Origin of the sequence: Enterococcus malodoratus ATCC 43197, from assembly GCF_000407185.1 — a bacterium.
Classification (GTDB): domain Bacteria; phylum Bacillota; class Bacilli; order Lactobacillales; family Enterococcaceae; genus Enterococcus_A; species Enterococcus_A malodoratus.
This window is the reverse complement of record NZ_KE136481.1, coordinates 845636-903306: the sequence shown is the minus strand read 5'-3', so window position 1 is coordinate 903306 and position 57671 is coordinate 845636. Positions and strand designations below refer to the sequence as shown.

Below are 57671 nucleotides of genomic sequence, written 5' to 3'. Positions count from 1 at the left end.
CGAACGATGGTCTTTTTTGTCATTCTTACATAAAAATTGAAGCGCCTGCGTATCTTTCTTTTGAGGTGAGGAAAATGTTGTTTGCTTACACAGAGGAAAAAGAAATGATTGGGGCTTCAGAAATTAATGATAAACGGACTTGTTATTGTCCGGATTGTGGAGAGCGTTTGATTCGAAAAGCTGGAAAAGTAAAGATTCCCCACTTTGCTCATAATCAGAATGCAGAGTGTCATGGGCTTAGTGAGGGTGAAACACCGGAGCATTTGCGGTTGAAGCAACTTTTTTATACTTGGGGAAATCGTTTTGAAGAAGGGTGGCGGATGGAAGAACCGTTAATGGATTTATCGCAGCGACCCGATTTACTACATGAACGGTTAGCAGTAGAAATTCAGTGTTCACCATTGAAAAGTATCCGCTTAGAAGAGCGAATCACTGGTTATCAGCAAAAAGAATATCAAGACTGGTGGCTGCTGGGAAAAATGCTGTGGCCCAATGGGAAATTCACTCAACTGCAAAGACAATTTTGTTCATTCGATAAGGATCGAGGGGTACATCTATGGTTGCTGGAAAAAAATCAAATTCGCCTGCTGTACCATATCCACGAAGTAGATCAACTAATTTATTGTGAGGAATGCTGGCCCAGCTTCTCGCAACCACTAAGAGAGATTTTTCATTCGCCGGTTTCTAAGCATCCGCCGCACCTTTTTCCTACTATAGAAGGTGTGATTAAATGTAAGGAGACTTTGAGTCTAAAATTGGTTCAAAGTAATCCTAAGATTCGCGCGTTGCAGCAGTATTTTTATCTAGAGCGGAGGCATCTGCTGTATTTGCCGAATTGGATGTATTTTCCAAGCCGCTATTTCTTCTTTTATCAGGAAGATCTTTTAGTGTTTCGCTATCTATTTCAAAAGGAAGCAAAAAATGCTTCGCAGATTTTTCAAAAATTCCTAAAGTACCGCGAGGAAAATCAAAAGGAATGGTCCTTTTATCGTATTGATCAGCGTGAAATATTGGAGCGGCTGTATCTTGAAGCAATTTTTTGTCAAAGAAAGGCTAAAGTTTCATCCGCCTAACAGCTTTTGAAAATACTTTTTTCTAAATTGTGGTAAGATTGAGGATGATTAATAAATCGAATACCACTTATTTTCCGCATTTTAGGCTGAGCAGGTAAAGATGTACGTTGAGAATCCTGTTTTTCCTAAAGAAAAAGTATCTTAGAAACGAGTTAGGAGTGTTTTTATGAGTGAAGCAAAACAATTGCCAAAACGTCAGGAAGTACCTGTCGAGTTAACTTGGGACTTAACCAAAATTTTTGCAGATGACGCGGCTTTTGAAGCGAAATTCCAAGCCTTATCGAATGAATTAACGGAAGTGGATAAGATCAAAGGAAGTTTGAATCAAGGCGCAGCAGAATTTTTAGCAGCGATTGAATATGTTTTAGACATTTATCGCAAAGCGGAAGTCATTTACGTCTACGCCCATTTAAAAAATGATGAAGATACCGCGAATACAACGAATCAAGCGCTTTATGCACGGGCATCTAGTTTGATTGCACAAGTCAGCGAAGCAGTCAGCTGGTTTGAACCGGAAATGTTGCAGCTTTCTGATCAAGAAATCTGGGCATTTTTCGAAGCTGAACCAAAACTTGATTTGTATCGTCATTTTGTTGAGCAGATTATTTCAGAAAGAGCCCATGTTTTGCCGGCGGAACAAGAAGCTTTGCTGGCAGGAGCTAGTGAGATTTTTGGTAGTTCGGCGGATACATTCTCAGTAATGAACAATGCTGATTTGAAATTCCCGGTAGTAAAAAATGAAGCGGGTGAGGATGTTCAATTAACACATGGTGTCTATGGTCAACTATTAGAGAGTACCGATCGAAATGTTCGTGAAAAAGCGTTTAAAGCTTTGTATTCTGTTTACCATCAATTCCGTAATACTTTCGCTTCAACGTTGAGTACCCATATTAAGGCCCATAATTACAAGGCAAAAGTGCGCGGCTATACTTCAGCACGTGCGGCTGCATTAAGCGGAAATCATATTCCCGAAGACGTGTATGAAACATTGACGTTAGTAGTCAACCAATACTTGCCGCTGCTGCATCGATATGTAGAATTGCGGAAGGAGTTACTAGGCTTAAACGAGCTGCATATGTATGATCTGTACACACCGCTTTTAGCGGAAGCGCCAATCAAGTTCACTTACGAAGAAGCCCAGGCAAAAGCGCTTGAAGCGTTGAAACCATTAGGTGAAGAATATTTGGAAGTCGTAAAACAAGCCTTTGCTGAGCGTTGGATTGATGTTGTCGAGAATCAAGGAAAACGCAGCGGAGCTTATTCCTCTGGAGCCTATGATACACAGCCATATATTTTATTAAATTGGCATGATCGTTTGGACGAGCTTTATACGTTGGTGCACGAGATGGGGCACAGTGTTCACAGTTACTTTACTCGTCATACACAGCCATATGTTTATGGGGATTACTCGATCTTCTTAGCGGAGATTGCCTCGACGACGAACGAAAATCTTTTGACCAGCTATTTATTAGAAACGGAAAAAGATCCTAAAATTCGTGCGTACATCATTAACCATTTTCTGGATGGTTTTAAAGGAACTATTTTCCGTCAAACGCAATTTGCCGAGTTTGAACACTTTATTCATACGGAAGATGCAGCAGGCAATCCGCTAACCAGCGAATACCTAAGCAAGTTCTATGGTGAATTAAATACGAAATATTATGGACCGATCGTTGTAAATGATGAAGAGATCAAAGATGAATGGTCAAGAATTCCACATTTCTACTATAATTATTACGTGTATCAATATGCGACAGGCTTTTCGGCTGCGAGCGCATTAGCGAAACGGATCGTAGAAGGTGAGCCGGAAGCATTGGAAAAATATTTGGCTTACTTGAAATCCGGCAGCAGCGATTATCCGATCGAAGTAATGAAGAAAGCTGGAGTTGATATGACACGGCCGACTTATATTGAAGATGCCATGGAAATATTTGCTCAACGATTAGACGAATTGGAACAATTGGTCGAAGAACTGAAGGATTAGTAAATGATGAAGCAGGAGCCTAAGACTCCTGCTTTTTTTACGGCAATTTTTAAACAATTTGAAGAAATATAGTTTATCCTGAATAATTCATAGAATTTCTGAAACTCTATTAAAAGCTTATTAACGCACGGTTCTTCTTTTCTTTTACCGCACCCTTTGGGTGTACAAAAAGAACCCCAATCTGCTATGGTTAAAGTGTCTAAACTAAACCAAGAAAGGGGTTCTCTCAATGGCTACATTACAGGAAAAACACGTAAAATTCAACTCTAAAATGGTGGTGTCAAACACCGGTGGTAATCTTTCGTCAGATGCCGGTCTCATCTTGGTGAAGGAATTCATGAATTCGCTTGGATTTTATTCGTTCGCGAAGCAATTCCTCCACTTCAATGAGGACCGTATTTATTGGACTCATGACAACATCTCCCTGCTCGAACAGCTGCTCTTCCAGTTGATTGCCGGATATTCCGCAGATTCATCCGCCAATCTCTTGAAGGAAGATCCCATTTTTCGGTTGGTTTTGGATAAGGAAGCCATCGCCTCCCAGGCCTCGCTATCCCGCTTCTGGGACCGGATCAGCGAGGAGAACATTGCACAGTTCCAGGAACTGAACCAAGCTATGCTGGACAAGGTCCGCATGGAACGGAACAATACCCAAATGATCATCGATTTAGATTCCACACATTCGGATACGTTCGGGAATCAAGAAAAGACTGAGCACAATGCCCATTACGGCACACAGGGCTATCATCCGTTGGTAGCCTTCGATGGCCTTACGGGAGACTTTCTGAAAGCAGAACTTCGTTCTGGAAATGTGTATACGTCAAAAGGTGTAAAAGATTTTCTGGCACCGATGCTCACACATTACCGTCAAGTCCTTCCCTGCACTGATATTTTGGTCCGGGGAGACAGCGGCTTTGCGACGCCCGAGGTCTATGATACGTGTGAATCCAACGAAAGTTTCTATGTCATCCGCCTGAAATCAAATAAAGTCGTGGAAAAACTAGCGGAAACCTTTGTCCTGGTTGGGGACGACCATCCCTGGGAGGAAAGGGAAGTCCACTACTATTCCGCGTTCTATCAAGCCAATAGCTGGTCCCAAAAACGTCGAATCTGTATCAAATCGACTCGGGAATCGAATCAGCTGGTGTTCAGTCACGAGTACGTGGTCACTAATTTTCACGAGGAACTATCCGCGAAAACCATCTTCCAGATTTACCATAAACGCGGCACCATGGAGAACTTCATCAAGGAAGCAAAAAATGGGTTCTATTTCGACAAGACGGATAGCTCAAGCTTCTTGGAAAATCATGCACGGATGATGGTAAGCCTGTTGGCTTACAACCTGGTCAACTTCATGAAGACCATATGTCTACCTGAAAAGGAAGCGACATTCCAAGTCGACACATTGCGGCTCCGCCTGTTCAAGGTCGCGGGTAAATTAGTCCGCAGTGGCCGTAGATTGCTTTTACGGATGAGCTCCTCCCATGTCTATCAAGACTTGTTTTATCAGTTACTGGACAAAATCCAGCAACTCAGTTGGCAAGTGTAAAATAGCAATCAGCTTTTAAAAAGACATGGAATCACTAAGGGATTCGTGCGCCCAAAAACAGCTCCAGATTCCCTATCTTCGTTAAAAAAACAAAAGGAAATCTGTTTTCGCAAGTACAAACCGGTTGAAAAAAGAAAATTCAACTCAAATCGATGTATAAACGTTATTTTCCCAAAAAAATTAGATCTATGAATTATTCAGGTTTATGAATGATTATAAAAGGATAGAAAATATTTATTTTTGTTAAAGATTGATGTTCAGGACCATTTTCAAAGAAGCAGAGCAGGGAGAAAAAGCGATCCCTAAGAATTGTATGCAATGCTTGGTTTTATGCGGAAAAGTCGAAGTAACTAAAGGCTTTATATTCAAATAGTTGAAAGAATTTTTACAATTGGAGTTTCTCTTTTGAGAATTATTATGCGAAAATTAGCATAGGTAGAGGGGTGATTCACAATGAGTAAACCGAATAAAAGAGACAAAATTGACTTATTTTTAAAGCTGTCAATTGCGATCATGTTTATTGCAGGTTTTCTGATTTTTATGTATCCCTTCGTTGTGGATTCGATCAACAATTATGTGGATCAGCAACGCCTTGAAGAAGTTCAAGAGAAGATGGAAGCTCGCTCAGAGGTCGATAAGAAAAAGCGCCTCGAAAAGCTTGAAAAAGAAAATAAGAAATTAAAGACAATTATTCCGGGTGCCGGAAGCTTTGATGATCCTTTTGAAACCTCTTTACGTGGAACAAAAAGTCCTAAAAAAGAATATTATGAAAAACATATGATTGGAGCAGTCTTTATACCTAAAATAAAAGTAAGTCTTCCAGTTTATGACAAGACGGATGATTTTTTATTAGACAAAGGTGCCACGGTACTGCAGGGAACTTCCTTCCCAGTGGGTGGTAAAGGGACACATTCCGTCATCACGGGGCATACAGGATTGCCGGAAAAGAAATTATTTACGGACTTAGAACTATTAAAGAAGAAAGACAAATTTTTCTTACATATTGAGGGAAAAAAATTGGCTTATCAGGTGGATCGAATCAAAAAAGTGAAGCCTGATAATTTTGATTCGCTCAAAATTGAACTGAATCGTGACCTAGTGACCTTACTGACCTGTACACCATATGGAGTGAATAGTCATCGTTTGCTTGTGACTGGACATCGAGTGGCCTATCCGGTTGAAGCCGCGAAGAAAATTAAGGAGACCGAAAAGTATCATCGTCGCCGGGTCTTCTATTTAGCCGCGGGCTGCTTATTCTTCGCAGTTATTTTTGGCTACTTTGTCTGGCGCAAGATTATTCTTTATCAATCGAAGAAACGCGATTACAACTTTGTGTTCTACCTGTATGAGAATGGCGAACCGTATCCAGGTGTTCGTGCACTTCTTACACAAAAAGGAGATGTTGTTCGAGTTGACGGTAAGCTTGTCCATACCGTCAGTGATGCATACGGGAAGATAGAGTTTCCGCAGATTCCTGGCGGTGTCTATCGAGTAGAAACTGAGAATGGGTTAAGTGTAAAAGGGAAAATCTGGCGATTGAAGGATCAGAAATTTAAGATTCTTAAACGCAGAGGGTATAAAAATATTAAACAAAAGATCAAGCATTTTATTATTGAAAGCAAGGTGAACTAGCGTGAAAAAGTCACCTAAGAATAGTGCCAAAAGACAAATGATCAGCAAAATTTTCATGATCCTTGTTTTCTTAACGGGAATACTAGTCATGACGTATCCATTTTATATCAACGCGGTCAACGATTTCATTGATCAAAAACGGATGGAAGAGGTTCAGCTGCAAAATAAAGAACAAAATAAGGAACAGGTTCGTAAAGCTAAAGAACGAATGAAGAAACGAAATGAAGAGCTGAAGAAAAATGGATTGGTTCCTAAAGCTCCTCAATTCACTAACAGCAATGAACGCAAAATCGTCAGTGATGAATACATCCGTAAGCATTTGATTGGGGCTATTAGTGTTCCAACTATCGAGATCACCTTGCCTTTATTCGATACAACGAATGAAAAACTGCTACAAGAAGGAGCGACAGTGCTGCAAGGAACATCATATCCAACAGGCGGGATCGATACACACTCAGTTATTTCTGCTCATAGCGGCTTGCCTGAGAAAAAACTTTTTACGGATTTGGAAGAAGTGAAAAAGGGTGAGATTTTTGTGATCACTCTATTTGAAGAAAAATTGGCCTATGAAGTAGATAAAATTGAAGTAGTGGAACCATCGGACACGTCCGTTATCGACATTGAACCTGGGCGTGATATCGTCACCTTACTGACTTGTACGCCTTATATGATTAATAGTCATCGCCTATTGGTGACAGGCCATCGTGTTCCTTACACAGAGAAAATGGCTAAGGCAATCAAACAGGCCGATGATTCGCGGAAACTAAAAGAAATTTTGATCTTAGTAGGGGTTGGACTTTCTATCCTGATTTTACTCTTTGGTATTTATCGAGCGATCCATGCGTATCTTCTGCGGAAACGGCGATTCAATTTGACTATTGTCCGCACGGATCAGGCAGGTAATTTACTGGCTGGAAAAGAATTTGCGATGTACACGAAAAATGGAAAACGTCCCGTTCAAAGAAAAGGTATCCCGTTTATGACGGTGACGGATGAAGCAGGACGTGCTCGTTTTGAAAATATTCCTGGCGGTGTTTATTGTATCAAAGACAATGAGGGTAACGGATTTAAAGTCGGAATCAAAAAATTGCGCCAAGAAAAAGTAAATCTCTATTTAACGAAGCAGCAGAAGGGGCATATCTTTACTAAAGACAATGCCATTCAAATCAAAAAATAAAAATGTCATTGCCAAAACGGCAATGACATTTTTTTTAGATAAGTGATAAATGATTGTCAGGTGCTGACTGTCTGATTGGTGCGTTTTTACTTTGTGCTTCTAAAAATGCAATTAATGATTCCTTAGTATTATATGTATCTAAAATATGATGGATTGTGTCACAGCCTTCGATACGGACTCCCGCGTCGCAATCTCCGCAATAATTATAAATGACAGCTGAAGGGTGGGAAGTGATCTCCATCTCATGAGCGATCTGCTGATCTGTTAAAAAAGCTTCTTGGACAAAATCAGAATGCCGATCCTCTAAAAACATTTCTAAGTCGCCGCCAACTTTAGTAAACAGTTGAATGGCCAATTTTTTTGAATAAGGTTGTTTTTGCTCACCGATTGTTTTTTGTAATTCGACTAAAAAGTCGCGTCCGCGTTTTTTTCCTTGAAGATGCGCAGCTTTGACATCCAAAGCTGCAGAATGAATCTCTTGTGATAATTCAGTCCGCAATTGAAGATCCTTATCAGAAGCGCCAATGCGCTGCATAAATTCAGAGATTGTTTTTAAATTCATGATGGGAATCAAACGTAATTGAATTTTCATGTCGTATTCATTGATCAAATCAATGATTCGTCGTTCAATGGATAAACACTTTTTCCCAATCGGATTAACAAACAAATAAATTTCAATCACTGGAGTCCCTCCATCTCTTTGTCCTGTTCGCGCTGTGCGGTTACGGCTCGAACAATTTTATTTTGTGTTTTTCGAAAAGGTAAATCAAATTTTTTTAGCAGTTTTTCAAAATCAGCTTCGGCATATTCAGGATCAAGAACTTCTAGTTCAAACTCAAAGTCATGCTGATCACTGTACCAGCTTTCATCTAACGCAAGTTTTCCTTCAGGAATCGTGAACTCAGCACGTTTTGTGATTAATTTCCCAATTAGGAGCAGATGGGAGAACGAAATATTCAGACTTTGTAATCGCGCTAAGATTTCCGTGGCTTCAGAGGTGAACTGGTTCTTTTGTAAAGCCTGATCTACCTCGGTAAGTGTAAGTTTGTCAGTAACTTCTAGAAGCCCAACCGGTTGCGGAACTTTTAAGGTGGCCTCTGCTGTATCAGCAAAACGCCGAATCCTCAAGCCCATACCTTGTTGTTTTAATTGGAAATCAGCCGTATCAAAGTAAAGATTCGTCTGTATTACAAATTGATCATCCGTAATATTGTAGTAACGTAACAGTTTTTCGTATTCAATTTGGGACAACATACTCTTGAATTCGATTTCAATTTCTTCACTCACTATTATTTTACCTCTGATTCTAGAAAATTCCTAATATAAGACATCCTCACATAGAATAACCTAGCTAGTCAAACGATTAGAACGAATTCCATGAAAATGTTAGTATTTTGTAATATTTGTTAAGAGACAAAAATGTGATAATTTTTTCTAGCGAGGGTTTATGATAAGATAAGTAAGGAATGGAAAAAGAAGCGGAGGACTTGTGATGGAGAGAGACTGGGATACATTTCTTGCTCCTTATGAATTGGCAGTAGCTGAATTAAAAATAAAGCTACGCGGCTTACGAAAACAGTATCGTACCAGTGGAGGGCATGTACCAATCGAATTTGTAACTGGGCGTGTCAAGCCGTTAGAGAGCATCTTGAATAAGGCGGAACTGCGGGGAATCTCATTGGATCGTTTAGAAGATGAGATGTCTGATATGGCCGGAATGCGCATCATGTGCCAGTTTGTAGAAGATATTCCGTTAGTTGTAGAAATTTTACGGAGACGTAATGATATGAAGATTATTCAAGAGCGGGATTATATTACGAATCGAAAAGCCAGCGGGTATCGTTCCTATCATTTGGTGATTGAATATCCAGTGCAAATGTTAGAAGGAGAGAAAAAACTTCTAGCTGAAATTCAAATTAGAACGTTATCGATGAATTTTTGGGCAACCATCGAGCATTCAATGAATTATAAATATAAGGGTCAAATTCCGGAAGATATACAGAGACGATTGTTCCGTGCAGCCGAAGCAGCGTATCAATTAGACGAAGAAATGTCTAGTATTCGTGATGAGATTCAAGAAGCGCAACATTTATTCAATCGTAAGGAACAAAAGAAGGAAGTGGGAAAACATGGGACTACGGATCGGAATCATCCATAATAAAGAAGAAAAATCGATTCGAGTGTTACAACGTTTGCGTGTTTTATTAGCAGATAAGGATGATTTGGAGATTGTAGAGCACGATCCTGAACTAGTCATAACGATTGGCGGCGATGGAACGCTTTTATCTGCTTTTCACCGATATAGTCACCGTTTGGATGAGGTTCGTTTTTTGGGAGTTCATACGGGACACCTGGGTTTTTATACCGACTGGCGTGACTATGAATTACCCGAGCTGGTCAAAAGTTTGAGTAATGAGCCTGGGAAAAGCGTCAGCTATCCTCTTCTAGATGTTGTTTTAACTACAACAGATGGAGAGCCAAAGCACTTTTTAGCTTTAAATGAGTCCACGATCCGCAAAGGGAGCCGGACAATGGTGGCAGATGTTTTCATTAAGGAAGAGTTATTTGAGCGTTTCAGAGGAGACGGATTGGCGATTTCAACTCCTACCGGTTCGACCGCTTATAATAAAAGTGTCGGCGGGGCGGTAGTTCACCCCAGCATCAACGCGATGCAGCTATCTGAAATTGCTTCGCTGAACAATCGAGTTTTCAGAACGTTAGGTTCACCAAGTATTATCGGTTCTCATGAGTGGATCGATGTACGGCTAAAAAGCAACGAGCAGCATCTGATTACGATTGATCAGCTGGATATCAATCGCAAAGGTATCACATCGATAAAATATAAAATTGCCGATGAGCGGATTCATTTTGCTTCTTATCGACACATGCATTTTTGGCATCGCGTAAAGGATGCCTTTATTCGAGAGGATTAAGCTAGTGGAATTTAAATGGACTTATAAAGAACCCTTCAGTTCTTTAGTGCGAACTTTTTTAAAGCGTCAAGGAATCTCAAAAAAATTACTGGCTAAAATTAAGTTTCAGGGTGGAAAAATTTTAGTGAATGAGACTGAACAAAACGTCTTGTTTTCTTTAAAAGCCCATGATATTGTAACTGTTGTGATTCCGGACGAGGAGCCGCATGAAACTTTGTTAGCAGATGATGTTCCGATTGAAATTGTCTTTGAGGACGAACATTTATTGATCGTTAACAAACCAGCAGGGATCGCGTCAATCCCGGCCCAATATCACCCTCGAGGAACAATGGCAAATAGAGTCAAAGCCTACTATGTTAACAAAGAGTATGCCAATCAGGTCGTTCATGTCGTTACACGTTTGGATCGAGATACCTCAGGACTAATGTTGTTTGCGAAGCATGGATTTGCCCATGCGAAGCTAGATCAAGGGTTACAGCAAAATCAATTTGTTAAAAAATATCAGGCCTTAGTTTCAGGTGAAGTTGAATCATTGCAAGATCACGGAAACATTTCTTTGCCGATTGGGCGAGATTTGTCTTCTTTAGTAAAACGCCAAGTAATTGAAACCGGACAAAAAGCGGAGACCGAGTACTGGTTAAAAAAACGAAATCAAGCATGTGCTTTAGTTGATATTCAATTACATACTGGCCGTACCCATCAAATTCGAGTGCATCTTTCTGCGATCGGTTGTCCGTTGTTAGGAGACGATCTTTATGAAGGCGCGATGGATTTAGGAATTGAGCGGCAAGCACTGCACTGCTACTCCTTATCATTTCCTCACCCCTTCAGAGAGGAACGCATGTCCTTTGAATTGCCATTAGCAAACGACATGGCGAAAATAGCAGAACTTATTTAGAAAAAAGTAACCGAAGAATCAAGCAGAATGATATCCGAGCTGAAGATTAGACTAAATTTTCTATTAGAAAATTTAATACATAAACTATGAGGTAGGTTGTCAGTTCTGCTATTCCCAGTTGTTCAATTGAGCTTAAGTATTTAATGGATTTTTATAGAGAAAAACAAATAATGAGTAAAGCAGAATGATATCCGTGCTGAAGATCAGACTAAATTTTCTATTAGAAAATTTATTACATAAACTATGAGGTAGGTTGTCAGTTCTGCTATTCCCAGTTGTTCAATTGAATTTAAGTATTTAATGGATTTTTATAGAGAAAAACAAATAATGAGTAAAGCCGAATGATATCCGTGCTGAAGATCAGACTAAATTTTCTATTAGAAAATTTAATACATAAACTATGAGGTAGGTGAGATTGATGGATGAAAACCAAGAAGAGCTAGAAATACATTTCCAACAATTACGGGAGGAACTGGATCAGAATGATCTGCAGGCATTTCGTGATGATTTCTTGGATATGCATTTTTATGATCAGGGGCAATTTTATCAATCTTTGAATGAAGAAAAACGCCAACTCATGTATTCTTATTTATCACCAAAGGAATTGGCTGATATGTTTGACGTTATTGAAGAAGACGATGAACATGTCAATGAATATCTGAGCGAGATGCGCCCGCAGTATGCCGCCGACATGTTGTCTGAAATGTATACCGATAACGCGGTCGATTTACTGAATGAGCTAGATAAGAAGCCTGTGGCAAAGTATTTGAGCTTAATGGACTCGGAACATGCCAATGAAATTCGTGAGCTGCTTCATTATGAAGATGATACTGCCGGCTCTTTGATGACGACGGAATATGTTTCAATCGTGGCGAATCAAACAGTTCGCTCGGCGATGTATGTGCTAAAAAAAGAAGCTCAAATTGCCGAAACAATCTATTATACTTATGTAGTGAATGATGACAATCAATTAGTTGGCGTTATTTCGTTGCGTGATTTGATTATTAATGAGGACGACACGATGGTCTCTGATGTCATGAGCGAACGGACGATTTCTGTTCATGTTGGTGATGATCAGGAAGATGTGGCGCAAACATTTCGTGATTATGATTTCCTCGCTTTGCCGGTAACTGATTACGAGGATCATTTGTTGGGGATTGTGACGGTCGATGATATCATTGATGTAATCGATGACGAAGCGGCGAGTGACTACTCTGGTTTGGCAGGGGTCAATGTTGAGGAAGTTGATGAGAACCCCGTCAAGGCGGCTTCGAGACGACTGCCTTGGCTGATTACTTTATTATTTCTTGGTATGACAACCGCAACCTTGATCAATCATTATGAAGCGTTGGTTAGTAAAGCAAGTATCTTAGCTGTTTTCATCTCATTGATCACAGGGACTGCTGGAAATGCGGGAACCCAGTCGTTAGCGGTCGCTGTGCGACGTTTAGCGATTTCGGATGACAACGAAAAGAATTTTGGAAAGCTAGTGGTCGGTGAGATTTTGACCGGTTTAGTGACGGGCTTAGTAACAGGGATAACGATTTTTATTATCGTTGGTTTTTGGAAACATAATTTTATTTTGGGATTTGTGATCGGAACTGCAATGATGGCGGCCATTACCGTGGCAACGTTAGCGGGCAGTTGGATTCCGATGATTATGGAACGGTTGGGGTTTGACCCGGCTGTTGCCAGCGGGCCATTTATTACCACCTTGAGTGATTTGACCAGTGTGTTGATTTATTTCAATATTGCGAGTCTATTTATGGAACGATTTATCGGTCATTGATTGATGATTAAAAAGACATATGCTGAAAGTAGTGAGAAAATTTTGAAAAAAGCTTATGCCATTGTTATTCGTAACGGATTGATCCTATTGGTCCGTCGTCAGGGAATGCCTGTTTGGGATTTGCCTGGAGGCGAACTTTTGCCGAATGAGAACGAACGCGAAGGGATGCAGCGCCTAGTTAAGGAGCAGCTTTCTTTTGATAATACAGTTGAGGATCTAATCGGAATTTATACGAAAGAGTATCGCGAAGATATCACATATGTCTATAAGGTACAGGAAACGATTTCGCAAAGTAAGATGGAATCACATGATTATGTGGCCTTCAATTTCTTTGATATTCGTAATTTGCCGTTGAATATTTTCCCTGATCAAAATCGTCAGATCAAGGATTATTTATCAGGTCGTTATCCAGTGCGATTACGTTTCAAGCAAAATCGGTGGCTGATCCGTATAGAAAAATTTATTAAAGAACATAAAAAAGGGAAGTGACTCCAATGAGTCACTTCCCTTTTAAATTGTTACGATCTTTGTTCCATGTAGTTCGTTTACGCCTAGTGTTGAGGCAATTCTTTCAGCGTTGTCTGAGTTGATACCGCCGCCGGGTAAAATAATAATTCGTCCGGCTGCGTAATCGACTAATTCTTTTAGATGTGGCAGATTTTCCTCGATGGTAGTAGATAATGGACCGCCATGAGTTAAAATCCGGTCGATGCCCAACCGTGCAAACCAATCGATGGTCTTGAATTGCTCTTCTTTAGAAAGTTCATCGAAGGCCATATGGAATGTCGTTAGTAGGCCTGCGCTGTTTCCGACTAGCATTTCTAATGCTTCTTCATCGACTTCGTTTTCTTCTGTTAAACAGCCAAAAACCACACCGTCAGTACCAGCATTTTTAGCATGAATCAAATCATTCTCCATGATTTTTAATTCAATATCGTTGTAGACAAAATTTCCGCCGCGCGGACGAATCATCGTCATAATCGGAACGTGTTTTTCACTTGCATAAGCTAATGCTTCTTCGATGACTCCGATGCTTGGAGTAGTACCACCGACCGCTAAGTTGTCGCATAGTTCGATGCGTCCTGCACCAGCTTGGATAGCTTTGGGAATATCTGTATAGTTCTCTGCGCAAAATTCCTTAATCAAGATTATGTCCTCCAGTTTTGTTCAAATATTTCGAAATAATCAAAGTTAAGATGCTAATCACAAGCGCACTAAATCTAAGAAAGCTCGTCCAAGTGATTCGACATCTCGCGTATAGTTTAGCATATCTCAGCGATAGTAGGAATAGAAGAACTATGCTATGATAGGATGGCAAAAAGGAAGTGAAAAGATGCTTAAAAAAATTGATCGAAGTGCGTTATTTCTGGCCGAACAGCAGGAGTTGTTTCGTTGCCCTAAATGCCGCCTTGAAATGAGTCAACAGGATAAAAGTTTAATCTGCGTGAATGGACATCGCTTTGATTTAGCGAAAAAGGGCACGCTTTACTTTTTGGATCATCAAATCAAAACAGAATACGATAATGAAATGTTCGCACCGCGAGGTCGAATGATTCGTTCAGGAATGTATCAACCTGTGATTGAAAAAATCGCTCAATTAATGCAAAGCGGCAACGTTTTGGATGTTGGTTGCGGCGAAGGCAGTTTCTTGCAGCAAATCAATCAGGTGAAAGAGAATCCAACCAATATTGGTTTTGATATTGCCAAAGAAGGAATCTATCTAGCTAGCAATCAACCAATCGAGGCATTTTGGTGTGTGGCTGATCTGACGAATTTGCCATTTGCTGACGCCTCTTTTGATACGATTCTGAATATTTTCTCCCCTTCACACTACCGGGAGTTTAAACGAGTACTAAAATCCGATGGTTGTGTGTTAAAGGTAGTACCCCAAACAGGCTATTTGCAAGAATTGCGCGCCATTTATCACCCGGATGGAGAAGCTTATTCAAATGAGGCGGTTATTCAGCGTTTCACAGAGGAACTCCAAATCGATCATCGTGAACGTATCACTTACGAGTTTGAAATACCAGAAGAAAACCGCTTAGATCTTTTAGAAATGTCGCCATTGGAATGGCAGGTTCCAGAGGATGTAAAAGCGCATTTGAAGCAGAATACCTTGAAAAAAATAACCGTTGATATCGAAATATTAAAAGGACATTAGAGTAATCGCTTTCATTCGAATTACTGAAAATAGAAGGTTGCATTTGTGACTTCGTGATGTTATAGTACAAACAAGTTGTTTTTCATTGGTTTTTATCAGGTTCCTGTTCTGATAAAAGTTAGTGAAAAGTGCTTCACTAACGTAGCGACTCGCCGTGCTAGACACCGAGTTGGTACGTTTTTTTTTTGCGAATTTCACTCTATGGTTTTAGTGCACATAAAGTGTGAACCTATAATTGATTTTCTATCACGTAAATCGCAGATTATACTATGGGTAGATATCTTATAGTAATATAAAAATAAAGCTATTTTACAGTTATAAATACTTAATTAAGAACGAGGGATACTATCATGACAAACCATATCGTACTATTTGAACCGCAGATTCCTGCGAATACCGGAAACATCGCACGAACTTGTGCGGCAACGAACTCACCATTGCACTTGATTGAGCCTTTGGGCTTTTCTACCGATGATAAGCATTTGAAACGAGCAGGGCTAGATTACTGGAATGATGTGAATATTACTTATCATAAAGATTTAGCGGCATTTTTAGATTATCTTGATCAAAGACCACTCCATTTGATCACAAAATTTGCCAATGCCAGCTACTCAGAGATCGACTATACTAGCGACGATCATTTCTTTATGTTTGGAAAAGAAACAACGGGTTTACCGGAAGAATTTATGCGGGAAAATGCGGATAAATGTTTGCGCATCCCAATGAATGATGAACACGTTCGTTCCTTGAATCTTTCCAACACAGTCGCTTTAGTTGTTTATGAAGCATTGCGTCAGCAAAACTTTCCGAATTTGGAATTGACGCATCATTATGAACACGATAAGTTAGATTAGATAAAACGGATTAGGAAAGGGATTTAGATGAAACTTTATTTTACTCGTCACGGGAAAACCCGTTGGAATCAGGAGAAACGTTTCCAAGGTATGATGGGGGACTCGCCGTTATTGCCGGAAAGTTTGGAAGCAATCAAAGCATTAGGAAACGAACTAAAAGATATTCCCTTTGAAAAAATTTATACGAGCACATTAAAACGGGCGTATTTGACAGCAGAAGGTATTAATAAACAGTTAGCACAGCCAACGGACATCGTTCGTTCGGAGGATTTGCGGGAGCTTGGTCTGGGAACCTTGGAAGGACAATTAATTCCAGTGATTGAAGAACGCTATCCAAAAGATATGGTAAATTTACGCCATCATCTCGAGCTATACGATCCAGCCCCCTTTGATGGGGAGAAAATAGAAGGCATGTTGAAGCGAACCAATGATTTAGTAGAAAAAGCAGTGTCTGAAGCCGAAGAAGGACCGCTTCTTTTTGTTGGACATGGTGCTGCATTGACAGCCGCGATTCAAGCGTTAACTGGAAAATCATTGGCTGAATTACGCGACATGGGTGGTCTATTTAATAACAGTTTGACGATTTTAGAGACGGATAGTACGCAACCGCCATATCGCATGATCCAGTGGAATGATGTCAGTTTTTTAGAAGGAACGGGCTCGAAACCGGATTCTTTGCTTTAAAAGAAATCATTTCTGAGCTATAGAAAGGAGGGGCAAAATGTCGGAGGAGCAGTTATACATCGTGGGGACATTGAAAGTAATCTTTTTTCAAAATCCCAGCAATTTTTACAAAGTTTTGTTGATTAAGGTTAGCGACACCAATAGCGATTTTCTCGAACAAGAAATTGTCGTTACCGGCAGTTTTGGCGATATGCAAGAAGATGAAGATTATCGTTTCTTCGGGCATTTTGTAGACCATCCTCGTTACGGTAAGCAATTTCTAGTTGAAAGCTATGAACAAGCCCATCCGACCTCTGCCAATGGACTGATCAATTATCTTTCTAGTGAGAAGTTTCCTGGAATCGGAAAAAAGACGGCCGAGAAGATCATTGATGTGTTAGGGGAAAAGGCGATCGACGAGATTATGGAGAATCCGGCGGTGTTAGCCAAGATCCCGAATCTAAATGCAAAGAAGCAGAAAGTCATTGTAGAGATGATTCGGCAAAATCATGGTATGGAGCAAATCATCGTTGGCTTGAGCCGCTATGGTTTTGGAAGCCAGCTCTCTTTTGCAATCTTTCAAACCTATCGAAATGAAGCCTTGGAAGTAATTGCGGAAAATCCTTATCAATTGGTTGAAGACATTGAGGGAATCGGATTTAAAAAGGCGGATAACTTAGCGGAACAGCTTGGTATCGCAGCGGATAGTCCGCAACGAATTCGGGCAGCGATTTTTCATCAAGTAAATGAGGATGCGAATCAAAGCGGTGATACTTATGTTGAGGCTCAGCAATTATTAACAGAAGTTTTGCAGCTTTTGGAAACAACCCGGCCAGTCGAAATCGCCCCTGATCAAATCGCCAGTATGATTATTCAACTCGTGGAAGAGGAAAAGATTCAGCAAGAAGCTACGAAAATTTATGAGAATACATTATTCTATAGTGAATGGGGCATCGCTTCTTCGATTGAACGTTTGTTAGCTCGCAAGAAGGAGATCAACTATCCGCAACAGGCGATCGACAAGAAACTACGAATTATTGAGAAGCAGTTGAAAATCACTTATGGCGATTCGCAAGACCAGGCGATTAAAGGAGCCATTCGTTCACCATTATTCATTTTGACTGGTGGTCCGGGAACAGGGAAGACGACGGTTATTAACGGTATTGTGAAGTTATTTGCTGAGCTCAATGATCTATCGCTTGATCCCAAAGATTATACCCAAGCAGTCTTTCCTATTTTATTGGCGGCACCAACTGGGCGGGCGGCTAAACGAATGAATGAAACAACCGGATTGCCCGCAAGTACGATCCATCGTTTGTTAGGACTAAACGGTCATGATGACACTCCTGATATTGAAGCGAAAGAATTGGATGGCGGACTGTTGATTGTTGATGAGATGTCGATGGTGGATACTTGGTTAGCGAATACCTTGCTAAAGTCGATTCCTGATAATATGCAGGTCATTTTTGTAGGAGATAAAGATCAATTACCTTCGGTGGGGCCTGGGCAAGTTTTCCATGATTTGCTGCAGATTGAGGATATTCCAAAGATGGAGCTGACAGATATCTACCGTCAAGGCAATGGCTCGTCTATCATTCCGTTGGCACATGAGATCAAGGAAGGCAAATTGCCGCAGGACTTTAAAAAGAATCAAAAGGATCGTTCCTTTATTAGCTGTCATGCTTTTCAAATGGAAGAGGTCGTGAAGCAGATTGTCGAACGGGCGAAGAAAAAAGGCTATACTGCGCAGGATGTGCAAGTCTTGGCTCCTATGTACCGCGGACCGGCAGGAATCGATGCGATCAACAAGATGATGCAGGAAATATTTAATCCCAACGATGGACGCAAAAAGGAAGTTCAGTGGAACGATGTGGTTTATCGTATTGGAGATAAAGTGTTGCAGCTGGTCAATAATCCAGAGCTGAATGTTTTTAATGGAGATATGGGAATCATTGCAGGGATCATTCCAGCAAAAGAGTCAGAAGATAAAGTTGATGAGTTGGTGATCCAATTCGACAATAATGAAGTCAGCTATAAGCGTTCAGAATGGAATAAGATTAAACTATCCTACTGTTGTTCGATTCATAAGGCGCAGGGTAGTGAATTTAAAATGGTACTTTTGCCAATGGTTAAACAATATTCACGCATGCTGCAGCGGAATCTTTTGTATACGGCAGTTACACGAAGTAAGGATCTATTGATTTTGCTAGGTGAAGAAGAAGCCTTTCAAGTTTGTGTCAATCGCGAATCCGCTGTGCGGAAAACAACCTTGATTGAACGAATCATGAAGGGGACGGAAGTTGCTCCTACTCAACCGAAGCAAGAGCCATTCAAAGCGGTTGAAGAAAAGCAAAAGCCGAAAGTCAATGAACCAACTATTTTGACTCCGAAATTAATTACTGCACAAACCATTGATCCGATGATCGGGATGGAAAATGTGACTCCAGCAATGTTTATGTAAAAAAGGACTGAAAAATAAATCCGCGGATTTATTTTTCAGTCCTTTTATCTGCATACCAGATATATTGTGTTGCAGTAGTGAAGTTCAGATCAAAGGAGCGTTCTCCCATATTTTCGCCGTCTGCTTGTCCATGCTGCGGAACGACTGAAACGATTCGAATTCGACTGCTGGTGTAATGCTTATAGTGCTTGTTTTGCGTGTGTTTCTTGCGAACAAGTTGGAATAAGAAACGCAAAATTGCTGGCAGATTCGGTTTTTCTACGACAACAAGATCAATCGTCTCTTTTTTCGGATCAGCCATCGGTGCAATCGCTACACCGCCGCCAAAGTATGGAATGTTTGTCGTCGTGCATAGAAAAGTCCGTTCAAAGCTTAGCGACTGACCATTCAGTTCAACTAGAATAGGAAAAGTCTTTTGAGTGAAAATGGCTTTAACCAGATACAATGCGTAGGAAGCTGAGCCTAGATGATATTTATTCAACACTTTTTTTGACGTGGATGCATTCGTCGTTGCCACAATCAAGGCATCCAAACCAATTCCGACATTGTTCAAAATGACTCCTTGCTCTTCCCGAATTTTTTCTTCATAGTGAAAAACATTGATCGCCTGTGGTTTTAGTGCCGATGTAATTTGCTCAAAGGCTTTTTCCGGCTCACGAGACAGGCCGATGCCGCGGGCGAAGTCATTTCCTGATCCAGCGGGAATATAGCTGACAGGAAACTGCCGATCCAACGCAAAAAATTGATTAACGACCTGATGCAAGGTTCCGTCACCGCCAATGACCACGAGTAGATGGAAAGAATTATCAACATGATCCTTTTCGCAGGTTTCTGACCAAGGACTTAATAATTCGACCAGCCGTCCAACAATTTCTCGTTCATCGCCGGGTTCTTCAGTGTAATAAGGGGTGTATGTATAGTTGCCGTCATCTAATAGCTGGATGATTTTTTCTGCTGTTTTTGCCGCGTTGCCGCTGCCGGCTGCGGGATTGATTAAAATATGATAATGAAAATTCATGTCCTCGATCCTTTCAAAAAATGATTATAACAGAGTAACGGAGTGAACTGTAGAAAATTGAATCATTTTTCATGAATCATGCTGTTAAAATCAAAAATACCCTCACTCAAGTGAAGGTATAGGATTATATGGAATAGTCAATTATTTTTTTGCTTTCTGACTGAACCAATCGATAATTCTTTTTTCATAATTTGAAGCGGGATAGTTCTCACTCACGACAGAAGTCTGATTTTTCAGATCAACCGTTACTACTAATTTCCCCCAAATATGAAGCTGCATCGTGTTGCCGATATGTTCAATTTTATACTTTTCGACTAACGGAGCCCGCGTACTGCAGCACCCGTAGTTTCCAGGAGTCCAACGATCCTTGATAACTGCAACGCCATCTTGTTGAGCTTTTGTGTACAGCGTTTCTAATTCACTATCAATTCCTAGCATGACGAATCACCTTTCTTTCAAACAAAGCACGTCTGCAAACTAATTGTATCATCAGAAGCTTAAAAAATTCAATTTTGATAAACTATCCTTATGCAGTTTCGGAGTTGACTTACATTCTGAAAAACCGTATGCTGTAAAAGGTTTACAGCGGTTCATCAACCATCCCGCTTTAAAAAAACTCGGAGAAAGAAGGAAAATTATGAATATGGTGGAAAGAAAGCGAGTCAACGTTGTGGTGACCAATGGGATCATCATGGCCCTTTATTTGGCTCTGACGATTTTAGTTTCGCCGGTAGCTTCAGGGGCGATCCAATTTCGAATCTCAGAAAGTTTGAATCATTTAGTCGTTTTTAACCGAAAATACCTATGGGGAATCTTCGGCGGAGTCGTCGTGTATAATGCGATTTTCGGCATGGGCTGGCTCGATGTGGTCTTTGGCGGAGGACAGACATTGTTGGCTTTAGCATTAACATCCGTCTTGCAAAACGTCATTAAAAATACGAAAATCCGCTTGGCATTGAATGTCCTATTCTTTAGTGCAAGTATGTTTCTAATTGCGCTGATGCTGAATCTGACGGCACAATTGCCTTTCTGGCCGACATATGGCTGGACAGCATTGAGTGAAGCGATCATTATGACGATCTCGGCACCGATTATGTATTATTTGAATCAACGTCTAAATTTCGCGAAGCAAATATAAAAAATGGCGATCCTAGAAAGATAGGATCGCCATTTTTATTTGAGTATTTAGTCTTGCATAGTTAACGATTCAACCTCTTGAATCTCAAAATGTTTTCGTTCGAGATGATCAATGATTTGGTTCAATTTATTTTCATCCACGCCAGCAGGTAACGTGAATAAAGTACGGCGACCTTTAAAATCTTGTCCAACGTCCAAGGTGATGCAGCTTGCAACGGATGTAAATTTAGAAATGATCTTTGCCATCGTCGCTAGGTCGCCGCGTTTGCCATTAGAAACAACGGTCAAAACGTAGCTTCCAGTTTGGATATTCCAAGATTGTGACAGCATATTTAATAAAGTGCTATGGGTCAAGATACCATAAAAATGGTGGTCCTCATCTAAAACAGTAATATATGGCAATTCTTTAATCGTAAAAAAGATTTTAAAAAAAGAAGTATCTAATGAGATAAATTTTGTTGCATTTTTCAGCAAATGTGTGACTGGCAGATCCATGTCACCACCGTTTGCTTTGTGCCGGTATATATGCATCTTGTAAATATTGCCTCGGAAAATTTGATCGCTTTCATCCAAGATCGGAACACAACGAAAACCCGTGCCTTCTAAAATATCTAACGCCTCTTGTAACGTTGTCGATTCGTTGATTGTGGTCAAATTCTCTTTGGGATAAACGAGACTTTTTAATAACATCCAATAACCCTCCAATAAAGCTATTCATTCTTTCATCATATTATCATATTCTCCTTGATAAAGAAATTTATTTTAGAAACAATTCAGATCAATTATTCCAGTCGTAAAGAAAGAATGATAGTTTCCATCGAAGATTGACAGGTAAAAGGATAGATGATAATGTTAGCATGTGACTTTGTGGGGCTGTCGTTTGAATCCAGTCAAAGAGACAGGTTCAAAGATAAAGTCAGATAGTACACGCATTGAAAATCAGATTTCTTTTATTGAAAGAGGATCATCATTAATAAGAATTAGGAGAATATCGCTATGGCAACAAAAAAAGCGGCTCTAGCCTGCACAGTGTGCGGTTCAAGAAACTACACGAAATCAGTGAGTGAAGGCAAACGCGGAGAGCGTTTAGAGATTAATAAGTTTTGCAAACATTGCAATCAATACACGATACATAAAGAAACAAAATAACTATTTTCATACAAATTAGGAGGACAATCAATTGAATTTTATACGCAGTGTAAGAGAAGAAATGAAGCTTGTTTCATGGCCGTCAAAAAAACGTTTGCGCCATGATTCACTAGTCGTTATCGAAACGGCGATCATTTTTGCTTTGATGTTTTTCATCATGGATACAGCGATCCAGGCATTGATTAATTTGATCATTCGTTAGTAGCCAATTCAAAAAAAGCATGTTATACTATTTGAGAGAAAAAACCTTGGTAATGCTGAGGTTTTTTTATTTTAGAACGAGGAGCCGATGGCAAAAATGGAATCTTTTGAAAAACAATGGTATGTGCTGCATACTTATTCCGGCTATGAAAACAAAGTAAAAGCAAACTTAGAATCACGTGCACAAAGTATGCGGATGGAGGACTATATTTTCCGTGTAGTTGTCCCTGAAGAAACAGAGACAGAAGTTAAAGGCGGTAAAGAAAAAGAAATCGTCCATAAAACGTTCCCTGGTTATGTGCTAGTGGAAATGGTCATGACTGATGATTCTTGGTATGTTGTTCGAAATACACCAGGTGTGACAGGCTTTGTCGGTTCGCATGGTGCCGGAAGCAAACCTGCGCCATTGATGCCAGAGGAAATTAATCATATCTTGCGTTCAATAGGTATGAGTGCTCGTCAACACGATTTAGAAGTAGAGGTTGGCGAAACAGTAAAAATTATCGAAGGTGCTTTTGCTGGTCTTGAAGGTGTGATCACTGAGATTGATGAAGAACGTGAGAAAATCAAAGCGAATATCGATATGTTCGGTCGTGAAACAAGTACCGAATTGGACTTCGATCAAATCGACAAAATTTAACTTACAAAGCTGAGACGATTCTTGTCTCAGCTTTTTTTAGTTCGGCTGCTGACCGTAACGATCTAACAAATGATAGTTAGCCAAATTTTATGTTCTTATAGTTGAGTTTAACAATCTTTGTGTCTATAGTAATAGAATCAAATCAAATTATGCAGCATAAAACTAGAAATGAGAGTGATGAAGATGAAAAAAATAGTTCTTAGCATTATTGCTTTAGCGGCTATTTTCGCATTAGTTGGTTGTGGAGCTGAAAAAACAAAGCAAACGAGCCAAACGACAAAATCGGAAGAGGCGGCTCCCGTTAAAGCAAAGGATGATTCAACAAAAACGAATGTACCTACGGTCTTTATTCATGGATATGGCGGAACGATCAATTCTTTTGGAGGAATGATCCAGCGTTTATCAAATGAAGGGAAAACGAAAAAGGAAATGGTGATCACTGTTCAAGCGGATGGTACGTTGAACGTGGATGGTCAATTGAGCAAGAAAAAAAATAATCCTAGTATCCAGGTGCTGTTCGCGGCGAACAAGGACAATGAATGGAACCAAACAGAATGGATTTATACTGTCTTAAAATATTTAAAAAAACAAGGCGTAGATCAAGTGAATTTGGTTGGTCACTCGATGGGGGGCGTCAGTTCGTTGCGTTACTTAACGACCTACGGGCAACCAAATGACACACCAACTATAAAAAAATTTATTTCAATCGGCGCACCATTTAATGACTTTACTGAATCGGCCGAATCAATTGAGGATGTTTTGACCAACGGTCCGGACACTAAGGCCAGCAGATATACAGATTATAGTAATGGCATTTCTAATGTACCAAGCGATTTGCCGATTTTATTAATTGCAGGGAAATTAGATAAGAATAACGCATCCGACGGAACAGTTCCCCTAAACAGTGCATTAGCGACTTACTCATTATTAAAGGCCCATGGAAATCCAATTGAGTACCAAATATTTACTGGTTCAAACGCTCAACACAGCCAATTACATGAGAACCTCGGAGTCGATAAGACAGTGGCGAACTTTTTGTGGAAGTAGATTGGAGACGATAGGAAAAACGGCTTCAATCTAAGTTAGGAGACAATATTCTTGCTTACTTTTTGTAAGAGTATTAAGATAACTCATGTATTCAACAGAAAGAGGGAGTTATCATGACTTATCAAACAAGCAACGAAGAACATCCAATTGAAATCGTAAATATCGCTTCATTGGAAGGCCGCGTAAAAGAACGTATGGATAAAGGCGCGTTTGGTTATATTCGCGGAGGTTCTGAAGACGAATGGACAATGAAGGAAAATACTTCTTCATTTAATAATAAAACGATCACACCTCGTGTATTACGTGGCATTGATCATGCGGATCTTAACACAAAACTCTGGGATATTGATTTAGCAACGCCGATCATCCAAGCACCATCGGCAGCTCAAGGGTTGGCTCATGAAAAAGGTGAAGCGGACACTGCTAAAGGTGTAGCAGATGCTGGTTCGATTTTCTCAATCAGTACTTATGCCAATACAACGATTGAGGACGCTGCTGCAGTGGCACCAAACGCACCGCAATTTTTCCAATTATATATGAGTAAAGATGATGGATTTAACGAGTTCATTTTAGAAAAAGCAGTGAAAGCTGGAGCAAAGGCAATTATCCTAACTGCTGATTCTACACTTGGTGGTTATCGTGAAGAAGATATTATCAATAACTTCCAATTTCCACTACCAATGCCAAACTTAGCGGCCTATAGCGCGAAAAGTGCGAGCGGCAATGGTGAGGGAAAAGGAATCGCAGAAATTTATGCGGCAGCCAAACAAGGGTTAGTACCTGAAGATATTAAGAAAATCAAGGACTTAACCAATCTTCCAGTCCTTGTAAAAGGGATTCAATCACCTGAAGACGCCGAAGTTGCGATTGCGGCCGGAGCAGACGGTATCTGGATTTCAAATCATGGTGGTCGCCAGCTAGATGGTGGTCCGGCATCATTTGATGTCTTACCGTTAATTGCTGGTGTCGTAAATAAACGTGTCCCTATCATATTTGACAGTGGTATTCGTCGCGGTGAACATGTCTTTAAAGCTTTAGCCAGTGGAGCAGACTTAGTTGCGATTGGACGTCCAGTAATTTATGGTCTGAACCTTGGCGGAGCCGAAGGAGTAAAATCTGTCTTCGATCATTTGAACAAGGAACTTGCTATCACTATGCAGCTTGCCGGAACAAAAACGATTGACGAAGTTAAGAACACTAGATTAAACGATGTGAAATAATCAAAAAATAAAAGCTTCACCAAGAGGAGAAATTCTCATGGTGAAGTTTTTTTTCGCATTTTTCTTGCGTCCGCTTTCTTTTTAGTTTATGATTAATTTGTAAATTAGGTAAGCCTAAAATAGAAAAGAGGGGTAACTGTGGAAACAATCCGTGTAGAAAATCTATCCGTTGCTTATCGTGGTAAAGTGGCGTTGCAGCAGATTGATTTAGAATTATCAGCCGGGAAATTGACTGGTATTGTCGGACCCAATGGCGCTGGGAAATCCACTTTAATGAAAGGGATTCTGCAATTAATAAAAACGCAGTCAGGCAAGATTTTCTATGGCGAACAGCCATTGAATGATCATAGAAAGAAGATTGCTTATGTCGAGCAGCGACAAGATATTGATTTGAGTTTTCCAATCGATGTCTTTGGAGTTGTCCTATTTGGAACTTATCCGCATTTAAAAATGTTTCAGCGGCCTGGCAAAAAAGAGAAATCCTTCGCTGCAGTTTGTTTAGAGAAGGTTGGTTTATCTGATTTTGCGGATCGCCAAATTAGCGAACTATCTGGCGGCCAGCTTCAACGAGTCTTTATCGCACGTGCATTGGCACAGCAAGCGGAATGGATTTTATTGGATGAACCGTTTGCCGGCATTGATGCAACCAGCGAAAAAATTATTATTGAGCTGTTGAAGGAATTACGGGATGAAGGAAAATCAATCGTGATCGTTCATCATGATCTTCATAAAGTCACGGATTATTTTGATGAAGTGATCTTATTGAATAAAGGATTGATCGCTTCAGGCCCAGTCGCTCAAACATATACGACGAAAAACATGGAGAAAACGTATGGTAGTGAAATTACACAAATGCTAAGAATGGGAGGTGCAGGTTTTGCTACATGATTTCTTTCAAGGATTAATCAATTATCAATTTCTGCAAAATGCTTTGATCACTTCGATTATGGTCGGAATATCTGCGGGAGTGATCGGTTCTTTTATCATTTTGCGGGGAATGTCACTGATGGGAGACGCTATTTCTCATGCGGTCTTACCCGGAGTAGCGATCTCATACATGTTGGGCAGCAGCTATATTATAGGGGCGACCTTTTTTGGAATTTTTTCAGCAGCGCTGATCGGATTTGTCGGCAAACATAGTCGGCTGAAAAATGATACGGCGATTGGGATCGTGTTTAGTTCCTTCTTTGCACTAGGGATTATTTTGATCTCTTTCGCTCAAAGTGCGACTGACCTTTATCATATCCTTTTTGGAAATGTCCTGGCTGTTCGGGATTCAGACATGTATTTGACGGCGATCGTAATGATCATTGTATTATTAGCAGTTGTTCTTTTTTATAAGCAGTTGAAATTGACTTCTTTCGCACCGACGATGGCTCAGTCGTATGGTTGGAATATTGGTTTGATCAATTACGGCTTGATGTTCTTATTAACGTTAGTTGCAGTAACCTCATTACAAACAGTGGGAACGATCCTTGTGATTGCTATGTTGATTACGCCGGCGGCTACTGCTTATCAACTGACAAATCGTCTATCAGTGATGGTAGGTCTCTCTACACTGTTTGGTGTATTGAGTGCAATCATCGGATTATATTTTAGCTATAGCTACAATCTGCCTTCTGGGGCAACGATCGTAATGACAGCGGCAGTATTTTTCATCGCTGCCTTTCTGTTTTCACCCTCTAAAGGTTTGATTCAACAATTAAGAAAGGATGCTAGTTCTGCTTTATCCAGTTGAAAATAAGATAAAGGACAACTCGCTATTACTATAAAAAGGAGCAGAGATATGAAGCACAAAAAAATAATTTTTGCAGGAATCATGGGATTGTTATTGCTTGCAGGCTGCGGTACGAAAGGCAACGGAAATAGTGCAGCGAATGATTCAAAAGAATTAACAGTGGTTGCTACAAACTCGATCATCGCAGATATGGTCAAGGAGGTTGGCAAAGAAGAGGTAAGCGTTCATAGTATCGTACCAGTCGGAACCGATCCTCATGAGTATGAACCATTACCTGAAGATATCAAAAAGGCCAGTGAAGCAGATGTAGTTTTTTATAATGGTTTAAATCTAGAAACTGGCAATGGCTGGTTCGACAAATTGATGGAGACAGCTAAGAAAAAAGAGAATGAGGATTATTTTGCGGTGAGCAAAGAGGTTGCTCCTATTCATTTAACAGGTAACAGCAAGCAAGAAGATCCGCATGCGTGGCTGGATATTTCTAATGGCATCTCATACGTGAAGCAAATTCAAACTGTTTTAAGTGAAAAAGATCCAGACAATCAAGCGAGCTTTAAGAAAAATGCTGAGGCATATATCAAAAAACTTGAGGCATTAAATACTTCTGCAAAAGAAGCATTTGCAGATATTCCTAGTGAAAAGAAATTGTTAGTGACTAGTGAGGGAGCTTTTAAATATTTTTCTAAAGCCTATGATCTAACAGCAGCGTACATTTGGGAAATCAACACAGAAAGCCAGGGTACACCGGATCAAATGAAACAAATCGTAGAAAAAATTCGAGTGTCTAAAGTACCGTCATTGTTTGTTGAGACGAGTGTCGATAAACGCAGCATGGAGCGTTTATCAAAAGAAGTCGATTTACCGATTTATAGTGAGCTGTATACAGACTCATTGGCTAAGAAAGGTGAGCCGGGTGACAGTTATTACAAAATGATGAAATGGAATCTGGATAAGATTCATGAAGGCTTGATGAAGTAATAAAAAGCAGCTGATTTTTATCAGCTGCTTTTTTATCTGGATTAAACTGTGGCTTTTTCAGGTTCGCCAAATACTTGTCGCTGCAATCTCAGACCGGTTGGAGTAGTTGCGACACCGCCCTCAGCTGTTTCTTTGAAAATTTGCGGCATTGCCCGGCCAACCTTGTACATAGCTTCAACAACTTCATCTGGCGGGATAACACTACGGATACCAGCCAGTGCCATGTCCGCTGAAATAAACGCTTGGGAAGCACCCATTGCATTACGTTTCACACAAGGAACCTCAACTAAACCTGCTACGGGGTCACAGATTAAACCCATCACATTTTTTAGTGTAATAGCTAATGCATTTGATGCCATTTCAGGAGTTCCGCCGTTTGCAGTAACTAATGCAGCAGCTGACATAGCGCTGGCAGAACCAACTTCAGCTTGGCAACCACCTTCAGCGCCAGAGATTGATGCATTGTTTGCCATCACTAATCCGAAAGCGCCAGCAGTAAATAGAAAGTCGATTTGCTCATCATGAGTTAACTCTAGCTTTTCTCGCGCAGCCATTAGGACTCCTGGCAATACACCTGCGCTGCCCGCGGTAGGTGTCGCACAAACCAAACCCATTTTGGCATTAACTTCATTGACAGCAATCCCGTTACGAACAGCTTTTAAAATCGTATCACCACTCATGAATTTGCCGCTTTCAATGTAGTCGTTCATGCGTTTCGCATCACCACCGGTAATTTTTGTTACGGAAGTGACGCCTTGAATACCTTCTTCGATGGAGCTTTCCATTATTTCTAAATTGCGTTCCATTAACGCAATAATTTCTTCACGAGTACGATCAGTTAATTCCATTTCAGTAGCGATCATTAATTCGCCGACAGATGAATAATCCTGTGCTTGTTCAACAAGCTCTTGGATCGAATAAAACATGACAACTCCTCCTAATTCGTATTGATAGTAGAACTTCCTCTGAAAAGTTATGCTGAATCTCATTCTGATATTCGTGCATTGAGACACAAGTCAGGATGGATAATTATTTAAAATAGGTCACACTCAAGACATCATCTTCTTGTTTGATTTCTTGTCTCAAACCTTCTGGATCATCCGGGGTATCATCGATTTCTAAAAGGACGATTCCGTTTTCGCCTTTTGTTTTTCTGGTCATGGTTACTTTACCAATGTTCAACCCATGTTTCATAAAGATAGTAGAAACACGAGAAAGCAGTCCCGGTACATCTTTATTAATAATGATATACGTTGGATTACCCATACCAAGTGAAATGCTATATCCATTCATCTCCGTGATTTGAATGTTCCCGCCGCCAATCGAGACACCGGTGATTGACATTTCTAAGTCACCTTTGATCATACGCAGGGTGACAGTGTTCGGATGATCAGCAATCTCTTTCTTCGGTACAAACAGAACTTCCATTCCTTGTTCGTGAGCGATTTTCAATGAATCGGATAAACGAGGATCATCTGGTTCCATCCCTAAGATACCGCCAACCAAAGCGATATCTGTTCCATGTCCGCGATAGGTTTTGGCAAAAGATTCATACAGATCAAATTCTACTGAATCCGGACGTTCACCAAAAATCATGCGGCAAACTTTTCCGATTCGCGCAGCGCCAGCAGTATGTGAACTGCTTGGTCCTACCATAACTGGACCAATGATGTCAAAAACACTTCGATATTTTAATACTTCCATTATTTTAAACCTCCCTAATTTATCCGATGAAAATCCTCATCAAGTCGACCATAGTGTAACATATACGCTTTCTGAAAATAGGAAGATTAATAATTTATTTTGTTATTCTCATAGTAGTTAAAGAGATTGTGAAGTATTTTATTATTGTCAGAAAAGTTTGGTAAAATAGCTAGGTCTTGCCAACACTATGTTAGGTGCAACAAAAGGAAATGCCGCATCTCGATATAAACAAAAAAATTTGAGTTGTCCTTAACAGAAGGCTTACAGATTTAAACAATTAAAACATCGAACGGAGGGAAATCTATCTTGCATTTAAACAAATAATCTGCTAAGATATCAAAGTGTGTCTTTATGCACACCGTTTAAGTGGGAGGAGAAATATGTATCTCCATTAACCACATCACGGACCAAGGAGGTATGTCTCGTGGCAAAGAAAGTAGAAAAATTAGTTAAACTGCAAATTCCTGCAGGGAAAGCAACACCAGCTCCCCCAGTAGGTCCTGCACTAGGTCAAGCCGGCATCAACATCATGGGATTCACTAAAGAATTCAATGCTCGTACAGCTGATCAAGCAGGTTTAATCATCCCAGTTGTGATTTCTGTATATGAAGACCGTTCATTTACATTCATCACAAAAACACCACCAGCTGCTGTATTATTGAAAAAAGCTGCTAAAATTGAAAAAGGTTCAGGCGAACCAAACAAAAACAAAGTTGCAAAAGTTACTAGCGATCAAGTAAAAGAAATCGCTGAGTTGAAAATGCAAGACCTAAACGCAGCTAACGTTGAGTCAGCAATGCGCATGGTTGAAGGAACTGCACGAAGCATGGGTATCACTGTCGAATAATTTTCGATGAACCCAAGAAAGTAGCTTCTCAGTTGGCTCCCTATCTAAAGATACGGAACACGTGGGAGGTTCTACCGTTATAACCACATCAAGGAGGAAACAAAATGGCTAAAAAGAGCAAAAAAATGCAAGATGCATTGAAAAAAATTGATGCTACTAAAGCTTACCCAGTTGGAGAAGCAGTAGCGTTAGCAAAAGAAATTAACTTCGCGAAATTTGACGCAACTGTTGAAGTTGCTTACAAATTGAATGTTGACCCTAAAAAAGCAGACCAACAAATCCGTGGGGCAGTTGTGCTTCCAAACGGAACTGGTAAAACTCAAACTGTTTTAGTATTCGCTAAAGGCGAAAAAGCAAAAGAAGCTGAAGCTGCTGGCGCTGATTTCGTAGGCGATGACGACATGGTTGCAAAAATCCAAGGTGGATGGTTCGACTTTGACGTTGTTGTAGCGACACCTGATATGATGGCTACAGTTGGTAAATTGGGTCGTGTACTTGGACCAAAAGGTTTAATGCCTAACCCTAAAACTGGTACTGTAACGATGGATGTTACGAAAGCTGTTGAAGAAGTTAAAGCTGGTAAAGTAACTTACCGTGTTGATAAAGCTGGTAACGTTCATGTGCCAATCGGTAAAGTATCATTCGATGATGCTAAATTGGTTGAAAACTTTAACACAATCAACGAAACTTTAGTAAAAGCAAAACCTGCAACTGCTAAAGGTCAATACATCAAGAACATTTCATTAACAACAACATTTGGACCTGGTATCCATGTTGAACAAACAGCTATCTAATTTATTTTAGAAAAGCACTTGACTCGACTAGCTTATCTATGGTAAGTTAGTCGAGGTTAATTATTAACTGTACCGAAGACAGTAGGTGACGAAAGTCTTAATTTCCTACCGAGGACGTTTATTGAGAACATTCAATAGTCCCTCTATGTCTACGGTGGCATGGAGTTTTTTTGTGTCTGACACAAGAAACTCTCCCCATCAAAATCAGGAGGTGAAACATATAATGAGTGAAGTAATAATCGCAAAAAAAGCAGCTATCGTTGATGAAGTCACTGAAAAATTCAACGCAGCAACTTCAGCTGTGATCGTCGACTACCGTGGTTTAACTGTAGATCAAGTGACTGAATTACGTAAACAATTACGCGACGCTAACGTTGAAATGAAAGTTATTAAAAATTCTATCCTAACTCGTGCTGCTGAAAAAGCTGGCTTGGAAGGATTAGAAGAAGTATTCTCAGGACCTACTGCTGTTGCATTTAGTAATGAGGACGTAGTTGCCCCAGCTAAAATTATCGATGAATTCGCTAAAACAGCTGACAAACTAGAAATCAAAGGCGGTATCATTGAAGGAAAAGTAGCTTCTATCGAAGAAATTACAGCTCTTGCAAAACTACCGAACCGCGATGGACTTCTTTCTATGCTATTATCTGTCCTTCAAGCGCCAGTCCGCAACGTGGCTTACGCTGTGAAAGCAGTCGCAGAAAAAGAAGAAGAAGTAGCTTAATCGCTGCATAATTATTAAAACTAAAAAAACTTACTTAAACGGAGGAAATTTAAAATGGCATTGAACATTGAAAACATTGTCGAAGAACTTAAAGGCGCGACAATCTTAGAATTAAACGATTTAGTAAAAGCTATCGAAGACGAATTTGGCGTAACTGCTGCTGCTCCTGTGGCTGCTGCTGGCGCTGCTGCAGGTCCTGCTGCAGAAGAACAAACTGAATTTACAGTTGAATTAACAGCTGTAGGCGACCAAAAAGTTAAAGTTATCAAAGCAGTTCGTGAAGCAACTGGCCTAGGCTTGAAAGAAGCTAAAGCTGTAGTTGATGGCGCTCCTGCACCAATCAAAGAAGATGTATCTAAAGACGACGCTGAAGCATTAAAAGCTGCTTTAGAAGAAGTTGGCGCATCTGTAACAGTAAAATAATCACTTTCGATTATTCAAAGAGAGATCTGATTTCAGATCTCTCTTTTTTTGGTTTAAAACAAAAAAGCCGAGCAAAATAATTTTGCTCGGCTAAAAGTATACGAGTTAATTTATTGCAGAACCTCGATCATTATATCCGTTTCATCCTCTTGGACGTTTCCAGCATAATTCGGTGTTGCTAAAGAGAGACCGCCATGCTTGTTATGGAATAGATAAAGTGCACCAGATTTATTATTCGTGTTCACTGGCCCAGAGAGCTGATCGCCAATCGAAATCATTGTGCTGACTTTTACTGTTCGAATTTCATTCGTGTTTGCTGAGAATATACGAACCGTTTTGACTGGCATGTTTTGCATGGTTAAATTATAAACGGCCTCATTATTTGTATTTGCATTAAAGGTGATTTGGTTTGTATTCGTGTTGATATTAATTGAATCAGGAACATTCATTCCATTAAAATAAAACGTTGCATATCCGCCGAATTCACTGGCCGATACAGAGTCAATCTTTGGTTGTTCAATAGAAGTGGCAGTATCAGAAGAAGCAGTGGAGAATTCTGATTGGTTGCTTGAACGATCAGACGAGGATAGTGCCGATGTCTGAGTATTAGTTGATGAATCTGTGCTGTGAGATAGTGAACTTTCTGTTGTTTCAGTCGAATTTTGGGATGGAGCACGATTACATCCAACTAAGAAAAAGGATGCTATTAGACAAGCTAAGAGTATTTTTTTCAAGAAAAGCCCTCCCTTCGTCATTTATTATAGCAAAAAACGATTTCGTTGTAATCGTTTGCACAAACTTTATGCGATTTCTCAAAAAAATGAATTTATTTGATTGAAGACTATTTTTTATGAGCAATATCTTTGTAACCTCCAATGATTACGCGTAGACTATTAATCAAGAAGAAGAAAAGGAATGATGAATTTTGAAAAAGATGTATGAAACAGCGATGATTAATCATGGCGGACGTACTGGAGAAGTTCAAGCACCAAACGGCAGCATGAAGATGAAAATTGAGCCACCTTCTATCCATGCGGAGGGAACGAATCCTGAACAGCTATTTGCTGCAGGTTATGCCTCTTGCTTTAACGGAGCCGTTCATCATATGTTAAAAGAACATAATATCGAATCAGATGCAGAGGTTAAGGCTCGGGTTTCTTTATATCAGTTAGAAGATGGCGGATATCAAATCGGAGTGATCTTAGAGACCTCATTGCCAGGCGTGGAAAAAGAAGAAGCAGAAAAGATCGTTGAAGAAGCACATGAATTTTGTCCGTATTCCAAAGCAACGCGTGGTAATATTGATGTAGAAGTTGAATTGGTCTAGTAAGTAAATCTCTCGATATTTCGAGAGATTTTTCTTTTCATTCTTTTTTACAAAATTATGAAAATCAATGAAATAGAAAAATGCTTTTCAAATAACAGTCGTTACAATAAAAATTATTTTTGTCAAATAGCGAAAAAGAGAGAAAAATAAGAGTCATTGCTTATCACTTTACAAAAAACGTGGAATTAAATAAACTGAAAATTCAATTATTATGTAAAGGGAGTGTAATGAAAATGAAAAAATATTTAGCAGAGTTTCTAGGAACCTTCATGTTGGTTTTTCTGGGAACTGGTACAGTAGTCGTCGCTAAAGGTGGCACGCTAACGATTGGTTTGGCCTTTGGTTTAGCGATCACGATCATGGCTTATGCGGTAGGCGGTATTTCTGGTGGTAACTTTAATCCTGGCGTATCTATTGCAATGATGATCAACAAACGTTTAGAAGTGAAAGATGGTATTTTTTATATTATCGCACAAGCATTAGGTTCTATTGTGGCTTCAGCAATTTTATATGTTTATGTTCATGCATTAGAATTACCTAATGACGGCTTCGGTCAAACTGATTTTCCTAATATCAGTGCAGCTCAAGCTTTTGGTGTGGAAACATTGATCACCTTTTTATTCGTATTCGTCATCTTAATGGTAACGAGTGAAAAATATGGCAATGCGCAAATGGCTCCAGTAGCTATCGGTATTACATTAGCCTTCTTAATTATCGTAGCTTTAAACTTAACTGGCGGTTCATTAAATGCAGCTAGAAGCTTAGGGCCAGCGATTTTTGCTGGTGGGAGTGCTTTATCTCATTATTGGGTATATTTGTTAGCTCCGACATTAGGTGCAGTCATTGCAGCTTTTGTTGCCAAATTTATGGGTAGCGAAGAAAAATACAGGGTAGAATAAAAGAGCAGAACATTGCGTTTCTGCTCTTTTACTATATCAAGAATAAGTTAAAATGATTTTTCAATTTTCGTACGATGATAGATAGAATACCCAACGACAAAAAGATAGGCTATCACCATGGGGATTATAACAGTGAAAGAAATGCCCATTAATGCGAATGTTAATAGAAGTGCGGAATATACATATAGCATCATATCGAAGCCTTTAGCCTTAGCCATATTTCCAATCATAATATTTCGTTCATCCTTTGTATCGATTTCGATTTGTTTGGCTAATTTTGGATCGCTTTCAATCGCTTTTTTACTTATATACTCCCCAAAGCCGTGACCGAATAATCCGCATCCCAAACCAATACAAAGGTAAGGCAGAGTTTTCATGATATTTTGTGGATCGGAAAATGCTTTTATTAAATCTTAATTGTCAAATTAAGTTAGACAAATCATCAATACTTACGTAACTCAAAAATACTTCCAAAGGTGTTCGATAATCCAGTGATTTTCTAGGAATATTATTTCGTTTAGATGTGACAGATTGAATAAAAGATTCATCTACTGAATTGAAATCCATAGATTTCAATAAACCATCTCTACGTAACAATCCGTTAGAATTCTCGTTTAGGCCTCTTTGAGACGGCGTTCCTGGATCAGCGAAATAAATGGCAATATCATTGGCATTACTGATTTGTTTCCAATTTGAAAATTCCTTTCCACAATCAAAAGTGATGGATTTGAATAGATTTTTCGGTACAGATTCAAACCAATGATTTAATTTTTTTTCAATATCAATCGCTTGTCTACCACACGGTTTCAATGTGATGATAACTTTTGATAATCGTTCAACTAAGGTAATTACAGCACTTTTATGTTTCAGACCTACGATAGTGTCACCTTCAAGGTGACCAAACTCATTTGAGAATTGGCTATAATCTTTTTCACGTTCATGAATAGAGCGGCGGAAAGCTTGTTTTCCACGCCTTTCTTGATGTCCATTCGGTTTACGCTTGCCTTTCATCGGTAAGTCAGAAGGATTAAATAGCCCCTTTTTGAACATACGATAAATGGTACGAGCAGAACAACGAATAGGAAACGCTGCACGACCAACAATCACATCGGGTGTCCATCCTTGAACAACCTTTCTTTGAATATATTCTGATTGTTCCTCGGGTAAAACAAGCGGGCGTCTACCACAGTTTGATTTGTTTTTCTTATACTGTTGATAGTATTCTAAGGCTGATTTTCCTTGCTTGAAGAATAGGTATACTTTATGGATCGTTTGTCTTGAACGATTCAAGCAATGCGCAGTTTTCGCAACAGATTGATTTATTTTGAAATAAGACTCTATCATTACAAGTTCATCCGTTGTAAGATGGGTATAGGTCATTTGTACTCACTCCTTATAATTCTTTGGTCAGAACTATTTTGAGTGTAGCACAAATGGCTTTTTTAGTTGTCTAGCTTAATTTTACAATCGGCGAAATAAAAACCAACAAGTATTAATACTACTCCGGATAGGGCAATAAGCAGGTTTTTTGTCTTTTTCATGGTTCATCCTCCTCGTAAATAAAAATTTCTTCGATCGACATATCAAAATACTTGGCAATTTTAAATGCTAATAAAATAGATGGGTTATAGCGATCATTTTCTAAAGAACCAATCGTCTGTCGCGACACCTCTAACACAGCGGCCAAATCTTCCTGTTTAATACCTTTTTCTTTTCTTATTTCTTCTAAACGATTTTTCATTGGAAACCTCCTTACGGAAAGCTTGCTTTACATTTATAGTATAAAGCAAAAAAACGATAATGTAAAGCGTGCTTTCCATGTGTAAAGATAAATCAGAAGTAAAACAAAAAAACTGCCTTATCAACCCGTTTGGGATTGATAAGGCAGTTTTTAAACTTGCTCAGAGATCACGTCTGTTTGTTTTTTGCGATAACTGAAGAAAATAATTAAATAGATACATGCGGTAAAGATTGTTACGCCGATTGGATTATTTATAAGGATACCGATGAAAATCAGTCCTAGAACTAATATCACTAATCCGCTAAACAGGCGCTCGCTGTTTGTTCCTTTTTTTAGGGCCAAAACAAAAGCCGCGACACTGATCAACAACCAAGTTAGCAAAACAGAATAGGATAGAGAACCGACTAAGTAATTAAACAATTTATTTCCTAAGAAGTAGGACAAGATTACCCCAAGATAAAGTGTGCCAGTACAGAATAAGACGGCTCGCTGCGGAACTTGATGTTTATTTAGTACGGCCAATTTAGACGTAAAACCAGGATTATCCTTTACCCGGAAGTACAGTGTTCTGGATGAAGCATAGACACCAGAATTGATTGAAGAAAACAATGCCAACACAATGACAAAATTTACAATATCAGTAGCAAAGGGAATATGCATTTTCTGAAAGACCATCACGAATGGACTGACGGAAGTCGCCGCCAAAGTATCCCAGCGATAAATGATTAAAAGCAGAATCATTGGCACGATATAAAATGAAATGATTCTTCCCATAACTCCTTTAATGGCTTTAGGGATGGCTGTTTTAGGATCTTCAGTTTCACTAACAGTAATAGCAATTAATTCTGAACCGCCATAAGAATAGATTACAACTAAAAGAGAATTAACTAGGCCTTTCAGCCCATGTGGGGTAAATCCACCATGACTATTCATACGAGAAATGGTATCAAGAAAACCGATATTAAATATTTCCCGTCCTACAAGATACGTACCGAAGGCGATCAAGATAATAATTACAGCAATCTTGATAAATGCTAGCCAATACTCAGTTTCGGCAAATAAGCGTACCGAATATAAATTTATCGCGGTGGTCATTATGGCTAAAAGCAAAACAAAAATCCAAGAGGGCACATGGGGAAACCATAATTGCATAAAGCTGGCAGCAGCCACAGCTTCTGCGATTATGTTGACCATCCATAACGACCAGTATAGCCAATCAATAAAATCTGCGGTGCGTTCGCCCAAAAAAGGTTTAATGATGCCAGATAGACCTTGAACGTTGTCGCTGTTTAATACTAAACGGCCTAAACCATTCATCACAATAAAGAGGACTAAACCGCCAAGTAAGAAAGCGAGAATAACAGAAGGACCTGCAATTCCGATTGCTTCACCGCTTCCTTTGAATAATCCTGCGCCGATCGCACCTCCAAGTGCCAACATCATGATGTGGCGAGAGGTCATTTGTTTTTGTAGTTTATTTTCCATAAGGCTGCCTCGTTTCTAAAATAGAGAGAATAGTTTGTAGATTTGAAATATTCTGATAATTATCTGACTATAATACCAAAATATTCTGACAATTCCATTTTAGTGAAAAGTTTTTCATTTATTTTTCATGGGATGTCTATAAATCTTTAGTTTTTGTTATTATATATTTACTATTCACCGCTTTTTGGTTGAAATCAATTGTAGAAAATATTCGTTAAATTATTTGACTGAATATATCCTTTTTTCGAGTAAAAGGATGTTCTTTTACTTCAAAAATTTCCTGGCTAAAGAAATTTTTGAAGTACTTCGCAAAAGGAGGATAAATCCCTTTATATCAGTCCTATTGAATAATAAATGGTTAATCAGATACCCGTTTCCGAGCAGAGTGTTAGGAAAATTTCCAGCTTATTTGTAACATAATAATGTAATTATTTTATATAGAAAGAGGGAGAGAAGAATGAGTTGGTTATGGACATTAATCATTGGTGCACTTATTGGTGTGATTGCAGGAGCAATTACTAAAAAAGGCGGTTCAATGGGTTGGATTGCAAACATTGTCGCTGGTTTAGTCGGTTCTGCGATTGGTCAAGCGTTACTTGGCTCATGGGGCCCTAGCTTAGCAGGTATGGCACTGGTTCCTTCTATTATTGGTGCTATCATTGTTGTTGCAGTAGTTTCATTCTTTATCGGAAGAAAATAAACCGATAATATAAATAAAAAAGCGCCTAGGCGCTTTTTTATTTTGCTTTCAGAAGTTCTTCTTTTCCATGAATCAGTTGCGTTAAAAAGGCACAATAGGGCGTATTGATCTGATAGTTCTTTCCTTTTTGCCAGACAGCACCATTAATATAGTCAATTTCAGTTTTACGATGGTTTCGAATCAAGTCCTGATACATTGATGGAAAGTGTAGTCCTTGTGTATTTACATCATAGGTAGCTTCGATAGCTTGGATTACTTGTGACTGATTAAGTTCAATTCCCTCTGCCTCGGCAACTGCAGCAAATTCCCCCACGATGGACTCAATCAAATTTCTGGCAATGCTCAGTGAACCAAAATCCGCAATATTACAATCTAAAATTGTACATAAACCATTAAGCGTGCCATTGATGCAGGCCTTTTTCCAAATTGAATAGCGGACATTGCTGCTGTAGATGGGATTTAGACCAGCCTGTTGGAAAACTTCTAATACCTCTAATGTGAAGGCTTTTCCTTGTGGCGCCAAATTTTCCATTTCAATACTACCAGATCCTATAAGTTTCGCGTGACCGGGCCCAGCAAGCCCAGCCGTCCAAGTGGTTGTACCGAAGATAATATTTTCTTTTGGCACAAATTTCGCTAACGTTTCCTCATGGCCTAAGCCGTTTAGTAGACAGAATACGAATGTTTTTTCACCAATAATCGGTTGAATATCTTGAAACATTGCCTCAAGCTGCATTGATTTTGTTAGTGCAACGATTAAGTCAACATTTGCATGTCCATCAACGATTTCCTCTGGGGAATAGATTGGAAGGTGAGCAGTCACTTTATGGTCTTCAAACTCTCCGATCAGTCCATTTTCCCGAATCGCCTTTATATGATCTGGCCAACGGTCTATTAAAACAACCTCATTGCCAGCTTGGTGAAGCATCAAACCGATACGGCTTCCCATGGCACCGGCTCCAGCAATTGCAATTTTCATAGCTATAATTCTCCTTTCAAGTTCCATAAACAGTATACATAAAATGACTCAAAAAGGCGGATTATTGGCTTGTTAAAGAAATGTAATTTCATCAACAATTAAAATATTATGAAATATAGTTGCATTTATTAATATCAGGGTTTATAATCAGTTCGTAAAGTTGAAATGGTTTTCATAGCGATAAGCCGCTTCCGCTTTTCATTTAAGTATTTTGCTAAATACTTATCATCTTTTCCTGAAATAAGTTAAACACTAATGGAGCAGTTTCCAAAGTGGAAATAGTATTAATACGATGAAGGAGAACGCGTATGTTTGGATTTTCAATTTTCTTAAATGAAGAATTAACTGCTGAAACGAAACATTATATAGAAGAAATGTCGCGACATGGTTTTTCTGGGATCTTTACCTCATTACATATTCCCGAAGACGATGCTGAACATTATCGAAAGCGCTTGACCGATCTTGGGACTATCGCAAAGGCCTGTCGCATAGATTTGATGGTAGACATTTCAGGTACCGCTTTAGATCGTGCTGGATTTTCTTTTAATCGGCTGGAAGAACTAATGGAAATCGGAGTGACTGGGTTACGAATGGACTATCACATCAGTAATCCACAAATTGCTAGATTATCACAAAAAATGCCGATTGCTCTGAATGCCTCCACGATAACTGACAAGGATATTCAAGAGTTGCAGGAGGCGAAAGCGAACTTTGATAATTTGGAAGCTTGGCATAATTATTATCCAAGACCTGAAACCGCTTTAGATAAAAAGTGGTATCGAGAAAAGAATCAATGGCTGAAGGATCATGGATTTACGATCCAAGGGTTTGTACCAGGTGATGAACAATTACGCGGACCTTTATATCAAGGACTGCCGACTCTCGAGGAACACCGAGGAATGCATCCTTTGGCGGCGGCGCTCGACTTACTGATGGATACCGATAAAGTTTATATCGGTGATGGCGGACTTTCGCCAGATGCTCGAAAACAATTTTCTTTCTATATTAATGAAAGAAAATTGAAGCTGAGAATAGAGCGATTCGACGAACAAGTCGAGTATGTCTTAGGGGAACATATTAACCGCCAGGATGAGGCGCGTGACGTTGTCCGCAGTGCGGAAGCACGTTTCAAAAAAATACCGAATGTTGTCCCTCTGCCAGCCAGAGAACGAACTGTTGGAGCGGTAACGATCGATAATGCTAATTATTTACGCTATATGGGTGAGATTCAAATTGTTAAACGGCTATTACCAACTGACGATAAAGTTAATGTTGTAGGACAGGTTATTAAGAAGGATCAGGATCTGATCCGACATATTAAAGCAGGACAGAAATTTAGTTTAGAGAGTGTGGAAAAAGAATGATTAATTTAGAAAATTTAACGACAGAACGACGCAATGAAACAACTTTTGGATTAGATGAAATGAGTGTGGCAGAAGCTGTCAAATTGATGAATCAAGAAGATCATAAGGTATCAGAGGCGGTAGCAGAACAATTACCGCAAATCGAAAAGGTAGTAGAAACGACGATTGCCTCTTTTAAAAAGGATGGTCGCTTAATTTATATGGGTGCTGGAACTAGCGGCCGCTTAGGCGTTTTGGATGCTGCGGAATGTGTACCGACTTTTGGTGTAGAACCTGAAATGGTGGTCGGCCTGATCGCAGGCGGCGAACAAGCAATGACTGTAGCAGTCGAAGGTGCGGAAGATGATATTGAACTTGGTGCGCAAGATTTAAAGGATTTAAAACTAACTGAGAATGATATGGTCATCGGCATCGCAGCAAGCGGCCGGACACCTTACGTAATTGGTGGTTTAGATTATGCTCGTTCAATTGGGGCATCAACAGGGACGATCGCCTGCAACAAAGGTGCTGAAATTAGTAAACATGCAGACTTGCCGATCGAAGTTGATTGCGGACCAGAATTTTTGACTGGATCGACTCGGTTGAAATCAGGAACAGCGCAAAAATTGATTTTGAATATGATTTCTACGATTAGCATGATCGGAATCGGAAAAGTTTACAACAACTTGATGGTAGATGTAAAACCGACAAACGAAAAATTAGTAGAACGTTCAAAGCGGATCATCATGCAAGCAACTGAAGCAGATTATGAAACGGCGGCTCGCTATTTTGAAGCAGCAGATCAAAATGTCAAATTAGCGATCGTGATGATTTTAACTGACAGCACCAAAGAAGTGGCGGCTGAAAAATTAATTCAAGCTGGTGGATTTGTTAAGAAAACAATGTAAATTGACGTTTCGTCTATCTGACTAACCTTGTTAGTCAGATGACGCTGCGTCTGAGGTAGGTCCAATTGTGTTTGAATATGAAGAAAGCGCTTGTAACAAGCAGCAAGTTGGATATTATCTGTATGTCGATCATATAATCAAAATAGGAGTGAGTATAATGGCAAAAGAAGAATTAACCTTGAATCAAATTGCTAAAGAGATTTACGATGGCGCCGGTGGAATGGAAAACGTGCAGAACATTGTTCATTGTATGACCCGTGTGCGGATGAGTGTTCGTGATGACAGCAAAGTCGATCAAGCAAAATTGAAGAGTATTCCCGGCGTTCTAGGCGTCGTGGATGATGAACAACTGCAAGTAATTATTGGTCCTGGAAAGGTCAACAAAGTTGCAAAAGAAATGGTAGATATAGCTGGTGTCGGACTTGGAGAAGATTTGCCTCAAGGCTCTGGTAAAGATAAAGTTAATGCAAAAGCAGCAGAAATGAAAGCGGCACAAAAAGCCAAACAAAAGAATTCACCGTTTAAAGCGGTCTTGAAAGATATTTCAAATATTTTCGTACCAATGATTCCAGCATTTGTCGGATCAGGTTTAGTTGCTGGGATTGCGGCTATCTTAACCAACTTAGTGACTGCTGGTACGATTGATGCAGCAAATTGGCAGCAAATCATTGATGTCATGAATATTTTGAAAAATGGTATGTTTAGTTATTTGGTTATCTTTACTGGTGTGAATGCTGCGCAAGTATTTGGCGCCAATCCAACGCTTGGCGGTGTTATCGGAGCGGTCGTTCTATTAACAGGTATGAATCCTGAAGCACCAATCAAAAACTTGTTTACTGGTGATGCTTTAGCTGCTGGGCAAGGCGGGATCATAGGTGTGATCTTCGCTGTTTGGTTATTATCAATCGTAGAAAAGAAATTGCACGAAGTCATTCCGGACGCAGTCGATATTATCATAACACCGATGCTCTCCTTGTTGGTTATCGGCTTGTTGGAGATCTTCCTAATTATGCCTTTAGCTGGTTTTATTTCTAACAGCATGGTCAGCGGCATCAACTGGGTATTAGCTGTCGGCGGAGCATTCTCTGGTTTCGTATTAGGAGCACTATTCTTACCGATGGTTATGTTCGGATTGCATCAAATCCTAACACCTATCCATATCCAAATGATCGGTGAGACAGGCAAAACATTATTATTACCAATCTTAGCAATGGCTGGTGCGGGACAAGTTGGAGCAGCATTTGCTCTTTGGATGAAATTACGTAAAGACAAAGAATTGACTGAAATGATCAAGGGTGCACTACCAGTTGGAATTTTAGGTATTGGTGAACCGTTGATTTACGGCGTTACTTTACCATTAGGACGCCCATTCATCACAGCTTGTATCGGCGGCGGTATCGGTGGTGCTGTAATCGGAGCCATCGGTGGTGTTGGTGCGATCGCAATCGGACCTTCAGGAGCTGCGTTGATTCCATTGATCGCTAATGGTCGTTGGTGGGGTTATGTTCTTGGACTTCTAGCTGCTTATGTCGGTGGTTTTGTCGCAACTTATTTCTTTGGTATTCCTAAAGACAAATTAGCTGAACAAGAATTAGCAGAAGCAACCGTTGTTGAATCGAATGACGTAGTCGAAACAGCGGATACAACAGTAGCTGCTCATGCAACAAGTAGTTTTACAGCTGTAGCAAATGGCTCAGTTCATCCGTTAGAAGAAGCGTCAGATCCCGTTTTTGCAGAAAAAATGATGGGTGAGGGCTACTTCGTTGAACCAACTGATGGTGCAATTTTTGCACCAGTTGCTGGTAAAGTCTCAACAATTTTCCCAACAAAACACGCAATTGGTATCACGACAGCAAGCGGATTAGAAGTATTGCTGCACATGGGGATCAATACGGTCGAACTAAGCGGAAAACCATTTGAAATTTTAGTTTCAGAAGGTCAAAAGGTCACACCTGAAACACAGGTGGCCGCAGTTGATTTAGCAGCGATCAAAGAGGCAGGCAAAGGCACATCGATGATGGTCTTGATTACAAATATGAATGATGTTGAAACACATGTTTTAGAAAAAACGGGTGTCGTAAACGCATCTGAAGAAGTCTTCAAAGCAACAACAATTTAAACAGAAAAGGAGCGTTGCCAACTAGGCACCGCTCCTCTTTTGATTTGTATAGAAATATAAAAGGGTGTGTCCTCTATGCGATTTGCTCATATGATACAATTTATATAGGAAGCGACGGTAAAGGAGGCAAGTAGGATGGGCGACAAAGGAATAGCATATAAATTTTCCGCAAAGGTATATCACTATTCTTCATCGTCAGAAATGGCTGGTTGGACGTTAGTGTCACTTCCAAAAGAGCTTTCGGAAGAAATTCGAAAGGGTTTCAAATCTCTTGAAGAAGGTTGGGGACGGATGAAAGTCACTGCGGGAATTGGCAGAAGCGAATGGCAAACGGCTATCTGGTTTGATACGAAGCAAAATACGTATTTACTTCCGTTAAAAGCAGCTATTCGAAAAAAAGAAAAAATCATTAATGACATGAATGTAGAAGTAATTATTTGGCTAAAAGTTTAATCATAAAAACAAGGACATGAAAGTAATTCATCTTTCATGTCCTTGTTTTTTAAAAATATTTTTTTCGATATTCTTGGACTACTGCTCGTGTGGTGTAAATTTTTTCGGCATTTTCTTTATTGCGGCTGATATAGACATAGAACAATAAATCAATCGTGATGAATTGGGCCAAGATCGAATCAGTTGCTGCGCTGCGATAAGTCGCTTCAGTTGGTCGAGAGGTTTGCAGAGCGACATCAGAAAGTTTGGCTAAGGGATTTTGTCCAAACTGTGTCAATGTAATAATTGGAATACCCAAATCTTTTGCCGTTTCTGCTAAAGCAATCAGTTCAGAAGTTAATCCAGAGTTTGATACCAGCCAAATCACCGCATCCTTTTGGTGCAGGACGAGCTGTGGCAAGATAGTATTGTAATCAGGTTCACTTATGACGTTTTTGCCTAAACGACTCCATTTCTGAACGATATCTGTGGCGGCCAGATTAGAAGCGCCGATGCCTAAAACATAGCAAAAGTCTTTCTCCTCTAATAGTTTGCACGCTTTGAGAAATTCTTCTTCGTTGAACAAAGCGGTGGTTTCATCAATCGTATAGCGAGCATTGCTGGCCAATTTATTTTTTAGGCTAGGAAAAGTTTCATCGTGATCGACATCACTGTAGGTATTGTTGCTTCTTTCCTGCATAGTTTCAGCAGATAACTCAATTTTGAAGTCGGTCAGACTATTAAATCCCATTTTTTTGGAAAAGCGGACGACTGTTGGCGCGCTTGCGCCAGATGCCTCAGCGATTTCATTCGCCGTCATACTCGCAGCTTTTTCGCTATTGTCACGAATGAAAGAATAAATTTTTTTTTCTGCAGCAGACATTTCCTTCTGCATGCTTTTCATATGAGAAAGAACGCTCATAAAGGACTCCTTTTTAATCTTTTTTATTATTATACCATTTTACATCTAACTTTTAATTTTTCTATAGAACCGGAAATCGTTCTTTCTTTTTTTTTGAAAAGTCGTATGATAAGAATGAATCTTTTCAGGAGGAAATTATTTATATGGCTTTGATTGATTTTATTTTGCACATTGATGCGCACATGGTGTCTTTGGTACACCAATATGGGGTAGGGATTTATCCTATTTTATTCGGAATTGTTTTTATTGAGACAGGTGTCGTGATTTTCCCGTTCTTGCCAGGAGATTCCTTTCTCTTTGCGGCAGGAGCACTTACTGCATTGGGAGGGAATGTTCTGCGCTTGCCGTATGTAATTGGAATTTGTGTGATTGCGGCGATTTTAGGAGATATGATGAATTATTGGATCGGTCATACTTTAGGAGTCAAGGCGTTATATCATCGTCCGATTTCCCGCTTTATTAAAGAGGACAAGGTACAGGAAGCAGAAAGGTTTTTCAATGATCGAGGCAAGTGGACAATCTTTTTAGGTCGCTTCATGCCGTTTGTCCGTACCTTCATCCCGTTTATTGCTGGTTCAAGTAAAATGAACTGGGGAATTTTTTCGAGTTTTAATATTCTCGGGGCGATTGTCTGGGGAACCGTTGTAAGCTTGGCTGGTTATTTCTTAGGAAATATACCTGTTGTCAGCGAACATTTTTCTTTGATCATGTTGCTGATTGTTTTTGTATCATTGGTTCCAATCATGGTTCCTTATATTAAACAAAAAATTCGCGCATAAAAAGAGTTTGGAGGCCGCCTTTCAAAGGTAGCTTTCAAACTCTTTAGTTTTTATAAATGGAAATAAAGAATTTCAGGAGTCACTCGAAATCGCAGCGGAGGTCCTGTAGTCCCTAATCCAGTATTGACCACTAAATTTGTATTGGAGGTCAATGCATAAATTCCTTGATCATAGATTCTTGATCCAAAATTTTTATAAGGGAAAAATGGAAATCGAATTTGGCCGCCATGGCTATGGCCGGATAAGATCAAATCAAATCGTTCAAGTTCAGGTAAACGTTGGACCTGATCCGGTTCATGGATCATTAAAATAGAAAACTCAGATCTTTTAGGCCTTGTATCGTAATCTGGATGGCCTTCTTGGCCGTCATCGATACCGGTCAAGCTCAATTGATCTACAGACGTGCTTTGATTATTTAGTAAAGTGAATCCACCATCTGTCAGTATGTTGCTGACGGCTTCATGACCATCGGAACGATAGTCATGATTGCCTAAAATGGCAAATTTTCCTTTTGGAGCATTGATCTTAGCTAATTGTTGACTAATCGCTTTGCAGTCACGTGATTGCCAATAGCGATAATTTTCGATTAAATCACCAGTGAACAATACAATATCTGGTTCGGCTTGATTAAGCTTAGCAACTATCTTGGTAAATCGTCTAGGAGAATAAAAGGGAGAGAAATGGCTATCGCTGATTTGCGCGATCGTCAGACCTGATTTCTTTCCCGTTTCAATTTTTAATTGAGGGTTCTTCGTGATCTTGAAATGGTTTTCGACCAATTGATAGGTTGAATAACGGCAATAGATCAGAAAGAGTAATGCAATAATACCTATGAGTAAAATCATCTATACCACTTTCCTTCTGATTTTTCGCTAGTATATCCAAAAGAACGACCTGTCACAAGTTGGACAGGTCGTATTTAATGATAATTTAAATCGTGCGGACAGTTTCTCGTTGGATCAAATGATGCGGTACGACCAACTGAACGCCGCTGGATTGTTTTTGATCAATCTGCTCCATCAATTTTTGTGTTCCTAAACGACCAAGATCAGAAATGTCGATATCAATCGTTGTCAGGTAAGGATGGACCAAGGTAGCAAAAATTGAATTATTAAAACTGATGACTGACAAATCATCTGGCACTTTATAGCCATGAAGTGTCGCTAATTGAATCATGCGCAATGCAAAAATATCATCAATCACAACTAAAGCTGTTGCTCCCGTTTCTTTGATTACATCTGGAAATTGCGTATAGTCTTCAGGCTGTAGCATGGTTAAAGGCGGATGTGTAGGTAAGGCCTGCAACATCATTGCTTCCTGATAACCAAAGTAACGCTCGAAGAAGATAACCTCTTGATTAACATTTGAAACGAACAAAATGTTTTTATGTCCTTTAGCTATCAAATGTTCAGTAGCTTGTTTGCCTAATAACTGGTTATCGTTGTCGACATAAACAATGTCCGCTTCTCGTTCCGGCGGTCGTCCGATCAAAGTGAACGGCACCTGATTCTGATAAAGATAATCAGCTACAGGATCGTTTTTTTCAGAATAGGCTAAGATGAACCCGTCAACTTGTTTTTGGCGATGCATTCTAGTGACATTTTCCAAAAGTGTATCGCTGTTATCAGCTGATGCAACGGCTGTGGTTACTTGAAATCCTGCTGCTGCTTCGTTAACAGCATTTAATAATTCCAAATAAAATGGATTACCCAAACGTTCACGAGAATCAAGCGGCGGTAAAATTACACCTAAGGAATTTGCTTTCTGTTTTCCTAAATTTCGAGCAGTGGCATTTGGGAAATACCCCATCTCATCCATAATTTTTCGAACCTTTTGCTTTGTCTCAGCGGAGATGCTGGGATGATCGTTGATCACACGGGAAACGGTAGAAGGAGAGACTTTCGCTTTTTTAGCTACGTCTTTGACTGTGGATACCATTTTTCGCTCTCCTTTCTCTAATAATTAATTATTCCATTGCTTTTTTAAAAAATCTAAAGTTAACTCGTCAGTCGATTGAACCAGCGCAATATCGCTGCCCAGTTGTTCTGCTTCTCCGACTCCGATGGGAAACGCACCGCTAGCTTTAATTGCAGCTATTCCGGCTTGAGCGTCTTCGATTCCAATACATTCCTCAGGATTCAGCCCGACTACTTGTGCAGCCAAGATGAAAATATCTGGTGCCGGCTTCCCGGCTTTAACGGCTGCTGGATCAGCGATACCGTCAAAATAGTTGGTCAGTTCCATTTGTTTTAAAAGAAAAGGACCATTTTTGCTGGCCGAGGCCAAAGAAATTTTGATACCGGCATTTTTCAATGATATCAACAATTCTAAAATGCCAGGATAGACATCTTTTGGAGAAACTGCTTGAATCATTTCTACGTAATTATCGTTTTTTGTTTTCGCTAATTGATTGAATTCAGCTTCAGAAAAATTCTTTTCGCGATTCCCATGTTTTAATATCAGTCGCAAAGAATCCTCTCGACTGACACCTTTTAATTTTTCATTGAACTGTCGATCAATTGAAATACCCAGATCATCGGCAAGTTTCTTCCATGCCAGATAATGATATTCTGCAGTATCGGTTATAACACCGTCTAGATCAAATAAAACACCTTTAAACATTTGGCTCCTCCTGTTCTAGTGGAACCGTCATTGAATCGCTTAAGAAAATTTCATTCCCATAAAGCATCATAGCTAAGGGAGAACCATCTTTCAAGTCAATTTGAACTTCTTTCTGATTCACACTAATGGCCAATAGGCGGCCACGATAATTAATATGGAAAGAATAATGATCCCATTCTTTTGGCAATAGCGGTGCAAAGCTCAAGGCCCCAGTGTTTGTCTTCATTTGCGCGAACCCCTGAACGATGGCTAACCAGCTGCCTGTCATTGAAGTGATATGCAAACCATCTTCGGTATCATTGTTGTAATTATCTAAATCTAAACGAGCAGTTCGCTGATACATTTCCATTGATTTATCTGTTAATCCAAGTTCAGCTGCCAAAATTGCATGAACGGATGCAGAAAGGGACGATTCGTGAACGGTCATCGGCTCATAAAACTCGAAGTTTTTACGTTTTTCCTCATCAGTAAATTTATCACCGAAGAAATAAATTCCTTGCAGGACATCTGCTTGCTTAATGAAGCAAGAACGCAAGATTTTATCCCAAGACCAATTTTGGTTCAATGGGCGTTCTGCTGGATCAAGTTCAGAAGTAGGCATCAAATCCTTATCCAAGAAAGTATCGTGTTGAACGAAAATGCCCAATTCTTCATCTACAGGGAAATACATATGCTCAATTATGTCTTGCCATTTTGCTTGCTCTTCTGAAGAAATCGATACGGTCGCATGATCTAGGTATTTATTATAATTCTCTAGGGTGTAGGATAAAACCCAAACAGCTAAATAATTGGTGTACCAGTTATTGTTGATATTATTCTCATATTCATTGGGGCCGGTTACTCCATGAATCATATATTTTTGTTTTCGTTTCGAATAATGAACGCGATCTGCCCAGAAGCGAGCGATTTCGGTTAATACCTCAAGCCCTTCTTTTTGAATATAACTTTCATCACCAGTGTAAGTTGTATAATTGTAGATTGCATGAGCGATGGCGCCATTTCGATGGATCTCTTCGAAAGTAATCTCCCACTCATTATGACATTCGATACCCGTAAAGGTGACCATCGGATATAAAGCACCCTTCAGGCCTTGTTGACGAGCATTGTGTTGTGCTTGAGGTAATTGATTATGACGATATTTCAATAGGTTCTTTGTGACATTTGGATCGGAAATCCCTAAATACATCGGAACCGCATAGGCTTCAGTATCCCAATAGGTAGCGCCGCCGTATTTTTCACCAGTGAAACCTTTAGGCCCAATATTCAAGCGCTCATCTTCACCATAATAGGTAGAGAATAATTGAAAGATGTTAAAACGAATGCCCTGTTGTGCTTCATCATCCCCATCGATCAATACATCCGCTAAAGCCCAACGATTTGCCCAAGCAGCATTTTGTTCCGCAAGTAATTCTTCATATGATAAATCATAAGCTGTTAACAACTCGAGTGCTTTTTTACTTTGCTCTGTCTCAGGAATATCACGGCTGGTTAAAACAACTACGCGTTTTTCTAGCTGGATCGCTTGGTTGCGTTTCAAGTCAAAAGTAAATGTTTCAGCAACTTCTAAGGTATCATCTTGCTGCAAACCGGGGGAAGAACTGATATGTTTCATCGCCCCGGTGATAGAAAATTGTTCGATCCCGAAGTTATTTGGAATCGTTTGTGTAGTTAAGAAACTAAACTCCTCTTGGTGTCCACGTTCCTTTTCTAGCCAAAACATTTCCTCATAGTTGCTGTCTTCATTTTGAACATTGTTATCTAGTTTAGAAACTACTTTCAATTCTGCATCACCTGTTAAGCATTCAGCAGTAAGGTGGATTACAGCGAGTTCCTGTTTGACTACGCTCAAAAAACGCTCGAAAGTAAAACGAACTTTCGCTTCATCTATTTTTGCCGTGAACGAGCGAGTGAGAACACCGTTTTGCATGTTTAGTTCAACATCAAAATCTTCGAGTTCAGTGACGGCTAAGTCAACCTCATGATCATTTACGAACAATTTCATTTGAGTAAAATCTAAAGCATTGATTACTTTCCCGAAATATTCAGGATAGCCATTTTTCCACCAGCCGACCCGAGTTTTATCAGGATACCAAATTCCCGCAAGGTATGTTCCTTGATGATGATCACCGCTGTAACTTTCTTCAAAATTACCACGCATACCCATGTATCCATTTCCTATGCTTGTCAGAGATTCTTGCAGGCGACGATTTTCCTTATCTAATGTAGTGGTCCGAATTTTCCAAGGGTCGATTTCAAAAAGACGTTGAACGTTTTTCATGATAGTCCTCCTAATTCCTTTTTAATTTATTTTCATTATAGAAAAATATGTTTGATATTCAGGTTGTATACCATCCAAATAAATGCTTTGGGTTATTAATCAAAGTATCGTCGATAGGGCAGTCTCTATACAAGCTAAAATCGATTACATATCATTCCGCGTCATTTCTAAGAGAAAGAAGCGGAATGGATGCTTCACAACCTAATAATTTCTTAGCTCTATCATACGCGCAACCGATTGCGTAAGTCAAGCATAAAATTAAATTGCTGAATATACTAAATAGATAGGTGTGATTACAGATTTTTAGAAAAAATGCTTGAAAGAGTTTACAAAAACAAATTATGAGTATATAATGCAAATCAGCGAAACCGATTGCGTTGAATTGTAGGAAGTAAAAACTAGGAGGAGCAAATATGAAAGGAATCAAAAAGATTTTTAGTTTTGAGTTTTGGCAAAAATTTGGAAAGGCCTTGATGGTAGTTATCGCAGTAATGCCAGCAGCTGGTTTGATGATCAGTATCGGGAAGTCCTTACCATTAATTAACGAAAACCTTGGTTGGCTTGTAACGACAGGCGGAGTGGTTGAAAATGTTGGTTGGGCAATCATCGGAAACTTACATCTGCTGTTTGCATTGGCAATTGGCGGAAGTTGGGCAAAAGAAAGAGCCGGTGGAGCATTCGCGGCAGGGCTATCATTTATTTTAATTAATCGAATCACTGGCGCGATCTTTGGCGTAACTTCTGAAATGCTGGCTGATCCAAATGCAATTACACATACGTTATTTGGTCAAAAGATTATGATTGACGGCTACTTTACTAGTGTGTTAGAGGCCCCAGCATTAAATATGGGGGTATTTGTTGGAATCATCGCTGGGTTTGTTGGAGCCACGGCGTACAATAAATATTACAATTTCCGGAAATTACCAGAAGTATTGACGTTCTTCAACGGGAAACGGTTTGTTCCTTTCGTAGTTATCTTACGTTCAGTTATTGTTGCATTAGTATTGGCGTTTATTTGGCCGGTCATTCAAACAGGGATCAATGACTTTGGTAAATGGATTGCCAATTCTCAGGATACTGCACCAGTATTAGCACCTTTCCTTTATGGGACATTGGAGCGGCTGCTCCTTCCGTTTGGACTGCATCATATGCTGACGATTCCGATGAATTACACGCAATTGGGCGGAACTTATGAAATTTTGACTGGTGCACAAGCCGGCAGTCAAGTTTTTGGGCAAGATCCATTATGGTTGGCGTGGGCTACTGACCTAGTTAACTTGAAGAACGGTGGAGATATTTCTCAGTATCAAGATGTGCTGACACAATGGACACCAGCACGTTTCAAAGTTGGTCAGATGATTGGCTCTTCAGGGATTTTAATGGGACTGACTTTAGCAATGTATCGCAATGTTGATCCTGATAAGAAGAAAAAATATAAATCTATGTTCCTTTCTGCCGCAGTAGCAGTTTTCTTAACAGGAGTTACAGAACCCTTGGAGTTCATGTTTATGTTCGTCGCGGTTCCGTTGTATGCTTGCTATGCAGTAATTCAAGGTGCAGCCTTTGCTATGGCGGATTTGATCAATTTAAGAGTGCATTCATTTGGGAATATTGAGTTGTTGACTCGAGTGCCGATGGCTTTACGAGCAGGCTTAGGGAATGACTTGCTTAATTTCGTGTTGACTACAATTGCATTTGGAGTATTTACTTATTTCTTCGCAAATTTCATGATCAAAAAATTCAATTATGCTACACCGGGAAGAAATGGAAATTATGAAGTTGATAATGAAGAAGCAGCAAGCGCAACTACAGATGGAAGTATTTCAGCTGATTCACAAATTGTGAAGATTATCAATTTATTGGGCGGTCCGAAGAATATCACAGATGTAGATGCTTGTATGACTCGATTGCGGGTAACAGTAGCGGATAGAAGTACCGTCGGAAGTGAAGAAGATTGGAAAAAAGCAGGGGCAATGGGTCTCTTAGTCAAAGATAATGGAGTTCAGGCAGTTTATGGACCTAAAGCAGATATCCTAAAATCAGATATCCAAGATTTATTAGATTCAGGAGTGGAGATACCTGCGAGCAATCTTCAAGCCACTTCGCTAAAAACAGAGAAACCGCCGAAAACATACAAAGGAATGCAGACTAGGTTTGTTGCTCCAGCAAATGGAGAACTTATTCCAATTGATCAAGTTCAGGATGAGGTGTTCTCGCAAAAAATGATGGGTGAAGGCTTCGCCGTCGTGCCGGAAAATGGAGAAATCGCGGCCCCGATAACAGGAACAATCGTTTCTGTATTTCCAACAAAACATGCCATCGGAATCAAAACTGAAGACGGGATAGAAGTATTGCTTCATATGGGAATTGATACAGTTGATTTAGGTGGAGAGGCTTTTGAAATCAAAGTGCTTGAAGGTGAAAAAGTAAAAGCCGGAAAAGTTGTGGCAATCGCGGATTTAGCAAAAATTCAAGAGGCTGACAAAATGACAACGATGATTGTCGTATTCACCAATGATGACAAGATTGAAAATTATCATTATGATAAAACAGGACTCGTTTCTCGCGGGGAAACGATAGGAACAATCGATTATTAAAGTGAGGCGAGAGCAATCAAAGTATTGACCTTAAATACTCATAGTTGGATGGAAGCGAACGATCAACAGCAAATTGAGATATTGGCAAAACGAATTGTTAAAGAAGAATATGATTTGATTAGTTTGCAAGAAGTAAATCAACTTCTTGCAAGCCCATTGGCAAAAACAGATAAGTATTTTCAGCCAACGGTGGAACAGCAGGGAATCCATCAAGATAATTTTTTATTTTGCTTGACTGAGCGTTTAAAAGAACTGGGTTGCTACTATTATTGGGGCTGGGGTTATAGTCACATTGGTTATGATATCTATCATGAGGGAATTGGCTTAATGTCGAAAGTGCCAATAAAAGTGGAGAGTCGACTGATATCTGAAAGTTCTGATCCGAACGATTATCATACGAGAAGAATCATGATAGGTGAATCAATGGAAGGCGATCAAAAGTTAATAGTAGTAAGTGGTCACTTTTCTTGGTGGCGAACATCTGAAAATGCTTTTGCTTATGAATGGCGTACATTAGAAAACATACTATTAGAAAAGCGGGGCGCATTGATTATTATGGGAGACTTTAATAATGATGCAAAAAGAATCGATGAAGGCTATGATTTAGTCAAAGAGAGCCCACTAGAAATACAGGACGCGTTTATTCAGGCAAAAAACAAGTCTGGTGAGAATACCGTTGAAAAATCAATCGACGGTTGGGATCAAAATGCTGAAGAGCTTCGAATTGATTACATTTTTACTTCTCGAGATTTTGAAATAGAGAGTTATCGCATTGTTTTTGATGGGGAAAATGAGTATACAATTAGTGATCATTACGGGATAGAAGTGACGATGGATTAGCATATTGCTAGTCCATTTTCTTTTTGAGTGAAATTATTTTGCAAAAAAACTGAAAAATGTTTGACATTATTTTTCAGTATGATATTATCAATAACGTTGCTGAAACATGTTGATACAACAACGAATTATAAGTGTTGACAGATCTTTTGTTGGATGTTATTATTTCAAAGTTGTCAATTGAGTTTCAAAACTTTTTCAAAATTAAATGAAAAAAGTTGTTGACATTCACTCAGTAAGCTGTTAAGATATAAAAGTTGCTGAAACAAAGCGACAAACAATGTAGACCTTTGAAAACTGAACGAATAAAACAAACCAAATGTGTAGGGCGTTTCTATTATATAGAAACAAACAACATAGCAAGCAATATGCTAGCAAGTCAATTTTTAAAATTGAGCTTAACAATCGCAAGATTGTTTCAAACACTTTTTATGAGAGTTTGATCCTGGCTCAGGACGAACGCTGGCGGCGTGCCTAATACATGCAAGTCGAACGCTTTTTCTTTCACCGGAGCTTGCTCCACCGAAAGAAAAGGAGTGGCGAACGGGTGAGTAACACGTGGGTAACCTGCCCATCAGAAGGGGATAACACTTGGAAACAGGTGCTAATACCGTATAACAGTAGAAACCGCATGGTTTCTATTTGAAAGGCGCTTTTGCGTCACTGATGGATGGACCCGCGGTGCATTAGCTAGTTGGTGAGGTAACGGCTCACCAAGGCAACGATGCATAGCCGACCTGAGAGGGTGATCGGCCACATTGGGACTGAGACACGGCCCAAACTCCTACGGGAGGCAGCAGTAGGGAATCTTCGGCAATGGACGAAAGTCTGACCGAGCAACGCCGCGTGAGTGAAGAAGGTTTTCGGATCGTAAAACTCTGTTGTTAGAGAAGAACAAGGATGAGAATAAAATGTTCATCCCTTGACGGTATCTAACCAGAAAGCCACGGCTAACTACGTGCCAGCAGCCGCGGTAATACGTAGGTGGCAAGCGTTGTCCGGATTTATTGGGCGTAAAGCGAGCGCAGGCGGTTTCTTAAGTCTGATGTGAAAGCCCCCGGCTCAACCGGGGAGGGTCATTGGAAACTGGGAAACTTGAGTGCAGAAGAGGAGAGTGGAATTCCATGTGTAGCGGTGAAATGCGTAGATATATGGAGGAACACCAGTGGCGAAGGCGGCTCTCTGGTCTGTAACTGACGCTGAGGCTCGAAAGCGTGGGGAGCAAACAGGATTAGATACCCTGGTAGTCCACGCCGTAAACGATGAGTGCTAAGTGTTGGAGGGTTTCCGCCCTTCAGTGCTGCAGCTAACGCATTAAGCACTCCGCCTGGGGAGTACGACCGCAAGGTTGAAACTCAAAGGAATTGACGGGGGCCCGCACAAGCGGTGGAGCATGTGGTTTAATTCGAAGCAACGCGAAGAACCTTACCAGGTCTTGACATCCTTTGACCACTCTAGAGATAGAGCTTCCCCTTCGGGGGCAAAGTGACAGGTGGTGCATGGTTGTCGTCAGCTCGTGTCGTGAGATGTTGGGTTAAGTCCCGCAACGAGCGCAACCCTTATTGTTAGTTGCCATCATTTAGTTGGGCACTCTAGCGAGACTGCCGGTGACAAACCGGAGGAAGGTGGGGATGACGTCAAATCATCATGCCCCTTATGACCTGGGCTACACACGTGCTACAATGGGAAGTACAACGAGTCGCGAAGTCGCGAGGCTAAGCTAATCTCTTAAAGCTTCTCTCAGTTCGGATTGTAGGCTGCAACTCGCCTACATGAAGCCGGAATCGCTAGTAATCGCGGATCAGCACGCCGCGGTGAATACGTTCCCGGGCCTTGTACACACCGCCCGTCACACCACGAGAGTTTGTAACACCCGAAGTCGGTGAGGTAACCTTTTGGAGCCAGCCGCCTAAGGTGGGATAGATGATTGGGGTGAAGTCGTAACAAGGTAGCCGTATCGGAAGGTGCGGCTGGATCACCTCCTTTCTAAGGAATATTACGGAGACTACACAGGTTGCTTTATTCGTTCAGTTTTGAGAGGTTTACTCTCAAAAATCGTTCATTGAAAACTGGATACAGAAACAAACCAAACAAACCGAGAACACCGCGTTGAATGAGTTTTTTAATAAGTTCAATTGCTTATTTTTTTCTGATTGGGAAGTCTATCGCTAGATGGAACAATCAAACCCCTAATGAAAATTAGGATAAGGTTAAGTGAATAAGGGCGCACGGTGGATGCCTTGGCACTAGGAGCCGATGAAGGACGGGACTAACACCGATATGCTTCGGGGAGCTGTAAGTAAGCTTTGATCCGGAGATTTCCGAATGGGGAAACCCAGCATCTTTTATAGGATGTTACTTTTCAGTGAATACATAGCTGATTAGAGGTAGACGCAGAGAACTGAAACATCTAAGTACCTGCAGGAAGAGAAAGAAAATTCGATTCCCTGAGTAGCGGCGAGCGAAACGGGAAAAGCCCAAACCAAGAGGCTTGCCTCTTGGGGTTGTAGGACTCCGATATGGTAGTCCAGTGAGATAGTCGAAGGACCTGGAAAGGTCTGCTAGAAAGGGTAAAAGCCCCGTAGACAAAATTTGACTGGCACCTAGGAGGATCCTGAGTACGGCGGAACACGAGGAATTCCGTCGGAATCCGGGAGGACCATCTCCCAAGGCTAAATACTCCCTAGTGACCGATAGTGAACCAGTACCGTGAGGGAAAGGTGAAAAGCACCCCGGAAGGGGAGTGAAATAGATCCTGAAACCGTGTGCCTACAACAAGTTAGAGCCCGTTAATGGGTGATAGCGTGCCTTTTGTAGAATGAACCGGCGAGTTACGATTACTTGCGAGGTTAAGTTGAAAAAACGGAGCCGTAGCGAAAGCGAGTCTGAATAGGGCGAATGAGTAAGTG

Annotated in this window: 56 protein-coding genes, 2 rRNA genes and 1 other annotated feature (1 of these 59 cut by a window edge); of the genes, 39 read left to right on the top strand and 19 right to left on the bottom strand. The window is 40.0% G+C overall.

Translation table 11 applies throughout. From position 1 onward, the window contains the following. The first annotated feature begins 74 nt into the window (after positions 1-74). From I585_RS04495 to I585_RS04475, 5 genes are all read left to right on the top strand, one after another. On the top strand, positions 75-1073 hold the full coding sequence (locus tag I585_RS04495; RefSeq protein ID WP_010739851.1) for a competence protein CoiA: 999 nt from the start codon (positions 75-77) through the stop codon (positions 1071-1073). 166 nt (positions 1074-1239) lie between these two features. Further along, entirely contained in the window at positions 1240-3057 is a 1818-nt protein-coding gene (pepF, locus tag I585_RS04490) for an oligoendopeptidase F (protein WP_010739850.1), read from the top strand. A gap of 229 nt (positions 3058-3286) precedes the next feature. Beyond that, a complete protein-coding gene (locus I585_RS04485) occupies positions 3287-4606 on the top strand; it encodes an IS1380 family transposase (RefSeq protein WP_010739320.1) in 1320 nt (439 codons plus the stop codon). Between the two features lie 453 nt (positions 4607-5059). Continuing rightward, positions 5060-6238, top strand: a complete 1179-nt coding sequence (locus tag I585_RS04480) for a class C sortase (protein WP_010739848.1) — start codon at positions 5060-5062, stop codon at positions 6236-6238. Between the two features lies 1 nt (position 6239). Then, positions 6240-7415, top strand: a complete 1176-nt coding sequence (locus I585_RS04475; protein WP_010739847.1) for a class C sortase — start codon at positions 6240-6242, stop codon at positions 7413-7415. Positions 7416-7449: 34 nt separating this feature from the next. Here the strand turns inward: I585_RS04475 and I585_RS04470 are convergent, their stop codons facing one another. Both I585_RS04470 and I585_RS04465 read right to left on the bottom strand, forming a co-directional pair. After that, a complete protein-coding gene (locus tag I585_RS04470) occupies positions 7450-8097 on the bottom strand; it encodes a DsbA family protein (RefSeq protein WP_010739846.1) in 648 nt (215 codons plus the stop codon). After that, positions 8094-8702, bottom strand: coding sequence for a CYTH domain-containing protein (locus I585_RS04465; protein ID WP_010739845.1), 609 nt, complete (start codon positions 8700-8702; stop codon positions 8094-8096). The genes I585_RS04470 and I585_RS04465 overlap by 4 nt, the downstream gene beginning before the upstream one ends. Positions 8703-8907: 205 nt before the next feature. Between I585_RS04465 and yjbM the strand changes: the two genes are divergently transcribed. The 5 genes from yjbM to I585_RS04440 all read left to right on the top strand — a co-directional run bounded on the left by yjbM (position 8908) and on the right by I585_RS04440 (position 13524). Further along, a complete protein-coding gene (gene yjbM / locus I585_RS04460; protein ID WP_010739844.1) occupies positions 8908-9573 on the top strand; it encodes a GTP diphosphokinase in 666 nt (221 codons plus the stop codon). After that, positions 9545-10348, top strand: a complete 804-nt coding sequence (locus tag I585_RS04455; protein ID WP_010739843.1) for an NAD kinase — start codon at positions 9545-9547, stop codon at positions 10346-10348. The genes yjbM and I585_RS04455 overlap by 29 nt, the downstream gene beginning before the upstream one ends. 4 nt (positions 10349-10352) lie before the next feature. Next, positions 10353-11246 carry an RluA family pseudouridine synthase gene (locus tag I585_RS04450; protein ID WP_010739842.1) on the top strand — a complete coding sequence of 298 codons (894 nt, stop codon included), beginning with the start codon at positions 10353-10355 and terminating at the stop codon, positions 11244-11246. A gap of 418 nt (positions 11247-11664) precedes the next feature. Further along, positions 11665-13035, top strand: coding sequence for a magnesium transporter (mgtE, locus tag I585_RS04445; RefSeq protein ID WP_010739841.1), 1371 nt, complete (start codon positions 11665-11667; stop codon positions 13033-13035). 3 nt (positions 13036-13038) lie between these two features. After that, the gene (locus I585_RS04440) at positions 13039-13524 is read left to right on the top strand and encodes an NUDIX hydrolase (RefSeq protein WP_010739840.1); all 486 of its coding nucleotides are present in this window, start codon (positions 13039-13041) and stop codon (positions 13522-13524) included. A 21-nt stretch (positions 13525-13545) separates the two neighbouring features. On the opposite strand, the gene I585_RS04435 is transcribed toward I585_RS04440, so the two are convergent. After that, on the bottom strand, positions 13546-14181 hold the full coding sequence (locus I585_RS04435) for a copper homeostasis protein CutC (protein WP_010739839.1): 636 nt from the start codon (positions 14179-14181) through the stop codon (positions 13546-13548). Between the two features lie 187 nt (positions 14182-14368). Here I585_RS04435 and I585_RS04430 point away from each other — a divergent pair, with 187 nt between their 5' ends. The 4 genes from I585_RS04430 to recD2 all read left to right on the top strand — a co-directional run bounded on the left by I585_RS04430 (position 14369) and on the right by recD2 (position 19174). Next, positions 14369-15196: a methyltransferase domain-containing protein gene (locus I585_RS04430; RefSeq protein WP_010739838.1), complete on the top strand. Its 828-nt coding sequence runs from the start codon at positions 14369-14371 to the stop codon at positions 15194-15196. Positions 15197-15546: 350 nt separating this feature from the next. Continuing rightward, positions 15547-16050 (top strand): tRNA (uridine(34)/cytosine(34)/5-carboxymethylaminomethyluridine(34)-2'-O)-methyltransferase TrmL, encoded by a 504-nt coding sequence (gene trmL / locus I585_RS04425; RefSeq protein ID WP_010739837.1) that lies wholly within the window; start codon positions 15547-15549, stop codon positions 16048-16050. 27 nt (positions 16051-16077) lie between these two features. Beyond that, positions 16078-16734 carry a histidine phosphatase family protein gene (locus I585_RS04420; RefSeq protein WP_010739836.1) on the top strand — a complete coding sequence of 219 codons (657 nt, stop codon included), beginning with the start codon at positions 16078-16080 and terminating at the stop codon, positions 16732-16734. Positions 16735-16771: 37 nt separating this feature from the next. Then, the gene (gene recD2, locus I585_RS04415) at positions 16772-19174 is read left to right on the top strand and encodes an SF1B family DNA helicase RecD2 (protein ID WP_010739835.1); all 2403 of its coding nucleotides are present in this window, start codon (positions 16772-16774) and stop codon (positions 19172-19174) included. A 28-nt stretch (positions 19175-19202) separates the two neighbouring features. Here recD2 and I585_RS04410 read toward each other — a convergent pair whose 3' ends face one another. Both I585_RS04410 and I585_RS04405 read right to left on the bottom strand, forming a co-directional pair. Next, on the bottom strand, positions 19203-20192 hold the full coding sequence (locus tag I585_RS04410; RefSeq protein WP_010739834.1) for a diacylglycerol/lipid kinase family protein: 990 nt from the start codon (positions 20190-20192) through the stop codon (positions 19203-19205). 141 nt (positions 20193-20333) lie between these two features. Beyond that, positions 20334-20630 (bottom strand): hypothetical protein, encoded by a 297-nt coding sequence (locus I585_RS04405; RefSeq protein WP_010739833.1) that lies wholly within the window; start codon positions 20628-20630, stop codon positions 20334-20336. Positions 20631-20826: 196 nt separating this feature from the next. On the opposite strand from I585_RS04405, the gene I585_RS04400 reads away from it, so the two are divergent. Continuing rightward, entirely contained in the window at positions 20827-21330 is a 504-nt protein-coding gene (locus I585_RS04400; protein WP_371198565.1) for a QueT transporter family protein, read from the top strand. A 47-nt stretch (positions 21331-21377) separates the two neighbouring features. Here I585_RS04400 and cbpA read toward each other — a convergent pair whose 3' ends face one another. Next, positions 21378-22019, bottom strand: a complete 642-nt coding sequence (gene cbpA, locus I585_RS04395) for a cyclic di-AMP binding protein CbpA (RefSeq protein ID WP_010739831.1) — start codon at positions 22017-22019, stop codon at positions 21378-21380. 306 nt (positions 22020-22325) lie between these two features. Here cbpA and rpmG point away from each other — a divergent pair, with 306 nt between their 5' ends. The 8 genes from rpmG to efaA all read left to right on the top strand — a co-directional run bounded on the left by rpmG (position 22326) and on the right by efaA (position 28302). After that, a complete protein-coding gene (gene rpmG / locus I585_RS04390; RefSeq protein ID WP_010739830.1) occupies positions 22326-22478 on the top strand; it encodes a 50S ribosomal protein L33 in 153 nt (50 codons plus the stop codon). A gap of 31 nt (positions 22479-22509) precedes the next feature. Then, the gene (gene secE / locus I585_RS04385) at positions 22510-22680 is read left to right on the top strand and encodes a preprotein translocase subunit SecE (RefSeq protein WP_010739829.1); all 171 of its coding nucleotides are present in this window, start codon (positions 22510-22512) and stop codon (positions 22678-22680) included. 96 nt (positions 22681-22776) lie between these two features. After that, positions 22777-23319, top strand: a complete 543-nt coding sequence (nusG, locus tag I585_RS04380) for a transcription termination/antitermination protein NusG (RefSeq protein WP_034708653.1) — start codon at positions 22777-22779, stop codon at positions 23317-23319. A gap of 183 nt (positions 23320-23502) precedes the next feature. After that, a complete protein-coding gene (locus tag I585_RS04375) occupies positions 23503-24366 on the top strand; it encodes an alpha/beta fold hydrolase (protein WP_010739827.1) in 864 nt (287 codons plus the stop codon). Positions 24367-24479: 113 nt separating this feature from the next. Further along, positions 24480-25586 carry a lactate oxidase gene (locus tag I585_RS04370; RefSeq protein WP_010739826.1) on the top strand — a complete coding sequence of 369 codons (1107 nt, stop codon included), beginning with the start codon at positions 24480-24482 and terminating at the stop codon, positions 25584-25586. Positions 25587-25724: 138 nt separating this feature from the next. Continuing rightward, positions 25725-26474, top strand: a complete 750-nt coding sequence (locus I585_RS04365) for a metal ABC transporter ATP-binding protein (protein ID WP_010739825.1) — start codon at positions 25725-25727, stop codon at positions 26472-26474. Continuing rightward, positions 26464-27324: a metal ABC transporter permease gene (locus tag I585_RS04360; RefSeq protein WP_010739824.1), complete on the top strand. Its 861-nt coding sequence runs from the start codon at positions 26464-26466 to the stop codon at positions 27322-27324. Before I585_RS04365 ends, I585_RS04360 begins: the two co-directional genes overlap by 11 nt. A 48-nt stretch (positions 27325-27372) precedes the next feature. Next, a complete protein-coding gene (gene efaA, locus I585_RS04355; protein WP_010739823.1) occupies positions 27373-28302 on the top strand; it encodes an Mn/Fe ABC transporter substrate-binding lipoprotein EfaA in 930 nt (309 codons plus the stop codon). A 41-nt stretch (positions 28303-28343) separates the two neighbouring features. On the opposite strand, the gene sdaAA is transcribed toward efaA, so the two are convergent. Then, positions 28344-29228: an L-serine ammonia-lyase, iron-sulfur-dependent, subunit alpha gene (gene sdaAA, locus I585_RS04350; RefSeq protein ID WP_010739822.1), complete on the bottom strand. Its 885-nt coding sequence runs from the start codon at positions 29226-29228 to the stop codon at positions 28344-28346. A 103-nt stretch (positions 29229-29331) separates the two neighbouring features. Further along, positions 29332-30006, bottom strand: coding sequence for an L-serine ammonia-lyase, iron-sulfur-dependent subunit beta (gene sdaAB, locus I585_RS04345; protein ID WP_010739821.1), 675 nt, complete (start codon positions 30004-30006; stop codon positions 29332-29334). Positions 30007-30430: 424 nt separating this feature from the next. On the opposite strand from sdaAB, the gene rplK reads away from it, so the two are divergent. From rplK to rplL, 4 genes are all read left to right on the top strand, one after another. Then, positions 30431-30853 carry a 50S ribosomal protein L11 gene (rplK, locus tag I585_RS04340; protein WP_010739820.1) on the top strand — a complete coding sequence of 141 codons (423 nt, stop codon included), beginning with the start codon at positions 30431-30433 and terminating at the stop codon, positions 30851-30853. Positions 30854-30957: 104 nt separating this feature from the next. Beyond that, positions 30958-31647, top strand: a complete 690-nt coding sequence (gene rplA / locus I585_RS04335) for a 50S ribosomal protein L1 (RefSeq protein ID WP_010739819.1) — start codon at positions 30958-30960, stop codon at positions 31645-31647. Between the two features lie 54 nt (positions 31648-31701). Further along, positions 31702-31828: a sequence feature (ribosomal protein L10 leader region), on the top strand. A gap of 42 nt (positions 31829-31870) precedes the next feature. Next, positions 31871-32371, top strand: a complete 501-nt coding sequence (gene rplJ, locus I585_RS04330; protein ID WP_010739818.1) for a 50S ribosomal protein L10 — start codon at positions 31871-31873, stop codon at positions 32369-32371. A gap of 54 nt (positions 32372-32425) precedes the next feature. Beyond that, a complete protein-coding gene (rplL, locus tag I585_RS04325) occupies positions 32426-32794 on the top strand; it encodes a 50S ribosomal protein L7/L12 (RefSeq protein ID WP_010739817.1) in 369 nt (122 codons plus the stop codon). Between the two features lie 110 nt (positions 32795-32904). Here rplL and I585_RS04320 read toward each other — a convergent pair whose 3' ends face one another. Continuing rightward, the gene (locus I585_RS04320) at positions 32905-33528 is read right to left on the bottom strand and encodes a hypothetical protein (RefSeq protein WP_010739816.1); all 624 of its coding nucleotides are present in this window, start codon (positions 33526-33528) and stop codon (positions 32905-32907) included. Positions 33529-33719: 191 nt separating this feature from the next. Between I585_RS04320 and I585_RS04315 the strand changes: the two genes are divergently transcribed. Continuing rightward, positions 33720-34121 (top strand): organic hydroperoxide resistance protein, encoded by a 402-nt coding sequence (locus tag I585_RS04315; protein ID WP_010739815.1) that lies wholly within the window; start codon positions 33720-33722, stop codon positions 34119-34121. Positions 34122-34354: 233 nt separating this feature from the next. Further along, a complete protein-coding gene (locus tag I585_RS04310; protein WP_010739814.1) occupies positions 34355-35020 on the top strand; it encodes an MIP/aquaporin family protein in 666 nt (221 codons plus the stop codon). 47 nt (positions 35021-35067) lie between these two features. Here the strand turns inward: I585_RS04310 and I585_RS04305 are convergent, their stop codons facing one another. The 4 genes from I585_RS04305 to I585_RS04290 form a co-directional block, all read right to left on the bottom strand. Beyond that, positions 35068-35397: a DUF6442 family protein gene (locus I585_RS04305; RefSeq protein ID WP_010739813.1), complete on the bottom strand. Its 330-nt coding sequence runs from the start codon at positions 35395-35397 to the stop codon at positions 35068-35070. 43 nt (positions 35398-35440) lie between these two features. After that, entirely contained in the window at positions 35441-36400 is a 960-nt protein-coding gene (locus tag I585_RS04300; RefSeq protein ID WP_002330482.1) for an IS30 family transposase, read from the bottom strand. Between the two features lie 157 nt (positions 36401-36557). Continuing rightward, positions 36558-36761: a helix-turn-helix transcriptional regulator gene (locus I585_RS04295; protein WP_010739811.1), complete on the bottom strand. Its 204-nt coding sequence runs from the start codon at positions 36759-36761 to the stop codon at positions 36558-36560. 150 nt (positions 36762-36911) lie between these two features. Beyond that, entirely contained in the window at positions 36912-38246 is a 1335-nt protein-coding gene (locus tag I585_RS04290; RefSeq protein WP_010739810.1) for an amino acid permease, read from the bottom strand. Between the two features lie 457 nt (positions 38247-38703). Here I585_RS04290 and I585_RS04285 point away from each other — a divergent pair, with 457 nt between their 5' ends. After that, positions 38704-38946 (top strand): GlsB/YeaQ/YmgE family stress response membrane protein, encoded by a 243-nt coding sequence (locus tag I585_RS04285; protein ID WP_010739809.1) that lies wholly within the window; start codon positions 38704-38706, stop codon positions 38944-38946. Positions 38947-38983: 37 nt separating this feature from the next. On the opposite strand, the gene I585_RS04280 is transcribed toward I585_RS04285, so the two are convergent. After that, a complete protein-coding gene (locus I585_RS04280; protein ID WP_010739808.1) occupies positions 38984-39925 on the bottom strand; it encodes a 2-dehydropantoate 2-reductase in 942 nt (313 codons plus the stop codon). Between the two features lie 308 nt (positions 39926-40233). Between I585_RS04280 and I585_RS04275 the strand changes: the two genes are divergently transcribed. From I585_RS04275 to I585_RS04260, 4 genes are all read left to right on the top strand, one after another. After that, entirely contained in the window at positions 40234-41289 is a 1056-nt protein-coding gene (locus I585_RS04275; RefSeq protein ID WP_010739807.1) for a DUF871 domain-containing protein, read from the top strand. Next, positions 41286-42176, top strand: a complete 891-nt coding sequence (gene murQ, locus I585_RS04270) for an N-acetylmuramic acid 6-phosphate etherase (protein WP_010739806.1) — start codon at positions 41286-41288, stop codon at positions 42174-42176. Before I585_RS04275 ends, murQ begins: the two co-directional genes overlap by 4 nt. A 157-nt stretch (positions 42177-42333) precedes the next feature. After that, positions 42334-44295: a glucose PTS transporter subunit IIA gene (locus I585_RS04265; protein ID WP_010739805.1), complete on the top strand. Its 1962-nt coding sequence runs from the start codon at positions 42334-42336 to the stop codon at positions 44293-44295. Positions 44296-44430: 135 nt separating this feature from the next. After that, on the top strand, positions 44431-44748 hold the full coding sequence (locus I585_RS04260; protein WP_010739804.1) for a DUF1905 domain-containing protein: 318 nt from the start codon (positions 44431-44433) through the stop codon (positions 44746-44748). A gap of 49 nt (positions 44749-44797) precedes the next feature. On the opposite strand, the gene I585_RS04255 is transcribed toward I585_RS04260, so the two are convergent. Continuing rightward, a complete protein-coding gene (locus I585_RS04255; protein ID WP_010739803.1) occupies positions 44798-45649 on the bottom strand; it encodes a MurR/RpiR family transcriptional regulator in 852 nt (283 codons plus the stop codon). A 143-nt stretch (positions 45650-45792) separates the two neighbouring features. Between I585_RS04255 and I585_RS04250 the strand changes: the two genes are divergently transcribed. Beyond that, on the top strand, positions 45793-46428 hold the full coding sequence (locus I585_RS04250; RefSeq protein ID WP_010739802.1) for a VTT domain-containing protein: 636 nt from the start codon (positions 45793-45795) through the stop codon (positions 46426-46428). Between the two features lie 50 nt (positions 46429-46478). Here the strand turns inward: I585_RS04250 and I585_RS04245 are convergent, their stop codons facing one another. The 4 genes from I585_RS04245 to I585_RS04230 all read right to left on the bottom strand — a co-directional run bounded on the left by I585_RS04245 (position 46479) and on the right by I585_RS04230 (position 51328). Next, positions 46479-47273 (bottom strand): metallophosphoesterase, encoded by a 795-nt coding sequence (locus tag I585_RS04245; RefSeq protein ID WP_010739801.1) that lies wholly within the window; start codon positions 47271-47273, stop codon positions 46479-46481. Between the two features lie 85 nt (positions 47274-47358). Then, complete coding sequence (locus I585_RS04240) at positions 47359-48366, bottom strand: LacI family DNA-binding transcriptional regulator (protein WP_010739800.1); 1008 nt, start codon at positions 48364-48366, stop codon at positions 47359-47361. 24 nt (positions 48367-48390) lie between these two features. Further along, the gene (gene pgmB, locus I585_RS04235; RefSeq protein WP_010739799.1) at positions 48391-49050 is read right to left on the bottom strand and encodes a beta-phosphoglucomutase; all 660 of its coding nucleotides are present in this window, start codon (positions 49048-49050) and stop codon (positions 48391-48393) included. Then, positions 49043-51328 (bottom strand): glycoside hydrolase family 65 protein, encoded by a 2286-nt coding sequence (locus tag I585_RS04230; protein WP_010739798.1) that lies wholly within the window; start codon positions 51326-51328, stop codon positions 49043-49045. The genes pgmB and I585_RS04230 overlap by 8 nt, the downstream gene beginning before the upstream one ends. 413 nt (positions 51329-51741) lie before the next feature. Here I585_RS04230 and I585_RS04225 point away from each other — a divergent pair, with 413 nt between their 5' ends. The 4 genes from I585_RS04225 to I585_RS04210 all read left to right on the top strand — a co-directional run. Next, the gene (locus I585_RS04225) at positions 51742-53925 is read left to right on the top strand and encodes a PTS transporter subunit IIBC (RefSeq protein WP_010739797.1); all 2184 of its coding nucleotides are present in this window, start codon (positions 51742-51744) and stop codon (positions 53923-53925) included. A 24-nt stretch (positions 53926-53949) separates the two neighbouring features. Next, positions 53950-54765: an endonuclease/exonuclease/phosphatase family protein gene (locus tag I585_RS04220; protein WP_010739796.1), complete on the top strand. Its 816-nt coding sequence runs from the start codon at positions 53950-53952 to the stop codon at positions 54763-54765. A gap of 424 nt (positions 54766-55189) precedes the next feature. Beyond that, positions 55190-56748, top strand: a 16S ribosomal RNA gene (locus tag I585_RS04215). Between the two features lie 222 nt (positions 56749-56970). Beyond that, positions 56971-57671: ribosomal RNA gene (locus I585_RS04210) — 23S ribosomal RNA — on the top strand (it continues 2212 nt past the right edge of the window). The 16S and 23S rRNA genes sit together here, the layout of an rRNA operon.

Coding starts and splice junctions, on each gene's coding strand:
- I585_RS04495 (WP_010739851.1), top strand. CDS start 75: ATGTTGTTTGCTTACACAGAGGAAAAAGAAATGATTGGGGCTTCAGAA.
- pepF (WP_010739850.1), top strand. CDS start 1,240: ATGAGTGAAGCAAAACAATTGCCAAAACGTCAGGAAGTACCTGTCGAG.
- I585_RS04485 (WP_010739320.1), top strand. CDS start 3,287: ATGGCTACATTACAGGAAAAACACGTAAAATTCAACTCTAAAATGGTG.
- I585_RS04480 (WP_010739848.1), top strand. CDS start 5,060: ATGAGTAAACCGAATAAAAGAGACAAAATTGACTTATTTTTAAAGCTG.
- yjbM (WP_010739844.1), top strand. CDS start 8,908: ATGGAGAGAGACTGGGATACATTTCTTGCTCCTTATGAATTGGCAGTA.
- I585_RS04455 (WP_010739843.1), top strand. CDS start 9,545: ATGGGACTACGGATCGGAATCATCCATAATAAAGAAGAAAAATCGATT.
- mgtE (WP_010739841.1), top strand. CDS start 11,665: ATGGATGAAAACCAAGAAGAGCTAGAAATACATTTCCAACAATTACGG.
- I585_RS04440 (WP_010739840.1), top strand. CDS start 13,039: ATGATTAAAAAGACATATGCTGAAAGTAGTGAGAAAATTTTGAAAAAA.
- I585_RS04430 (WP_010739838.1), top strand. CDS start 14,369: ATGCTTAAAAAAATTGATCGAAGTGCGTTATTTCTGGCCGAACAGCAG.
- trmL (WP_010739837.1), top strand. CDS start 15,547: ATGACAAACCATATCGTACTATTTGAACCGCAGATTCCTGCGAATACC.
- I585_RS04420 (WP_010739836.1), top strand. CDS start 16,078: ATGAAACTTTATTTTACTCGTCACGGGAAAACCCGTTGGAATCAGGAG.
- recD2 (WP_010739835.1), top strand. CDS start 16,772: ATGTCGGAGGAGCAGTTATACATCGTGGGGACATTGAAAGTAATCTTT.
- I585_RS04410 (WP_010739834.1), bottom strand. CDS start 20,192: ATGAATTTTCATTATCATATTTTAATCAATCCCGCAGCCGGCAGCGGC.
- I585_RS04405 (WP_010739833.1), bottom strand. CDS start 20,630: ATGCTAGGAATTGATAGTGAATTAGAAACGCTGTACACAAAAGCTCAA.
- cbpA (WP_010739831.1), bottom strand. CDS start 22,019: ATGTTATTAAAAAGTCTCGTTTATCCCAAAGAGAATTTGACCACAATC.
- rpmG (WP_010739830.1), top strand. CDS start 22,326: ATGGCAACAAAAAAAGCGGCTCTAGCCTGCACAGTGTGCGGTTCAAGA.
- nusG (WP_034708653.1), top strand. CDS start 22,777: ATGGAATCTTTTGAAAAACAATGGTATGTGCTGCATACTTATTCCGGC.
- I585_RS04375 (WP_010739827.1), top strand. CDS start 23,503: ATGAAAAAAATAGTTCTTAGCATTATTGCTTTAGCGGCTATTTTCGCA.
- I585_RS04370 (WP_010739826.1), top strand. CDS start 24,480: ATGACTTATCAAACAAGCAACGAAGAACATCCAATTGAAATCGTAAAT.
- efaA (WP_010739823.1), top strand. CDS start 27,373: ATGAAGCACAAAAAAATAATTTTTGCAGGAATCATGGGATTGTTATTG.
- sdaAA (WP_010739822.1), bottom strand. CDS start 29,228: ATGTTTTATTCGATCCAAGAGCTTGTTGAACAAGCACAGGATTATTCA.
- sdaAB (WP_010739821.1), bottom strand. CDS start 30,006: ATGGAAGTATTAAAATATCGAAGTGTTTTTGACATCATTGGTCCAGTT.
- rplA (WP_010739819.1), top strand. CDS start 30,958: ATGGCTAAAAAGAGCAAAAAAATGCAAGATGCATTGAAAAAAATTGAT.
- rplJ (WP_010739818.1), top strand. CDS start 31,871: ATGAGTGAAGTAATAATCGCAAAAAAAGCAGCTATCGTTGATGAAGTC.
- rplL (WP_010739817.1), top strand. CDS start 32,426: ATGGCATTGAACATTGAAAACATTGTCGAAGAACTTAAAGGCGCGACA.
- I585_RS04310 (WP_010739814.1), top strand. CDS start 34,355: ATGAAAAAATATTTAGCAGAGTTTCTAGGAACCTTCATGTTGGTTTTT.
- I585_RS04305 (WP_010739813.1), bottom strand. CDS start 35,397: ATGAAAACTCTGCCTTACCTTTGTATTGGTTTGGGATGCGGATTATTC.
- I585_RS04300 (WP_002330482.1), bottom strand. CDS start 36,400: ATGACCTATACCCATCTTACAACGGATGAACTTGTAATGATAGAGTCT.
- I585_RS04295 (WP_010739811.1), bottom strand. CDS start 36,761: ATGAAAAATCGTTTAGAAGAAATAAGAAAAGAAAAAGGTATTAAACAG.
- I585_RS04290 (WP_010739810.1), bottom strand. CDS start 38,246: ATGGAAAATAAACTACAAAAACAAATGACCTCTCGCCACATCATGATG.
- I585_RS04285 (WP_010739809.1), top strand. CDS start 38,704: ATGAGTTGGTTATGGACATTAATCATTGGTGCACTTATTGGTGTGATT.
- I585_RS04280 (WP_010739808.1), bottom strand. CDS start 39,925: ATGAAAATTGCAATTGCTGGAGCCGGTGCCATGGGAAGCCGTATCGGT.
- I585_RS04275 (WP_010739807.1), top strand. CDS start 40,234: ATGTTTGGATTTTCAATTTTCTTAAATGAAGAATTAACTGCTGAAACG.
- murQ (WP_010739806.1), top strand. CDS start 41,286: ATGATTAATTTAGAAAATTTAACGACAGAACGACGCAATGAAACAACT.
- I585_RS04265 (WP_010739805.1), top strand. CDS start 42,334: ATGGCAAAAGAAGAATTAACCTTGAATCAAATTGCTAAAGAGATTTAC.
- I585_RS04260 (WP_010739804.1), top strand. CDS start 44,431: ATGGGCGACAAAGGAATAGCATATAAATTTTCCGCAAAGGTATATCAC.
- I585_RS04255 (WP_010739803.1), bottom strand. CDS start 45,649: ATGAGCGTTCTTTCTCATATGAAAAGCATGCAGAAGGAAATGTCTGCT.
- I585_RS04250 (WP_010739802.1), top strand. CDS start 45,793: ATGGCTTTGATTGATTTTATTTTGCACATTGATGCGCACATGGTGTCT.
- I585_RS04245 (WP_010739801.1), bottom strand. CDS start 47,273: ATGATTTTACTCATAGGTATTATTGCATTACTCTTTCTGATCTATTGC.
- I585_RS04240 (WP_010739800.1), bottom strand. CDS start 48,366: ATGGTATCCACAGTCAAAGACGTAGCTAAAAAAGCGAAAGTCTCTCCT.
- pgmB (WP_010739799.1), bottom strand. CDS start 49,050: ATGTTTAAAGGTGTTTTATTTGATCTAGACGGTGTTATAACCGATACT.
- I585_RS04230 (WP_010739798.1), bottom strand. CDS start 51,328: ATGAAAAACGTTCAACGTCTTTTTGAAATCGACCCTTGGAAAATTCGG.
- I585_RS04225 (WP_010739797.1), top strand. CDS start 51,742: ATGAAAGGAATCAAAAAGATTTTTAGTTTTGAGTTTTGGCAAAAATTT.